The following is a 57,671-nucleotide window of genomic DNA, read 5'->3' on the forward strand; positions in this document are numbered from 1 at the left end:
AATTCTTTTTGTTCCTGCTCTTCTATGTAGATTGTCTATATTTTGAGTGATTAAATGGAACTTATCATTTAAGAGATTTTCAATTTCTACAATTTGATTATGACTTTCATTTGGCATTGCATTTTCAAACATTTTTTTTCTGAAAAGTGAATATTGCCAAACTTCTTCAGGGTTTTCTTTAAAATATTTAAGAGTTCCAAATTCTTCAGGCTTGTGGAATTTTGTTCCTTTTACCCAAATACCATCAATACCTCTATAAGTAGGAATTCCACTTTCAGAAGAAATACCGGCACCAGTTAAAAAAGTGAAAAGATTTCTATTTTTTTTATTATAGACTTGTTTAATAATTTCTTCAAGTTGTTCTTTCATACAGAGTTTTAAATATTTGTCAACGTCCTAACTACTATAGCGAGTTTGGGACTAAATTAAGTCTTGTTTTCGGATTTGCCATCCAAGTGTTAGGGTAGAGGCAAAGCAAATAATCCAAAGACAAAACTAACTTTCTATTATGTCAATTGTCCAAATCTGTTTTTTAGTTTCTATTTCTGATATGCAGTAAAATTTGGTTCAAAACTCGTAAAATAATAAACCGCAATAACGAATAAGCAGATTAATATTATGATTACATGCTGTTTAAAGAATTTTAATATCGTAGCGATTAACAATCCAAAGGTTACAATCATTCCTTTTTGTGCGTATGGCGCAAAAAATTCAAAGGCTAAATATTTTGGAAGCAAAGGATTACTTAAATTAAATTTTGTTGAATAATAAATGGCGAAAACAAATAGTAAATGAAAAATTAAAATTAAGAGAAAAGTATTTGCAATTTTTTCAAAGTTTTTTTTCTTATTGATTTCGTTTAATTTTTCAAACATTTCTTTTTAGCTTTATATCTTTGGGTTATTTTTTTTGCTATTTTTTTTTGCTCTAAACTGATAGCTAACGTCCAGCTATTACAGCGTATTTTAGACTAAATTAAGCCTTCTTTTCGGATTTGCTACCAATCTATAACAATATTAAGTTCTCTTTGAATTAAATATAAAAACATCTGCTAAATTTTGATTCCAATTTGTTCTAATAGCTTTATGTTTGTTTCTGTAATTGCTTTTCTTGTTGATGTAGGTCGATAAATGTCTGCACCTGAAGAAATTAGTAAATCAAAAATTTGTTTTAAGTCTTCGATAGTTTCTTTTGCTAATGGTCTTTCATTGTTTGTCCAAGGATTTTTAATATCGGTACAAACACGCATTAATGCTGAATTTCCGTAACTGTCAATAGAATTTACGTCAGCTCCTTTGTCAACCATTATTTTTAATAAGAAGAATGCTTTGTCAAAGTGTTCTTTAACTCCCTTTAACTCGTAAAGATGTTTTTTTTCTTCATCCCAAGGGTCTACAGAAAATTCAAATCTAGCTAAAGCTACTATCGCCATTATTGCATCGTGAAGAACGGGCATTTTCCATTCATTAACGGATATTGCGTCTATGAAATTTACATCTGCTCCATTTTCCAAAAAGTATTTTACTGCCCAAAAATTGTTTGTCTTAAAGGCAATTTGTAGTGGAGATTGTCCGTCGTCTTTTTTTGGCGGTTGTTTAGCAATGCAATTTACAAGGTCTGGTTTTTTTGTTATCAGTTCTGTTATTTTTTCCGTATCCCTTTCTCGGATTGCAGTAAATAATGCTTTCATTCCTTTTTTATATTTTTTTGCTGTGTATTGAATCTATTTGTTAAAATCTGTTGCAGTTTTTGTTAGTATTCTTGATTTATTCTAACGCTTTTTTTCCATGTTAGAATCATAACATTAACAAAATCTTCAATTTCAGCTTTTGTACCATTCATACATATTCTGAATGTACTTCCGTCTGATTTTGTCACTTCAACATATTTACTGTAAGTCAGACCAGGATTATAATTAGGTTTTAGTTTTATTACATCTTTGTAAAATGCAATTTTTTTTTGATTTTTTGAGACATTCCTTTCATCAATCCAATACGTACAGATTCTTTTGTCGGTGTAAAAATTACCAGCAACTTCATTTTTATATTCAGAATAAAATCGGATTATTTTTTCTCTATCATCCAGAAGACCTAGATTCTTAATATACTTGATATCGTCAGTTTTTAGAGAATCATTTGTCTCAATTTTATTCTTTGAGCATGAAAAAAGAATTATGACTAATACTAAAGATATTTTTTTCATTAATTAAAACATTGTGTTATTGTCTACTAAAGTCTCTCTATTACAGTGGGTTTGCGATTAAATTAAGTACTATTTTCGGATTTGCCACTCGAGCAATACTGAACAGGCGAAGCAAATCATTACAAATACAAAACTAGTTCTTCATTAAGCCAATTGCTAAATTAGTTGTAATTGTTGGCGGAAGTCTTAACTATTCGAAGGATTTGTAAGTATTAATTTCAATAAGACCGTATTTACATCCGGCTCCATAAAGTGAAACACATTTTTCTGCTTCGGTGATTCGTAATCCTTTGATTTCAGCTTTGCTTATGACAATTTTCTCAATGTCTTTCTTATAGTAAAAAAAAATAATAGTGCCATTAATTATTAGCATCGGCTTTTCTCCAAGTTTTCCTTCGGTTTGTTTTTGCCGAATTAATTCAACCAAATAGAATTTATCTTTTCCTGAATCTGCAAGCAAATAGTTATTTTCATTTTCGGTGACTTTAACTGTTTTGCAACTAATAAAGGCTAGAGTTATTAAAATCAGGAAAGATTTTACTTTCATAGGTAAATGTTCATTAAGATTATCACTGCCAACGTCCCAATGCTACAGCAGGTTTGTGACTAAATTAAGAATTATGCTTCAGTTAATTACTATTTTTAAAAATACAAAACCATCTTTAATTGAGCCTAAAACTCAAATAGTTCCAAACGCCTATTATTGACGGGTGTTCTTAAATATATTTTGGTATTTGTCTATGTAAATTTGAAAGTGTAAATAGTCCGCCTACTGTTAAAATTGCTCCACCGACAAAAGGAAAACCAGCTCCAATTAAGTCTGCAATGTTTGAAGAAAACAGGAATGGTAAACAAAATAGCATTCCAAATATTCCTGCAATAATTGAAGCCAATGCTCCATATTTAACAATAGCCTTCATCGTTACTGTTTTTTGGTTTTCAGTTCTCGTTTCAATTACTTGTTTTCTTAAAGTTTGGGTTTGAAAATCAGCATATTTTTCAATTGTCCAACTTGAAATAGGTTTGGATTTTTGTCCGCTTTTAAAATCTTTATAAAATGTCGACCACTCATCTGGCAAAAGGATTGCTCCAAATGTGAGAATAGCAAAACAAGGAATTGTATAATTTCCGTTTCCTAACATAAACGCTTGCATTCTGATTTCGTCAACGGGTGTCATCTTAAAGTCGAGCAAAACGTGTTTTAAGTCGTGACTTTCATATTTAGGAACAAGTCCAAGTTTATTGTCGTCAAGGCATTTAGCAATGTCGTGCCCCAATGTTCCAATTGGATATTTTCTTAAATTTTCTACTTGGTCAGCATAGTAATTTTTGTCGTGAAATTGTTCAATTGTCCAAACTGAAAAGTTGAACGACTTCTTAATTATTTGTCTAGCTATTTTCTGTAAAATATTCATATATGATTTGTTTGAAGAGGTGTTTTTATGCTTGCCACTAACGTTTTGTAGCTTTGCGATGGTGTAGCAATCGAAGTACAAATTTTCAAATTTTGGACAAATTCTCAATCGAAGAATTTCGTCCCGCTTTTGGCAATATCTTTTTAGTGACTGATGTTCTATTGTTTAATTTATCACTGTTCATTTTCAAATGTACCATTTTTGTAATACACTATTTCACATGTGTCTAAAGTTGTCGCTAGTCTAATAAATACGCCTATTCCGTAATGATAATCATTCGCTTCTTGACTTGTAAAACCTCTAAGCTTTTCATCATCTCTTTCGTTTCTTGTCCAATGGCCTTTAAATTCTATTACAGCGATATTTTTATCATTAAACCCTCTGTGATGTAAAATAATGTCAGGAAAAATTCCGTGTTTTGTATTGAAGCCCTTCATATTTTTGACATTTCTATGGTTTCGATTATAATCAAAATCAATAGTCAATTCATTATCAACTCCAAATGAAGTTCGAGCAACTATTTCTGAAAAATAAAGTCCAAATCTGAATGCACAAGAACGTTCATGTGCATGTCTTTCTATCAATGAAAAGTCTAGAGCGTAAACTTTTTCTAAAGCTGAAGCAATAGCTCCTTTTATTTCAGTGGTTTGATTTTTAGTTAGTACCAATCTTATTTAGTTTTATTGTTAAAATGTTTAAATGACACAATATAGTCTGTCACACTTGCCACTAACGTTTTGTCGCTTTGCGATGGTGTAGCAATCGAAGTACAGATTTTCAATTTTGCATAAAAGTTCAATCGAAGAACTAAAGTTGAACTTTACACCAAATTCCAACAGAAGCTATTCAGTACCGCTTTTTCTGCAGTTAAGTTTACCATTCTCTCCATTCTTCTGTCAAGTCAATACTGTCTTCAATTACAAGTCCTGTCGTTCTAACGACATTGTTGATAAAATCACATAATTCTTCTCTTTCCATTGTTTCAATAAAACCTGCATGCTTGTCATTAATTTTATTTATGGCTATTACGATTTTCTTAATAGAGTTATAAATATTTGTGGCTTTTTTTTGATTTGTCAGCTCAGTTAATGTTTGTAAATAGTCTTTCAACAAGCTTTCAACTACATTTATTCCTCTTTCTGTAAATATATTGTCGCCTTCATCTTTTCTTCGTTTCCATTCAGTTGTTGGTAATTTATTTAAATACCCTAAGATTAAAGGTTTATTTTCAGGTTTAATATTCTTGTTTTGTTGGCTTAGATATTTTTTAAGTTTAATCTTTTCTTTTTCATCTAAAGTCAACTTTATAATACGTACCCAAATAAGTTTATATTCAGGGCTTAATGCTGTCAATATTCTGAAATCATCAAATTGTGTCCACCAACAATATCCGTATGAGTTGGGGCTTTTTTCATAAGGTTTTTTTCCAAGCTTTTGTAATACTGTTTCTTGGCTGTCACCGAGTAAAAGTCCAAAAGGTAAATCAAAGACAGATGGCTTTTTGTTTTTTAAAAAGTCATTGTCTATTGTAATTTCATCTAAAAAAAGTTCATTGTCTGATTTTTCATATCTTAAAATTGGTTCACCATATTCAAGTTTATGTCTGTAATAACCATCAAAATTTAAATAAATTCCATGTTTTTCATTGTTTGAACTCGTGTCGTAAGAATTACATTGATAATCCAATTGGCGTTTTGGATTTGTCGGCAAATCAAATTTTTTCATGAACGATTTTAGTTCTTCTGATAAAATTGATTTTCCAAGAAAGTTTGTCAAAGCTGTTGGCGTCATTGAAGTGTCGTTTTTATTTGCAGGCAACCTCCCGTTATTACAACGGATTTGGGACTAAATTAAGTCCTATTTTCGGATTTTCCACTCGAGCGATAACGAACAGGCGAAGCAGATCATTCCAAATACAAAACTGTCTTTCTATTGAGTCTATTGCACAAATCCTTTACTGTAGCTGTTAACCGTAGTTTTTTCTTATTTTTTAACCTGAGCAAATTAGCAAATAATTTTCCGCCTTACTTGCTTGAATTATTATTTTTTTTAATTCTGAAAAATCTTCTATTAAATGATTTAGATTATTTGATTCTCCTTCGATATTTTCATTAGTCCATTCATTTGGATAAATATCGTTTTCATTTAGTTCAGTTGCATTATATTTATCTCTCAATTCAGATTCATTAATTTCAGATATAATTTCACTAATTTCAGTTACTCTTTCGTTACTTAGATATGGAAAATAATTTCCACTTTCCATAAAATCCATCATTTCTTCAAAATCTGGATTTTCAAAGTCAAAATCGCCTAAATATTCTGTTGGATTAAATATTTGGTTAAGTATATTTTTAGTTAGTTCAGATTTGTTTTTTGTCAAAACAAATTCAATTCCCATAAATGAGTTTTGAAATGTATAATAATCTTTTACTCGATTATGTATTTTAATCTCTTTTCTGTTTTCAGAACTTTTTAATTCATCGAAAAGTTCCTTTGAAATACTATAAATTGTTGTCGATCTGCTCATTGATTTCATTTTTTTTAAATCTCCGGTAACGTTCTGGCACTTGATGAGGTTGCAAATTTCGTAACCTAGTACTTTACGCTAAGATAAAATTTCTTGCGAAAAGTAAGTGTAGATTTACTACAAAATTCGCAATCTTGCCAAACGCCTTTTAGTGGATGCTTTAATTTTCTCCAATCCATTTTCCTTTACACCAACTTTTAACTTTTCCATAAATATCCATTTCAAAAAGATAATTTATGACTTCGTCTTTGTAGCTTTCGACAATAGTGACAAAGTTTTGGTTTTTATTTTTTCTCAGATTTGCTATGATAAAAGTTCGTGGATAATCCCCTTTTTTAAATTTATTAATCATTTTAAATCTATTGTCATTGCTTAAAATAATATTTTTAACTTCAAGGTTGTCTGTACCTCCAACCATTGTATCTTGCCATTTAAGTGTGAATTTTTCTGTGCAATCTGATTTCCAATAATTATAGTTCTGAACTTTAACGACAAAGTTAATTTTTGATGAAGTTTTATTGATTATAGAATCTTTATAAAACTCAAAGGCTTTTTGTTCAAAATCAACATTTTGTTGTCCGTAAAGTGACAAACAACAAATAAGAATTGATATAGAAAGTTTTGTTTTCATTTTTTTTAAGTTTTATATGTTGCTTGCAACTAATGTTCTGGAGCTTGGTGAAGTTGGGGACTAAATTAAGATTTATGTTTGGGTTAAGCACTTTTTTTCAAATACAAAATCATTTTTCCATTAAGCCAAATGCCCAAATCCGTTGTAGTAGCTGTTACCAATAGTAACTTATTTTTCAACATCAAACATTCTCATAACTTTTGGATTTTGAGCGTCAAGAAACATTTTAGTTCGTCCAAATAAACAAATTTTACCCTCTTTTTCAAAAACATTGCGTTGCCCTTGTCCATTTATTAAAACTTCATCTCTGCAAACTCCATCTAGATGATTATTTTCTATATAATCCCAATATTTTTCAATTTCATCTTTAAATACTATTGTAAATGCTGGCTGACTATATTCAACTAAATAATTCCCATCATCCATTGTTGTCGGTTTCATGTCAGGATGAGAATTATATATTTTATTTAATACTGATTTTGCACTTTCCTCAATGTTTTCAACTTTTGAAGCAAAAAATATAACAGTTCCAAATTCAAAAACAGCAAACTGCAATTTTTCTCCAGTATAGTATTTTGTTTTTTCAACAATTTCAGAATGATTAATAGGAAGATTAGGTTTCCATTTCGGTTTTGGTGGAAAATCTAATTTCTTTTTTCTAAAAAGTTTATCTAATATTCCCATTTTTTCTTTATCAGGATTTTGTGGTTATTACTGCTAACGTTCTCGTACTACACGCAGGCTGGCATTAAGAAAACCTAAACTTTCGGTTAAAAACTATTTTTTCACACACAAAACCATCTTCAAATTAAGCCAAATGCCCAAATCTCGTGTGACGGCTGTTATGTGAGGTTTATAAAACTACAATATCAGGATTCACTTTTAATACTCTCTTAACTTTTTCTTTGTTATTTATTTTTTCTACTATATAAATAACTTTCGTATTTTTCAATTCGTCTTCAAACCACGAAATTCCATACTTTTCATTTGGAGCCCAAATTTTTTCTCTATTTACCTTAACTTTAGATCGTTTTGTATCCACAACTAATTCAATAGAGTTTACTGGGCTATCAGTAGACCATATATATCTGTAATGTAGTTCCTTTTTAGTCTCAGTTTTACTTAGCTTAATATTTTTATAAAATTTAGTATTAAAAAATAAAAACATGGTGTCACGTTTTTCACCAGAATCTTGAGAAAATACGCTATTAGTAATTAATAAAAGTGTTAGAATAATTTTTTTCATAAGTCTCTTTTACGATATGTCAGTCTAAATCCCGTATAACGTTCTGGCGCTACAGCGTATTTGGGATTGAAAATGCGATTATTTTCGATTAAATACAAATTTTGCAAATACAAAAACATCTTTAAATCAAGCCTAACGCCCCAATCTTTCCAAATTTGTGTTGACAGTAGATTTTTTATTTTATTAGATTGAGTTTTTTATTGTAATATTCATATCTAATATTATTGTTTTTTACATAATCATCTTTATTTCCAGGCTTATACGTTATTGAATCAGAGTCAAATGTGAAAAATATTTTATCTTCATTTTCATTTATTTTTAAAATATCAATTAAAGTTTTTTCTTCATACTTTCCTTCAATATCGATATTTCCAAGGTATTCTATTTTTTCGTTTTCAAATAAATATACATCACCTCCAAAAAAATATTCATAAGCTAAATGACAAACTATGATAATTTTATTATTTCGGTTATTTTTATAAAAATAGGGCTTATAAAGGTATACATCTTCAACACCTTTAAATTTATATTTTACTTCGTTTTTCTCATTTAATAATAAAAACCTTGCGCCATAATTATTTTCATAATCAGGATTTGATATTTCACTATTTATTGGATTGAAGTTTCCGAAAATAAATTTATTTTTTTCAATTTGGTAGGATTCTATTATACTAAATCTATCTATATTAACATTTGAAATACTATCGGGATTGAATTTATAATATGATTCATTTCCTATTGTTACTTTGTCTTTTAAACTAATATTTTTTACTTCAATGATTTCATTTTGAGTATTGTTGCTTTTTTTTTCTGAACAAGAAGTAAAGATTACAATTAAAAATATTAGTGCTTTTTTCATTAGATTATCTTTTTAGTTTGCTCGGTTTTTTAAACTTCTAACTAACGTTCTGACGTTACAAGCGGTTTGAAGGTTATGAAACTGAGTATTTTCGGCTTAACGAAAATATGAATAAAACCGATAATTCCGCTAAATCTGCAAATCGATTGTAACGGCTGTTACCAGAAGTTTTTTATTCTCTATAATTTGTAATAAGATTTAAATAAAATTTACCGTTGGTCACTTTAATTGTATCTTTTGAGACTTTTGGATTAAATAATTTAAACTTAAATTCTCCTTTGAATCTTTTATTTATTGTGTCAAATTTTGATATAACTAATTCTCCAGTAGTAAAGGTCTCTATATCTTGAGAAGAAAGTTTTATCTCAGACTTAGATTTGTCAAATCTGTAGAAATATTCAAAAATTAACTTGTCTTTAGTCAAATTATATTTTCCAATTTTATTAAAGTTAAATCCGCCAAATGTAATTTGTTCAACATAATTTGAGTTTATTTCAAGTCCCATTATTAAAACATAAGGTTTAGAATCTTTTTGGGTAATATGTATGTTTGCATTTTTTGGCTCTGTGGCGATAGTTTCCCAAGAGGGCTTAAATTGTTTACCGTTAATATTACATGAAAAATTCCTAGTGATATGTTCAATATCATTATTCACATTATTAGTTTTTGTTTGTTTATGTTTAACCGCAGTTTTTTTCTGTGCGTAAATTGTTGAAAAGGATATTGTTAAAAACAAGTAAATTATTAAATGCATTTTCATAGGTTTTGATTTTTGTAAAATTTCTGGTAACATTCTGACACTACACGCAGGCTGTGGGATTAAGAAAGCCTAAACTTTCGGTTAAAAATTATTTTTTCAAATACAAGACCATCTTCAAATTTTGCCAATTGCTCAGTTTGATTGTAGCGTGTGTTAGTGGTTGGATTTTATCAAACTTCTGTATTTTTTAGCCAATACATTTGTATCATTGCTAATCGTGTCAAACTTTGATTTGGATATATCAATTAAAAAATACGAATCCCAACTTTCAGGAATAGAATCTTCTGGATTTTCATAACTTGACTCGTTAACCCAAGTAAATACTTCAAACTTATTTACTTTTTTTATTAGCCAAGAAGTTTTTTGCATACCATCTCCTGCATCACCCCATGATTCAGCTAATTCCATATATGATTTAATTTTATTGTTTTTACTGTCATATATGAAAAGCTTAATAGAAGACGGTAGATATTCTGACGGCGTTCTCATTATTAACCCTATAGTTTCCTTATTGATTGAGAATTTATAACAAGCAAATAGTCCTGGAGGATCATTAAAATGCTGTATTGTTATTTCTTTTGGAAATAAAATAACATTCAAACTATCAAGTTCACGCCCTTTGAATTTTTTGAAATTCTCTTCAGAAAATATTTTTAAAGTATCAAACGAAATGTTCTCAAACTTTTCGAGTAATTCCGAATATTTATTTTCTTTTTTGATTTCTGTTTTTACTTTAACTAAAGATTTCGACTTTTCATTACAGCTAAAAAGAGTAATTGCTATTATTAAATATAGAAGGTTTTTCATGTCGATTTTTAAGCTTGCCACTAACGTTCTGGTGCTTGGCGAGGTTGGGACTAAAATAAGATTTATATTTCGGTTAAACACTATTTTTACAAATACAAGACCATTTTTAAATTCAGCCTAAAACCCCAATCTCGCCAAACGGCTGTTGGCAGTAGTTACTGTTCTCTAGTTGCTTTAATACCGCTGTATTTCTCCAATTTTGAAATAATTTCAGAGTCAAATCTATTTTCAATTCTTTCTTTTTCATCAACACTAAAGTCTTCTTCTTTAAGCCACTTATTGTGTCTTTTAGTGAAGATTGAACGAATGGCTATTATAGTTGGCCCATTTTCATCTTGTTTTTCATTTCCGTCTGCAACAAATGATACATAATACATTTCTTCAGGTTCTGATTTTAAATAAAAAATCCTAGTATCCAAAAAGTCATAACCACTTTTTTTCCAATTATCATACTCTTTCCATTTTTCTGGAATTTCAAGTTCAGCATTTTTCTTAAACAAAGTATCAATTGCCTTTTCAATATTCTTTTTGGGTGTCTCAAAATTTCTGCTATCAAAACCGCCCAAAGTTCCATCGCAATTAATTAATAAATAACCGAATAAAAGAATAAAAAAGATTTTAATTTTCATATGTTTTCTCAATTCTGTGGGTTAATTACTGCCAACGTTTCGGGCTTTGCGTTCGGGTGGGTTTGGGACCACAAAGTTCCAAGTTTTCCCGTCAGCCCGCCTGACGCAAAACCCGTGTTAGCAGTAGTGCTTCTTTTAGTCGTTATATGGGTCCATAATTCCATTTGGTTTATGTCCTTCCTTATTTTTTAATTGTCCTTTATTAATGCTTGTCAAAATTTCGTTTGAGTAAATGTAATTGTCTTTACCCAAAATGAGTTTGTAACGCAATTTTGCCTTTATTTTTCCTGTGAACTTAGGAATGTCAAACTCCCAATATTCGTTTTGCTTCAAATAAACATCGTGATAACTATTGCCACACCAACTACTTGGTAAGTACTCAATTGGTTTCCATTCACCTTTATAAAATATTTCTGGAATGACACTCAGACGGCTGTCAGATGCCTCAAGTCGCACAATTGAGTCAGTTTTGTTTGCAATGTAAAGTTTGTAGCCAATGTATTTGTTGTTTATTGAAGTCGTTTGCGTTGTATCAATCTTTAATATTAGTCCACTGTAAGAAAGATTTAAACTTTCATTTATCTTTTTTGGGAAATTGTCTGAACCCCCAAAGCCACCTAACGCTGTCGTGTCTATTATGCTTGATTTCGCATAAATGTGTCCACGCAACATAAAGTCAATGTTTAAGTCCTTCTTCTTTTGTCCAAATGTCACTGAACATAGAAGTAAAAAAATCGTTGTTGTCAATGTTGCTTTTATCATACGGTGTCGTCTTTGAGCATTACTGCTAACGTCCCGCTACTACAGCGGGTTTGGGACTAAATTAAAACCATTCGTTAAATATTCCAAATGCAAAATCAACTTCTTATTAAGTCAATTACAAAATCTTTTTTAGGAGCTGTTATCTCCAGTATTTTGAATCATTTCGTGACACTGAAATCTATTTCCAAATATAGAATTTTTCTTGTAAATTTTTAAGTAAGATGATGCAGCTTGTCTTCTTTTTTTGTGTGATGTGAATAGGGTTTTTACATCACATTTTTCCAAAGATGATTTTATTGGTTGTCGTTAAGTTGTTTTTCTAATTTTTGAATATCAGAAGGGCCACTGGCTTTTTTAATTGTAATAATGCCGTTTTCGTCTGCCAGAAAATGCCACGGAATCGGAATCGAATCGTTGCCGTACAAATTTCTCAAATCGGCATCTAATTTTTCATTAACACGGATGTGATATCCTTCCAAATTATAAAAATGTGTCATGTCGCGCCATTGTTTTTCTCGGCTTTCTTTATCAATCGAAATGTAGACCATCGAAATGTTTTTCGATTTTAGTAATTCATACAATTGGGCATTTTCTTTAAATTCTTCCTTGCACGGACTGCACCAAGTGGCCCAGATGTCAACATAAAACTGTTTTCCGTTAAGGCTTTTTAATAAATAGGCTATTGAGTTTAAATTGGTTGCATTTTCTATGAATTTTATTTTTTCGTTTAAAGGCTGTTCTTTCTTTTTATGAAATGCGACTACTGGAACGATTATAGATTCTAAAAAAGTAGTGTAAGGGCTTGAGGGATAGTCTTTTTTGAATTGCTCAAAAAGCGAAAGAAGTTCTTTTTCGTAATTTTTCTGAATTGCCGCGTCATAGAGGTAAGCGGCAATGTAATATTCCAGTTGAACTCCGGATAAGTGTTTTTTTGCATTTTCGATATTATGAGTATGGACCCTACCTTGTTTGCCTATTTCTGAAAGCGCATCAATACTTATTTTCTCAACAATTAATTCGTTGTATCGCAAATAGTTTTGAACATAAAAATAAAACCAAGGCGAACTTAAAAGTTTCGGATTTGTAACAGGATTAGATTTGAAAATTTCTGCCCAAAGCTCGCTATACTGCTTTTTGGATAAGGTGTTTTTATTGCGGGGTTCATTTAGATAATTTATAAAAGCGACACTTCCTAAAACACCTTTATAAAAATAATTTCGGTCTTGATCGATAAGATTATAGAAATCTTTAGAAATCACCTTGTCTTTAAGAAGCTGTTTAAAACCTGCCAATTCAGCCTGTCTGCTTTGTTCTATTTTTTGTTTTATTTCAGAAGGAATACTGTCATTATGGTATTTTCGAGATTCGAGTTCAAAATGCCCACCTTCAATCATGCTTCTGTTCTCAATTTGATTGTACAAATCTTGTCCTTTTTTGTTTTTCGATTGTACTTCAAATTTGTTTTCCTTGCTTTCGGTGTTGATAAATACTGTATAGTTCATTCCTGGTTCAGCAATTAGGACTCCAAATGGTTTGTAATTATGCAAAATTTCGATAAAACAGGCTTGGTCAGATTTCAGGTTTATTTGAAAGTTTCCTAACGCGTCGGGCTGTACAGAATCGGTAAAACCAAAATAATCAATTCCGTTGACCGGAAGGGTGTACTCGATTATTTCGGGAATCTTTCCTGTAATTTTTCCTTTTATTTGAATATCTTTTTTAGACTGCGCATTTAGCATTAAAACAAAAAGGAAAAATACAAGTGTTCTCATAGTTGGTTAGATTGAAGTACTTTCAAATATATGAAAATCAGGAAGTATCTTAACGATTGCCAAAATAAAAACGATTATGTTATTGTTTTTTAATAGATACAAATAAGAGATTATTTAGTCAAAATCATACCATCTCGGAAGATCTTCGTCTTCAGGATAATTTTCTGGGAATATTTTACTAAGTCGGTAAATCATTTCGGCTTTAACAATAGGATCTTCTGAGTTTTCGGCCAGATCTTTTATTGCTTCTATAGCTTCTTCAGTTCCAATGCTTTTTAGTGCATGCCCGCATTGGTTTATAAATGGCCCAGTTCTGGAGCAAGCTTCTAGAAAAGGAAATTTCTGCTGCATTGCGATTTTAATTGTAGGCACGCTGGATGGATGCTCCCTCCATTGCAGATTATGAATAATATCATCGTGTTTTGTGTGCCAAGGTTCTAAAAATATTTCGTGAAGCAAATCTATACAATCATCCTCTTCGTCGACTACCCAAAGTAATAAAAGACAAAAATCCATGTCATCACTATTTTTAGAAGCAATAATGTCCTTTATGATTTTTCTGCCTATTTCATTTTTAGATTCAATTGGAAAAGGGAGTAATTCTAGTAATTCGTTTTTATTACGTATTTTTCTTTTGCTATATTCTGCAAAATCTTGTCTTAATTTTTCTATCATGCGTATAAGTGTGAATTTTGTTTGGGCTAAATGTAATTATTTTAATACTATTCATACCTAAACATCTTATGAAAATGACACTTCTAGCCCCGATAGAAGCGGCATCCTTTTATGGCGGTGTTCGCCATAAAAGATAGAGCGGATAGCGGGAATAAGCTCCTTAATCCCTTTAGGATGACATAGAAAATAAAGGCATGCCATATATGTCAGTCTTTAAAAATGTCATGTTGTCAGATAGTTTTGAAGGCTTAGACTGTAAAACTGACAATTTTATTTGCTTTTTTATATTGGCACAAAGATTGACTTATGCCACATGAGTTTAAAAAATTAAATCAAAAATTAAATATATAAAAAATGGGTAAAATAATCGGAATTGACTTAGGTACGACGAACTCTTGTGTTTCTGTAATGGAAGGTAACGAAGCAGTTGTTATCCCTAACGCAGAAGGAAAAAGAACTACACCATCTATCATCGCTTTTGTTGAAGGTGGAGAAATTAAAGTAGGTGATCCTGCAAAAAGACAAGCAGTAACGAATCCTACAAAAACGATTGCTTCTATTAAACGTTTTATGGGACATACTTTTGCTGAAACTCAAGATGAGGCAAAAAGAGTTCCTTACAGTGTTGTAAAAGGTGACAACAATACGCCACGTGTGGATATTGACGGTCGTTTATACACTGCTCAAGAATTGTCTGCAATGACACTTCAAAAAATGAAAAAAACTGCTGAAGACTATTTAGGTCAAACTGTAACTGAAGCAGTTATTACTGTTCCTGCTTACTTTAACGATGCGCAACGTCAAGCTACTAAAGAAGCTGGTGAAATCGCTGGTCTTAAAGTTATGCGTATCATCAACGAGCCAACTGCTGCTGCACTTGCTTACGGATTAGATAAAAAAGGAACTGATCAAAAAATTGCTGTTTACGATTTAGGTGGAGGTACTTTTGATATCTCTGTTCTTGAATTAGGAGACGGTGTATTTGAAGTATTATCTACAAACGGTGATACTCACTTAGGTGGTGATGATTTTGACCAAGTTATTATTGACTGGTTAGCTGACGAATTCAAAACTGAAGAAGGAATTGATTTACGTTTAGATCCAATGTCATTACAGCGTTTGAAAGAAGCTGCTGAGAAAGCTAAGATTGAATTATCATCTTCTGCTGAAACAGAAATCAACTTACCATACGTAACTGCTACTGCTTCTGGACCAAAACACTTAGTGAAAAAATTATCTAGAGCTAAATTTGAGCAATTATCTGATTCTTTAGTAAAACGTTCTATGGAACCAGTTGCTAAAGCATTAAAAGATGCAGGTTTATCTACATCTGATATCGACGAAGTAATCCTTGTAGGAGGTTCTACTCGTATGCCAAGAATTGCTGACGAAGTGGAAAAATTCTTTGGTAAAAAAGCATCTAAAGGTGTTAACCCTGATGAGGTTGTTGCTATTGGAGCTGCTATTCAAGGTGGAGTTTTATCTGGAGATGTAAAAGATGTATTGTTGCTTGACGTAACGCCTCTTTCTTTAGGAATCGAAACTATGGGTGGTGTTATGACTGTTCTTATCGAAGCTAACACAACTATCCCAACTAAAAAATCTCAAGTATTCTCTACTGCATCTGATTCTCAGCCATCTGTTGAGCTTCACGTATTGCAAGGAGCTAGAGCAATGGCTGCAGATAACAAAACTATCGGTCGTTTCCACTTAGATGGTATTCCACCAGCACCAAGAGGAGTTCCTCAAATCGAGGTTTCTTTTGATATTGATGCAAATGGTATCATCAAAGTAACTGCTACTGATAAAGGAACTGGAAAATCTCACGATATCCGTATCGAAGCTTCTTCTGGATTAACAGCTGATGAAATCGAAAAAATGAAGCAAGATGCTGAGGCTAATGCTGAATCTGATAAAATTGCAAAAGAAAGAGCTGAGAAATTGAACGAAGCTGACAGTACTATTTTCCAAACTGAAAGTCAATTGAAAGAATTGGGAGATAAATTGACAGACGAGCAAAAAACAGCTATCGAATATGCTTTAACTGAATTGAGAATGGCGCACCAATCTCAAGATCTTGATGCAATCCAAAAAGGATTAGACAATGTAAATGCAGCTTGGAAAACAGCTACAGAAGCAATGTACGCTCAAGGTGGTGAAGGTCAACAAGCTGCTCCACAACAAGAGCAGTCTTCTGGAGATAACGTTGAAGACGTTGAATTCGAAGAGGTAAAATAATTCTTTTGTATTAAGTAATTAGTACAAAGTATTAAGATAGAAAACCGAGTCAGAAATGACTCGGTTTTTTTGTGTTTTATAATTGGTATTTAATCATCTTCTGGTTTTACTACAGTTACGTCTCCTACAAAAAAAAGTTCATTCATTTTTACTTTAATTTTAGAATAGGTTTCAGGTTTAAATTCAGTTGTTGGTAAACCTGTATATTGAAATATTAAAACAGCCCCTTTTTTTGCTTTTATTGTAAATTCGCCGTCAAAATTAGTTTGGGTTTTAATTTTGGATCGCTTTACTGTTACAGTGGCATTTGGTAGTGGATCACCTTTGGAATCATATAAAATTCCAGTATAAGTGATAAGATCTTTTTTAGACTTTCTGTTTTTATCGTCTTTAATTGGCTTATTTTCTGTCTGTTCTATTCGTGCTCGTCCCTGCGCTTGTACCGTTTGATTTCCTAAACCTAAAAAAGCAAGTAATGAAGCGGCAGCAATCATCCAGATTGATTTTTTTTCTTTTGGAATAATCATTTCACGGTCTAATTGTGATATTCTAAATCGACCGCAGAGTTTTTCTTCATTTCGATAGGCTAAAACAATTTCTCGGTCAGAAGATTTAGTAAAGTCAATTACATTTTTTTGACAAACGTTGCAAAATTTTCCTTTCTCTGTTGGTGACATTTCGAGCCAATTTTCATGGCAAGGTTCTGGAATTGAGATTTTAATTTTATTTGTCATTTTTGATTTGTTATTTAAATGCATTTTGAAAGCAAATTGAGGTTTATAAAAGTAAACATTATTTTGAATCATCCTAGAATCTCATCTCATCAAAACTGACAATTGTCATTCCTTCTTCAAAATCTTTTTCGTAATATTACTATTGTAAATTTTTTTGAATGAGAAAGATCAAATACAAGAAAGGGCGTAAACTGCAGCACATAACATTAGAATATACAGGATCGCATAAAGAGCATGAAACCGAAATGCAACTTTTTGTGTATGACGATGCCGATGTTGTTGAATACGAAAAGTTTACAGTTCTAGCGCTGAATTCCTGTTTTGATTTCTCAAAAAACAACTGGCTAAATATCCATGGCCTAAACGATATCAATCTGATTAAAACTATCGGAGCGCATTTTAACCTAGATGATTTTTTACTCGCAGATATTCTTAACACTACAAAAAGAACCAAATTAGAAGAACAGTCAGATGTTTTATTTTTTAATATAAAATCACTGTTGCCTTCTGAACATTCTGACAATATCAGCGTTGAACAGCTAAGTTTTATTGTGAAAGACGGAATTCTGATTTCTTTTCAAGAAAAACGAAGCGATTTTTTTGCGCATATCAGAGAACGTCTTCGTACGCATGCAGGAATCGTTCGAACAAAAAAAGTCGATTACCTTTTGTATCTGCTTCTAGATGCTGTTATGGAGAATTTCTATATAACTATTGAAAACGAAGAAGATAAAATTGAAGACTTGATCAATTTGACGAAAAAAGAGGCTAAGCCGGTTATTTTAGAAAAAATTGAAAATCATCGTGATAATTTAAGCTTTCTGAAACGTTCCATTGTGCCACTTCGTGATTCATTGTATTATTTGAAAACGATTAAAGATGATGATGAAAATAACGGTCTTATTCAGAAAGAAACGTTTAATTTCTTTATCAGACTGCATCAAAAAAGTTTGGAGCTTTTAGAGCAGATAGAATCGGATATGAGCGCATTGGAAAGCGCTTCCAATTTTTATTTTTCGGAACAAAGCCGAAAAATGAATGAAATCATGAAAACACTGACTATTATTTCGGCTATATTTATTCCGCTTACATTTATTGTTGGAGTGTACGGAATGAACTTTGAAAACATGCCCGAGCTCAAAATGAGAAATGGCTATTTTGTAGTTATGGGCATCATGTTTTTGCTAGTCGTAGCCTTGATTGTTTATTTCAAAAAAAGAAGATGGTTTTAACGTTTGTTTGAGCAAGAAAAGAAATGATTTCTATTAAATTTGTTATTTAGAATAAATATAAATAATTATGAGTAAAGCAATATATATAGCCACCAGCGATCAAAACAGCGGTAAGTCGATTATCACTCTTGGGCTCATGAGCATCCTAATGGGAAAAACAGCAAAAGTGGGTTATTTTAGGCCTATAATTGAAGATTTTGTTGATGGAGAAGTTGACAATCACATTGAGACCGTTTTGTCGTATTTTAACCTTGATATTCATTTTGACGATGCTTATGCAATTACAAAAAGCAGATTAATCAAGAAAAAGAATAAAGGAAAGATAGGGGAGGTTCTCGATTTAATCATCGAAAAGTATAAAAAACTAGAAGAGCGTTTTGATTTTGTTTTGGTCGAAGGAACAAGTTTTACCGGAGAAGGAACTTCAATCGAATTGGATTTAAATGTTTTAATTGCTAAAAATCTTGGGATTCCGACTATAATTGTTGGTTCAGGAGTGGGAAAAACTCTTGAAGAACTGGTAGACAGCTTGTATTTGGTTTACGATTCATTTAAAGTAAAAGAGGTTGAGGTTTTGTCTGTATTTGCCAATAAAGTTCAGCCAGAAAATATCGAATTGGTTACGAATGGCTTACAGAAAAGCCTTCCGTCAAATGTATTGATTAATACGATTCCGCTTATTTCGAGTTTGAATAATCCTACTATGCAAGAAATTGTAAATGAGCTGGATGCTAAAGTTTTGTTTGGAGAAAATTATCTCAATAACGAAATCGGTCATTATAGTGTTGGAGCTATGCAATTGCATAATTATTTAGTGCATCTTCATGATAATGCCTTGGTAATTACTCCGGGAGACCGTTCGGATATTATTTTGGGAGCGCTTCAGGCAAATGAATCAGCTAATTATCCGACGATTTCAGGAATTATCCTTACGGGGAATATCGTTCCAGAAGAAAGTATTCTAAAATTGATTGAAGGACTTTCTGCCATCGTTCCGATTATTGCTGTAGACGGAGGAACTTATCATATTACGAATAAAATCGGTTCTATAAAATCTGAGATTTATGCCAACAACACGCATAAGATTGAGACCTCAATAACTACGTTTGCAAAATACGTTGATAACGAAGCGCTATCTGAAAGATTGATCACTTTTGTAGCTGAAGGAATGACGCCAAAAATGTTTCAATACAACATGGTTAAAAGGGCAAAACAGCATAGAAAACACATTGTACTGCCAGAAGGAAATGATGATCGTATTATTACCGCAGCATCAAGATTATTAGACATGGATGTGGTTGATATTTCGATTATTGGAGACAAAAAACAAATTGAAAACAAAGTCGTAGAACTCGGGATAACGTTAGATTTTTCAAAAGTAAACATCATCAATCCAAAAGAGTCTGAACTTTACGAAGATTATGCCAATACGTATTATGAGCTAAGAAAAGCGAAAAACGTTAGTATTACCATGGCTAGAGATTTAATGGAAGATGTTTCGTATTTCGGAACTATGATGGTGTACAAAGGCCACGCAGACGGAATGGTTTCGGGAGCAGCGCATACGACGCAACATACGATTTTACCGGCACTGCAATTCATCAAAACAAAACCGAATTCATCTGTAGTTTCTTCTGTGTTTTTCATGTGTTTAGAAGACCGAGTTTCGGTTTTTGGAGACTGTGCCATCAATCCAAACCCAACGGCCGAACAATTGGCGGAAATCGCGATTTCTTCGGCAGAATCAAGTTTAGCATTCGGAATCGAACCAAAAATAGCGATGCTTTCGTATTCGTCTGGTTCATCAGGAAAAGGAGACGAAGTAGACAAAGTAAGAACGGCCACAGCAATTGTGAAGGAAAAAAGGCCAGATTTAAAGATTGAAGGTCCAATTCAGTACGATGCAGCAGTTGATTTAAGCGTTGGTAAAAGCAAAATGCCAGATTCTGAAGTAGCAGGACAAGCAAGTGTGTTAATCTTCCCTGATTTGAATACGGGAAATAACACTTACAAAGCTGTTCAAAGAGAAACTGGAGCTTTGGCAATCGGTCCAATGCTGCAAGGTTTAAATAAACCGGTAAACGACTTGAGCCGTGGTTGTACTGTAGATGACATCATCAATACAGTTGTCATTACAGCGATTCAGGCACAAGGAATGTAAATTCAATAAAAAATTAAAAAATGGAACACGGATGAAACAGATTCGCTATCGCGAAAACGCAGATTTGCACAGATTTTTTTTATAGAATGAAAAATCCGTTTTAATCCGCGTCTTTACGAAGTAAATCAGAGTCATCCGCGTACTAATTCAACAATAAAAATTTCTGTCTTTGAGAAGAAAACTTAGCATCTTAGAGACTCAGTATCTTAGCAACTTAAAAAGAAAATGAAAATACTTATTATAAACTCAGGAAGTTCATCGATAAAATATCAATTAATGGTTATGCCGACAAACGAAGTAATTTGTTCAGGAATGATTGACAGAATTGGTTTAGAAACTTCAAATATCACTTTTAAGACAGCTTCAAATTCACTTGAAGAAATACTGCCGATTCCAACACACAAAGTTGGTTTGCAGAAAGTATCAGATTTACTTTTAGATCCTGAAAAGGGAGTGATTAAAACTACTTCAGAAATTACTGCGGTTGGACATAGAGTCGTTCACGGAGGAAGTTATTTTTCTAATACTACAGAAATTACGGAAGAAGTTAAAGAAAAAATTAAAGAGCTTTCAGAATTAGCGCCATTGCATAATCCAGCACATTTGGTTGGAATTAATGTGGCCGAAGAAATTTTTTCTGATGCCAAACAAGTAGCGGTTTTTGATACGGCTTTTCATCAGACAATTCCGGTGGAAGCACATAAATATGCTATTCCGAATTTTCTTTTGACAGAACATAAAGTGCGTGTTTATGGTTTTCACGGAACGAGTCATAAATACGTTTCAGAAAAAGCAATCAATTATTTAGAAAATAACTCTAGAATAATTACGATCCACTTAGGGAACGGCTGTAGTATGAGCGCCGTAAAAGACGGAAAAAGTATCGATACCACAATGGGATTTTCGCCTGCAAACGGTCTTGTAATGGGAACCCGTGCAGGAGATATCGACCAATCAGTCATTTTTTATATGGTAAAAAATTTAGGATATACTCCAGATGAAGTGAATTCTATTCTATTAAAACAAAGCGGTATGCTTGGATTGACAGGTTACAGCGATTTGAGAGATATTGAATCTAAAGCCGAAGAAGGAAATAAAGACTGCCAATTGGCTTTATTGATGAATGCATACAGGATCAAAAAGACAATCGGTGCTTATGTTGCGGCTTTAAACGGATTGGACGCTATTATTTTTACAGCCGGAATTGGCGAAAATTCATCGTATATGCGTAAACTGGTTTGTACTGATATGGATTATTTCGGAATTGAAATTAACAAAGAAAAGAATCAAATTCGTTCTAAAGAATTGAGAGAAATCAATACAGATAACTCAATCGTAAAAGTCTTGGTAGTGCCTACAGATGAAGAATTTGAAATTGCAAATCAGGTTTACCAATTATTGGAAAACTAATTTCTTAAATTAATAAATTTCAACAATGGCAACAATCATTGCGATACTGTTATTTTTACTATTTCTTTTTCTTTCGCTAATCCATTTTTATTGGGCTTTTGGAGGGAAATGGGGAACAGAAGGAGTGTATCCAACTCCTGATGTACAAACACCTCCTAGAAATCCAGGAATAATTGCGACCTTGATTGTTGCTATTGGCTTGTTTGGTTTTGGTATTTTTTATTTGATAAAAGTTAAGATTGTTTCTATTGGAATTCCTTTTTGGCTAGAAAAATATGGTCTTTGGATTTTGATGACACTATTCGCTGTAAGAGCAATCGGAGATTTTAAATATTTGGGCTTTTTCAAAAAAATAAAAAATACCAAATTTGGGAAAAATGATACACACTATTTTGCTCCTTTGTGCTTCGTAGTAAGCATTCTGACATTACTGATTGCATTAATGGCCTAAATGACATGTTGTTTTTAAAGCCGTAAATTAAATATTTGTGAGTATCTTTGGGTTTAAATCCGAATATCTTGAAATCGATACTTATAAAATCAGTTTTCTTCTTTTTCATCGCTTTTTACACTCAGGCACAAGAATTACTTCCTTTCGTTGAAAATTACAACAAGTCAGACTACCAGGGTGATAACCAAATTTGGAATGTCGCACAAGGAAAAGATGGCGCAATGTATTTTGCCAATAATCACTATTTGCTTCGTTATGATGGCGTAAAATGGGAAAAATATACACTTCCAAACAAAACCATTATCCGTTCAATTTTAATTGAAGGCGACAAGATATATTCTGGTTCGTACAAAGAATTTGGTTATTGGTACAGAAAAGACAGCAAAATGCATTATGTCTCGATTACCAAAAACCTTCGATTATTTGACGAAAAGGATAATGAAGAAATCTGGAAGATTTTCAGGTTTAACGGCGCGCTTTATTTTCAGTCTTTCAATGATATTTTTATTTATGACGGAAAACACATTAAAAAGATAAAATTTCCTTTCCTGATTTCGTATTGTTTTCCTGTAGATAATAATCTGTATGCGGCTTCGGTTAAATATGGAATTTTTAAAATGAATGGGAATAGAATAGCAAATCCTAAAGGATGGAATGTTCTAAAAAATACTGTCGTTCACGCTATCGAGAAGCATAAAGGCAAGACCTATATTTTTACCCAGAAAAAAGGAGTTTTTATCATCGAAAAAAATGGTTTAAAGTCTTGGGATAATCCAATAAATGAAACCCTAAAGAATGCGACAATCAACGTTGCAAAATTCATTAATGGAAATAAATTGGTTATCGGGACAGGAAATAGAGGAATCATTATTTTAGATCTTTCGACGAATCTCTACAAAAACATTGAAAGAGATAATGTGTTAATGAACAATTCGATTCTAAGTTTAGCGATTGACAAGGAAAACGATTTGTGGCTAGGACTCGATAACGGAATTGCGCATGTTGAGGTAAATTCTCCAATTTCATTCTTTTATGATAATTCGGGCATTTTGGGTTCGGTTTATTCGGTTGCAATTACCAATAAAGGTTATTTGATTGCTTCCAATCATGGAGTTTTTGAATACGCTTCTGGAAAGTTTAATATGATGCCCAATACGCAAGGTCAGGGATGGAATATTTCTAAAATTGACAATAAATACATCATCGGGCACAATGATGGGTCGTTTTCTTATGATAATGGTTCTCTGACCAAAATAAACGGAGTCAGCGGTGGCTGGAATTTGACTAAAAGCAGTATCAACGATACCTATTTTCAATCGACCTACAGTGGGATTTTGGTTTACGATAATTACAAAGATCTTTCGAAATACAAAATTATAAAAGGCCTAGCCAAACCAATAAAATATGTTGCTCAGAACAAAAGGAACGAAATCTGGGCTGCCGATAATTATCGAGGTTTGTACAGGGTTTTACTGGATGACAACTATAACACCAAAAAAGTCGAAAATGTTACCCAGCAGAATAAAATTAAAAATGATTTCGGAATCAAAATTTTTGAATTTAGAAATGAAATTTTATTTCTTATTAATAATTCTTGGTACACCTTTAATTCAATTAATAATAAGTTGGTCGAAAATGAATTGTTTAATACCAACTTTAAAGATGTTTCAGATGTGGTTGCCATAGACGAAGACCATTTTATGGTGTTGCAGAATGGTATTTTGTATCATATTTATGCTTCGGGAAATAAGTTTATTTGGAATATCATTCAAGAGAAATATTATAAAGGAAAGCTGATTAATGAAAACCTCAGGATTTTTAAAAATCAAAACCATTATTTATTCAATCTTGACGATGGTTTTATTTCATTACAACTGGAATATGAAAACAAGCAGAAGTCTGCTGTAGAGATTGAAGCTTTCAGCGATTCAAACCTAGTTCCGAACGAGTCAAAAATAAAATTTAATACCGAATTAAGAATTAACGTCATTTCTGGAATTTACGGAGCGAGTAAACCGAATTTGTTTTACAGATTTGATAAAAACAAAGAATACACTCCAATCTCAGACGGATTGATCATATTAAACAATCTAAGCAGTGGCTTTCACAATGTAGAAATTTTTAAACACGATGGAGCTACTTATGATAAGGTTTCGACTTTTGAGTTTAAAGTAGCAGAACCTTGGTATTTTTCGTTTTGGATGGTCATGCTTTATCTGTTTGTTATAGGTGCAATTTTGTTTTTCTATTACAGATGGAATAAATTCCGTTATACGCAGAAATTGAAATTGCAGGCAGAAGAACTCAAACATCAGAGAGAAATTCTAGAAATGGAATTGAAGAAAGAAAACGAATTGAACATTCAGGAATATGAAAAACATATTCTAGAGTTAGAACTGCAGACAAAATCATCTGAAGTGGCAGGTAAATCGCTCTCTATTGCAAAACAGAGTGAAATGATAGAAAATATTCAGAATATTCTAGAAACAGAAAAAGATTTTAATAAGCTTAAAAGCGAAATCAAAAAAGCAATTAAGATTAATGAGGTAAACAAACACGAATGGGAAACTTTTGAAACAAATCTGAATCAGATTCACAATGAATTTATTATTAATCTGACAAAGAAGTTTCCGAATCTTACTCCAAAGGATATAAAACTTTGTGTATACCTCAAAATGAACCTTTCTTCGAAGGAAATTGCGCCTTTAATGAACATCTCATTTAGAGGAGTAGAATTGCATAGATATCGTCTAAGAAAGAAACTTAATCTTACTCAGGATGAAAACCTCTCAAAGTTTTTATTAAGTCTGTAAGATTCGGCTTTATTTTTTAAACATATTATATTTTTAAACATCTTTTTTTATATAATTCTAATACATCATTACTACATCATAATGGTATGTTAAAGCGTTGTGGTTTGTAATTAATTTTTTGATATACAGTATTTTACGGCTTATTTATGATGTAGTGATGTAGCTGTGTAGGGGTAGTATTTGATGTACTACAACGTTGTAATTATGTAATTTGGCTCTACTAACTTAAACGATTACATACTGTATGAAAAATTTTATTTTTAGCTTTTTAGCGCTCTTGCTGCTGCCAGCTTATATGTCTGGACAGTCAATTAAAGGAAAAGTAGTAGACAGTAATGGAGTTGGAATTCCGGGAGCTATAATAGGAGCCGCGGATTCAAGAACTTCTGCTGATGCTGATTTCGACGGTAATTTTACAATTAATGCTAAGGTCGGCGAACTTTTAAAAGTTTCAATGCTCGGTTTTGATGCGGTTACTGTTCCTGCGACTGCCGCGCCAATGACTATTACCCTTAAAGAATCTGGTGACACAGTCTTAAAAGATGTAGTTGTTATTGGTTATGGTACTAGAAAGAAAATAGATAATACTTCGGCAATTACTTCATTAAAAGCAGAAGATGTTACTAAAACCAAAGTATTAAATGCTTCTCAGGCCATTCAGGGTAAAGCTGCTGGGGTGCAGGTTACTTCTTCAGATGCTCCAGGAAGTACACCTTCTGTAGTTATTAGAGGTTTAGGTACTGCATTGGGAGGAAGAAATCCTTTATATATTGTTGATGGAATGCCAACGGAAAACATCAATAATATCAATACAAACGATATTACGTCTTACGAAATCCTTAAAGATGCTTCTGCTCTGGCAATTTATGGAACAAGAGCGGCAAACGGGGTTATCATCATTACCACTAAAAAAGGGAAAGGTGATAAAGTTACTGTAGAAGTAGAAAGTTTTGCAGGTTTTAGAAAACCGCTTAAAACTATGAAAATGGCAAACAGCGATCAGTATGTTGCTTATACAAATGCTGCGCCAGGAACTATTAATTATTTTGCTGCAAACCAGCCTTACAACACAAATTGGTTTGACGAAATAACAAGAACTGGTTCTTATTCACAAAACAACGTTTCGATTTCTGGGGCTTCAGAAAACGTTAAGTATTTCTTTAGTGCAGGAAATTACGAAGAAAAAGCGGTGTTAAATGGTTTAGATTACAGCCGTATCAATTTTAGAAATAATAATGAATACAAAATTTCTAAAAGAGTTACTTTAAATCAGAACTTTAGTTTTACTTCGGCTAATTCTTCGCCAAAACCTCTAAGCGCTTTTACAAACGCTTACAAGCAATCTCCAATTGTTCCGGTTTATTTTTCTACAGGACAATATGGTGTATCTTTTAGAAACTCAGATGATGTTGCTGGGCCAACAGGAGAAAAAGGTGCATTTAACAATGTTGGAAATCCGGTTTCTCAGTTAAACTTTTATGATGAGCAACAACGCAGCATAACGCTTCAAGGTGGTTTAAGATTGGATTACGAAATTATCGACGGTCTGAAATTTACATCACAATTTAATGGTGAATTTTATACTTGGAAACAATATAATTTTGAAGACACAAAAAATATCTGGTTAGCTGCAGATCCAACTCGTACAGAAGATAAATATCTTTCAACTGCAAACACAAATTTGTTGACACGTGGTAGAGAGCAGTATTTCAACTGGAACTTAACAAATTATTTTACCTACAATAAAGTATTTGCAAGCATTCACGATGTTGAATTAACAGGAGGTATGGAGGTTTCTGTAAAAGGGCCAAGAGAAAAACTTTCTATTGTTAGAAAAAATGTAAATCCAAATTCTAATTATTGGTCACTTTATAATGAAAAAGATGCTAAAGGTGTAGATTATGCCGGTAATGTTGTAAATCTTTATGATATTAAATTTAACGAAAGTAGATTGGCATCTTATTTTGGGCGTTTCCAATATAAGTTAATGGACAGATACTTGCTTACTGGAACGATAAGAAGAGACGGATCTTCAAATTTTGCAAAAGATTACCGTTGGGGAACTTTCCCATCTTTCGGTGCAGGATGGATTGTGACAAAAGAAAATTTCTTATCAGATGTCAAAGGTGTTGATATGATCAAATTGAGAGGAAGCTGGGGTAAATTGGGTAACCAAAATGTACCTTTAAACAATCAAGCTTACAACTCTGGTCTTAACAGCTATTTAGGAGGTTCAATTCTTTATGAAGGAACAACAATTTCTTCTCAAATTGATCCAAGTTTATCTTGGGAAATTACAGAAGAGGCTTCTGTTGGTATCGATTTCCAACTTTTAAACAATAGATTATCAGGATCTTTTGACTACTATGATAAAAACACCAACAACGTAATTTTAAATACAAAACCTTATCCAACTTCTGGTATTACTTTGGCAACTCCTGCACACGTTGGAGAGGTTTCAAACAAAGGTTACGAGATTGCTTTACGTTGGGATGATAAAATTAACGATCAATTCAGCTACTGGGTAGGAGGTAATTTCTCTCACAACCAAAATAAACTTGCTGGATTAAAAGATTTGGAGCTTTCTCCAGTAATTGGTGGAAATCTTGGAAATGGTCAAAATACTAAAATATTAGACAAAACTTCTGTAGGACAGCCGTTAGGAAGTTTCTATATCTACGAATACGCTGGTATCGATCCTGCAAATGGCGATATGTTATATTACGATGCTTCAGGAGCTAAAGTTGTTCAAGATGATTTAGACTTGACAAAAGACAGAAAATATGTTGGTTCAATTCTTCCAAAAGTAAACTACGGTGTAACATTAGGTCTGAATTACAAAAACTTTGATTTCTCTGTTGATGGTTACGGAACAGGTGGTGCAAAAGTGTACAATGGAAAAAAAGCACAGCGTTTTTCTGGAGAGAATATCGAAGCATCTCTAGCAAGAGATTTCTGGACACTAGCAAATGCAGACGCTTCTAATCCTGCACCATTCAATCAGGTTCCAGTTGCTTCAACTTATTATTTAGAATCAGGAGATTTCTTCAGAATCAACAACATTACTTTAGGATACAAACTTCCTCTTAACGAAACAAGTTTTGTAAACTACTGCAGAATCTATGTAAACGCAATCAATCCATTTATCACTCAGAAATTCTCTGGATTCTCTCCTGAGCTAAATGGCGACGGTAATCCTTACGGAACTCAAGGAGTTGAGCTTGATGCTTATCCTACTTTAAGATCGTTCGTTATTGGTGCTAATTTAAAATTTTAATATTATGAAAAAGATATATATATCAATGTTTGCGCTGTCAGCATTATTTTTTACCGGCTGTGCAGAAGATTTTTTAGATGTAGACCAAACCGAATCTATCTCTACAAAAGATATTGAATTGTTTAACAATGATGCTGGTGCGACAACCTTTGTGACTTCTATTTACAGTAAATTTTTAGATTGGGATATGAGTTCATTTGGCTGGATCGGACTAGCGAGCATCACTACCGATGATGCAGATAAAGGTTCAGCTCCAGGTGATACAGGAACTGATAAAGATGTTTTGGATGCCTTGACTTATAATGCATCAAATCCTTCTGCAGAAAGTACTTTTATAGCTCAGTATGATGGAATCAACAGATGTAATCAGGCGTTAAATATTCTTCCAAAATTAGATAAAGCGAACGGTGCTTTAAGAGAAAGATTAATGGGAGAAGCTAAATTCTTAAGAGCTTTCATGTATTTTACTTTGGTAAAATGTTATGGGGGAGTTCCAATTGTAGATCATTTGCCAAATCCATCTTCTCTTGAGGACAAAAATATGTTGCTTTCTCAAAGAACTGCAGCAGAAGTATATGCTTTTATCGAGAAAGATTTGAATGAGGCAATCGAGGTATTACCAGTTAAATCGGCTTATGCTTCTGATGAGAAAGCAAGAGCTTCAAAAGGTGCGGCTTACGCATTATTGGCAAAAGTTAACTTATACCAAAAAAACTGGCAAAAAGTAGTAGACAATTGCAATCTGGTTACAGGATATTCAATTGACCCAAGTTATGCTAGTATGTTTAGAAAAGCTGGAGAAAATGGTGTTGAATCTATTTTTGAAATCAACGGAGTTGGTACTGTGCCAATTAAAGGTATTGCAGGATATTCTAATACGCAAGGTGCACGTGGTACCGGCGGATGGGGATGGGGATTTAATGTTCCTTCTCAAAGTTTGTTAAATGCATACGAAACGGGAGATGTTAGAAAAGATGCAACGATTATTTTCAGAGGTACAACATTGTATGATGGAAGAGTAGTTCCGTCAACGGTAGAAAATCCAATGTATAATTTTAAAGCCTATTCTTCTCAATTTACAGATGCTTGGGAAACAGATGCTAATATTACTTACTTAAGATATGCAGAAGTTTTATTGATGAAAGCTGAAGCTTTGAACGAGTTAGGGCAGACAGCTGATGCTATTCTGTTGTTGAACCAAATCAGACACAGAGCTGGTCTTGGAGATACTCCAGCAACTACTCAGACAGCAGTAAGAACTGCAATTTGGAAAGAAAGAAGAGTAGAATTGGCTTTTGAATTTGACCGATTCTTTGACTTAGTACGTACTGGTCAAGCAAAAGCCGCTTTTGCTGCTGACGGAAAAGTATTTACAGAAGGTAAAAATGAATTATTCCCAATTCCGGCGTCATTCATTATTCAGGCAAATGGTTTAACAAAACAAAACCCTGGTTATTAATACAATCTTTAAAATCACTTCCTTCAGATTTTGAAGGAAGTGATTTATTTATCCAATCATATTAAAACTAAGACATGATAAGATTTTCACTTTTACTGCTTTCTTTCGCTTTTTTAAGCTGTGGCTCGAAAGAGACTGACAAGAAAGAGAAAGAAGAAAATAAAATTTCTGTAGAAAAATTATCCGATGAACAGCTTTTGGATGTTGTTCAAAAACAGACCTTCAAATATTTCTGGGATTATGCAGAACCAAATTCAGGATTAGCCAGAGAGCGTTACCATCCTGATGGGAATTATCCTGAGAATGATGCGCATATTGTTACAACAGGTGGTTCAGGTTTTGGGCTGATGGCAATTGTTTCTGGAATGTCCCGAGGATATATTTCTAAAGAAGATGGAGTAAAGAGACTCGACAAAATCGCTGATTTTCTTGCTAAAGCAGATCGTTTTCACGGTGCTTGGTCACACTGGATTGATGGAAATACGGGAAAAGTTAAACCTTTTGGAACTAAAGATAATGGAGGCGATTTGGTCGAAACGTCATTTTTAGTTTCAGGAATGATTACAGTTCGCGAATATCTCAAAGACGGTAGTACCTCAGAAAAAGCTGTAGCACAAAAATTTGATGCATTATGGAAAGGTGTCGACTGGCAATGGTTTACCAATGGAAAAAATGTCTTGTACTGGCATTGGTCGCCAAATTATGCTTGGCAGATGAATTTTCCTCTTGAAGGATACAATGAATGTCTGATTACATACATAATGGCCGCATCTTCTCCCAATCATTCAATAGATGCAAAAGCATATCATGAAGGATGGGCAAGAGGCGGAGCTATTGTTTCGTCTAATACAAAATACAATTTACCGCTTATCTTAAAACATAACGGAGCTGCAGAATTTGGCGGACCTTTATTCTGGGCGCATTATTCTTATGTAGGATTAGATCCGAATCAATTAACAGATAAATATGCCAATTACTGGGATTTGAATGTAAATCAGGTAAAAATTGATTATCAGTATTGTGTAGAAAATCCAAATAAATTTAAAGGATATGGAGCTGATTTTTGGGGGCTTACAGCTTCATATTCTAGAAATCCTGATGGTTCCGATGGTTATGATGCACATATGCCAAGTAATGACAAAGGGGTTATTTCTCCAACGGCCGGGGTTAGTTCGATTGTTTATACGCCTAAAGAATCAATCGCATTGATGAGAAATTTATATGAAAACCATAAAGAACTAACCTGGGGGGCCGCGGGGTTTTATGATGCTGTTAGTTTAGAACATAACTGGAGCGCCAAAAAATACCTAGCAATCGACCAAGGTCCAGAAGTAGTTATGATTGAAAATTATCGTTCAGGACTGTTATGGAAATTGTTTATGAATGCTCCTGAAGTAAAACAAGGTTTGCAGAAACTTGGTTTTAAATCCGGAAAATATGAAATTCAATAAATGAAATACAAAATAACACTTTTAGTCTTGTTTTTTTCTTTTTTGGGTTTTGCGCAAAGCGAAACTACCGGAAAACTAAAAACGGTAAGTATATCCAATTATGAGTTGGGCTATATTTTGCATAAACCTGCAGATGTAAAGAAAAAGAAGCCATTGATAGTTTTTGTTTCAGGAGATGGAGAAAAAGGAACTGATATTCAGAAAGTAAAAGTTCACGGACCTTTCAAATATTTAAAAAATCATTCATTAGACGCTTATATTTTGGCGCCACAATGTAAAGAAGATGAAGATTGGGACGTAGAATCGATTTACCAATTGATTCAAAAAGTCCAAAAAGAAAATAACATAGATTCAGAAAGAATATATGTTACCGGATTAAGTTCGGGAGGATGGGCAGCATGGAATCTGGCCATTTCTTATCCTGAAATTTTTGCGGCCGTAGTGCCTATTTCAGGTTATGTTGATTTGATTCAAATGGAAGAAATCTGTAAAATCAAAAATATTCCTTCGAAAATCTATCACGGATTATTGGATGATGTGGTAAATGTGAATTATTCGATATCGGCCTACAAAGAATTAAAAAAATGCAATGCCCAAGATGTTCAATTGACCATTTTTGATGATGCAGGACATGACAGCTGGACAAGGGTTTACGACAATCCTGAAATCTATAATTGGATGTTACAGCAGAAGAAAACAAATACAAAAAATTAGTTAGAAAAATGAAATCGGTTTTATTAAGACTTTATGCTTAATGAGAAATTAGGATTTTATATTCCAAAAAATAAATTCAATACCTATGAAAAACAAATTAATCTTACTCTTTTTAGGATGTACTGTTTTGGGTTTTTCTCAAAAAAAGAACACTAAAAACGCAGTAACCATTAAACCAAAATCAGAATTTGTAACCGAACTTTTGTCTAAAATGACTTTGGATGAAAAACTAGGACAGTTAAACTTACCAACTTCTGGAGACATTACAACGGGTCAGGCAAACAGCTCAAATATTGCAAAAAATATTGCTGAAGGTAAGGTTGGCGGTTTATTCAACATTAAATCGGTACAAAAAATTAAAGAAGTACAAAAAATTGCTGTTGAGAAAAGTCGTTTAAAAATTCCATTGCTTTTTGGTATGGATGTTATTCACGGTTACGAAACAACATTCCCAATTCCGCTAGGATTATCTTGTACTTGGGATATGGGCTTAATTGAAAGAAGTGCGCAGATTGCAGCAAAAGAAGCAAGTGCCGACGGAATCAATTGGACATTCTCTCCAATGGTTGACGTTTCTCGCGATCCAAGATGGGGAAGAGTTTCTGAAGGTTCTGGAGAAGATCCATATTTAGGAAGCCAAATTGCAAAAGCAATGGTTAACGGATATCAGCAGCACGATCTTTCTAAAAACAATTCAATCTTAGCTTGTGTGAAACACTTTGCATTATATGGTGCTCCAGAAGCTGGACGTGATTATAATACTGTGGATATGAGCCACATTAGAATGTTTAATGATTATTTTCCTCCTTACAAAGCCGCTGTTGATGCCGGAGTAGGTTCGGTTATGGCGTCTTTTAATGAAGTAGACGGAATTCCTGCAACAGGAAGCAAATGGTTAATGACAGATATTTTAAGAAAACAATGGGGTTTCAAAGGTTTTGTAGTAACAGATTACACAGGAATTCCTGAAATGATTCCGCACGGAATGGGAGATCTTCAAGATGTTTCGGCTTTAGCTTTAAATGCTGGTGTTGAAATGGATATGGTTGGAGAAGGTTTCTTGACTACTTTGAAAAAATCTTTAGACGAAGGAAAAGTAAAAATTGAAACAATCGACAATGCTGTAAAATTGATTTTAGAAGCAAAATACGATTTAGGATTATTCCAGGATCCATACAAATATTGTGATGAGAAAAGAGCAAAAACGGAGATCTTCACAATGGACAGCAGAAAAGAAGCGCGTCAAATTGCTGCACAATCTTTAGTATTATTAAAAAACCAAAACCAATTATTGCCTCTTAAAAAATCAGGGACAATTGGTTTGATCGGACCATTAGCGGATGCGAAAGAAAACATGCCAGGAACTTGGAGTGTGGCTACCAAAATGGAAAATGCCGTTTCATTATTAAGAGGAATCAAAGAAGTAGCTGGAGCAGGAACTAAAGTTTTGTATGCAAAAGGAAGCAACTTAGATTACGATGAAACTTTCGAAACGAATGCAACCATGTTCGGTAAAACATTACACCGTGATGCTCGTACAAAAGAAGAATTATTAGCAGAAGCTTTAAAAGTAGCAGAACAATCTGATGTAATTGTAGCAGCTCTTGGAGAATCTGCAGAAATGAGTGGAGAATCTAGCAGCCGTACGAATTTAGAAATTCCACAAGCGCAAAAAGATTTATTAAACGCTTTATTAAAAACAGGAAAACCGGTTGTTGTAGTTTTATTTGACGGACGTCCTTTGGTAATTACTGAAGAAGAAAAAACAGTTCCAGCTATTTTAAATGCTTGGTTCGCGGGTACGGAAGCGGGTTATGCTATTGCTGATGTTTTATTTGGAGATGTAAATCCTTCTGGAAAATTAACATCAACTTTCCCAAGAAGTGTTGGTCAATTGCCAATTTACTATGCACACAAAAATACAGGAAGACCTCTTTCTAACACTGAAGGAAAATTCGAAAAATTCAGATCAAATTATATTGACGAAAGAAACGAGCCATTATTCCCATTCGGATTTGGTTTAAGCTACACGACTTTTGATTATTCAAACATTAAAATTTCTTCTGATAAAATGAATTTCAGCGGAAAATTGAAAGTGACAGTTGATGTAACGAATACTGGAAATTTTGACGGAAAAGAAACAGTTCAATTATACATTAGAGATTTAGTTGGTTCTGTAACAAGACCAGTTAGAGAATTGAAAGGTTTCCAAAAGATAACGCTTAAAAAAGGCGAAAAACAAACAGTAAGTTTTGATATTACTGTTGAAGATTTAAAATTTTACAACTCTGATTTACAATTTGTAGCAGAGCCAGGACAGTTTGATATTTTCGTTGGAGGAAGTTCGACTGCCGACAAGAAAGTTAGTTTTGAGTTAACTAAATAGTTGGTTTATTTATTGTAAAAGCCCTTCGTATGGTTAACGAAGGGCTTTTTTTCTGAAATAAATATCAATTTAAAATGTAATGAAATGAAGAATTTTAAAATAATAAGTTCATTGGTATTACTGATTGTTTTTTCTTTCGGTCACGCGCAAAAGAACGCAATTGTAGCCCATCGTGGTGCGTGGAAAAAGAACAATCTGCCAGAAAACTCTATTGCTGCATTAAGACATGCGATTGACCTAAAACTGCCTGGATCAGAATTTGATGTCTGGAGAACAGCAGACGATTCATTGGTAATCAATCATGATGCGCATTACAACAAACTGCTTATCGAAGAAACCAAATATGCTGATTTGATTCAATTTAAGCTTTCTAACGGAGAAAAACTTCCAACATTATACGAATATATTTCAGAAGGAAAAAGAAATAACAAACGCACACTTTTAGTTTGCGAAATCAAGCCTTCAGAAATCAGTAAAGAAAGGGGACAAAAAACAGCTTTGATGGCCGTTGAGATTATCAAAAAGCTAAAAGCAGAAAAAAATACTTGTTACATCAGTTTTGATTATGAGATTCTCAAAGCCATCAGAAAAGCGGATGCTAAAACTTCTTTGCAATATTTAGAAGGAAATAAATCTCCAAAAGAAGTAAAAGCTGATAATATCAATGGTGTCGACTATCATTATTCAGTTTTTCAAAAACATCCGGAATGGATTAAAGAAGCAAAAGACAATAAAGTAATTTTAAATGCTTGGACTGTTAACGAAGCCTCCGATATGGATTGGATTATAGAACACAAATTCGATTACATTACGACAAACGAACCTGAACTTTTAAGCGAGAGATTAAAAAACAAAAAATAATCTTGAGGCTTACTAACATCAATCAAACAATGAAAAAAAAACATATACTTTTTGCAATGTCGATTTTGTTTGTGATTTTTTTCAATCACAATCTTTTGGCACAAAAATTAGGTAAGACAGAATGGTTTGATCCTAATAAACCAGCAACCACTTATTGTAATCCAATTAATATTGGCTACAATTATACGACTCACAATCATAACGGAATTCCGTATTCTCGTCGTTCCAGCGCGGATCCAGTTATTATAACGTACAAAGGCGAATATTATTTATTTGCGACGAATCAGGCGGGTTTTTTTTGGAGTAAAGACATGTCAGATTGGAATTTCGTTTATGGAAGTTTCCAAAGACAACCGGGAGACGATGATCAGTGTGCTCCGGCAGCTTGGGTAGTAAATGATACTTTATTTTACGTTGGTTCTACTTGGAAAAGAGATCATCCAATCTGGAAAACAGCCGATCCGAAATCAGGAAGATGGACACGTCACGTAGACAAAGCAATGTTGCCGACTTGGGATCCTGCCATTTTTCAGGACGACGATAAAAAAGTTTATATGTACTATGGTTCAAGTGGAAAACTGCCTTTAGTTGGTGTTGAGGTGGATTACAATACTTGGCTTCCAAAAGGGAATCAGGCAGATTATGCAACATTATACAAAGCAACAGAAGTAGAAGATATTCAAAAGCCTTATGGACAGATAAAAGAAGTTGCCATTCTAGATCCATCAGCTCACGGTTGGGAACGTTTTGGACCAAATAACGATATGGAACCTGCGCCTTGGGGAAATTTTATTGAAGGTGCTTGGATGACCAAACACAACGGAAAATACTACATGCAGTACGGTGCGCCAGCAACAGAATTTAAAGGTTATGCAAACGGAGTACATGTGGGTGATAATCCGCTTGGGCCGTTTACGTATCAAAAACACAATCCAATGTCTTATAAACCGGGCGGATTTGTAATTGGTGCAGGACATGGAAATACTTTCGCTGATAACTACGGCAATTATTGGAATACGGGAACTTGTAAAATCTCAATCAAAGACCGTTTTGAGCGTCGCATTGATATGTTTCCAGCTGGATTTGATAAAGATGACGTGATGTATTCCATTACTTCTTATGGAGATTTCCCAATCGTTTTGCCGACAAGCGAACGCGATCAGACCAAAGGAGCTTCATCTGGCTGGATGTTGCTTTCGTACAAAAAGCCTGTAACAGTTTCTTCTTCGGAAGAATGCATGGAAGTGGAAACACACAGAATGGATAATGGTGGAAAAAAAGTATATGAGAAATTCTGTTACGGACCAGAAAATCTAACAGATGAAAATATCCAGACGTATTGGTCGGCTAAAACCAGTAATCCAGGCGAATGGCTTCAAATGGATTTAGGAAGACCAATGGAAATAAATGCCTTGCAGATTAATTATGCTGATCATAAAGCAACACAGTACAACAAAGCGATGGATATTTATTACCAATATAAAATATTCATGTCTGATGATGCTCAAAACTGGATTTTGGTAGTAGATAAATCTAAAAACGATAAAGATGCACCGCATGATTATATCGAACTTGTAAAATCATTTAAAGCGCGTTACATTAAAATGGAGAATATCCACAACGCTTCGGGATTATTTGCGATTTCAGATTTCAGAGTTTTCGGAAACGGATTAGCAGCAAAACCAAAAGCAGTGACTTCATTTAAAGTTGACAGAAATAAAGCAGATTCAAGAAATGCGATGATTTCGTGGAAAAAACAAAATGATGCTGTTGGCTATACTATTTATTACGGAATTGCTCCAGACAAATTGTACAACAATATTATGGTTTATGGCGACGATACTTACGATTTTAGAGGTTTAGATAAAGGAACAAAATATTACTTCACGATAGAGCCTTTTAATGAAAATGGAATTGGCCAAAAAAATAAGATTATAGAAGTAAAATAATTTTTATTTATTGAATATTTAAAAGCCCTGATTGCAAATTGCAGAATTTGTAATTAGGGCTTTTTTATGAAAAAGGTTGTGGAAAAACTCTGACAGTTTTATAGATTTTTTGTTTCTTTGTCAATTAAGCCAAAAAAACAGAGCACAACCCAAAATGTTATATAAACTATGAAAAAAACGATTCTTTTAGCAGTTTTAGCTATAAACGGATTGACATCTTTTGCACAGTCAAATGATGAGAAAAACATTAAATTATTTTATAAAAAAGCCCTTACCGAAGCAAAATGTTATACTTGGCTGGAGTATTTGTCAAATGACATCGGAAGTCGTCTTTCGGGTTCAAAAGGTGCTGCAGAAGCGGTAGAGTACACCAAACGCCAATTGGAATCTTTAGGATTAGACAAAGTGTATGTTCAGGAAGTAATGGTGCCTCATTGGGTGCGTGGTGAAAAAGAAACAGCTTATATCTTAGACGGAAAAGTAAAAACCAATATACCAATCTGTGCTTTGGGAGCTTCTATTGCGACTCCAAAAACAGGTCTTGTGGCTGAGGTAATTGAAGTTCAGGGAATAAAAGAATTAATTGAACTTGGAGCTGATAAAGTAAAAGGAAAAATTGTTTTTTACAACCGACCAATGAATCCAGAAAACATTGAAACTTTTACATCATACGGAGCTTGTGTTGATCAAAGATATGCTGGTGCAAAAGAAGCTGCAAAATTAGGAGCAGTTGGAAGTATCGTTCGTTCAATGAATTTGCGTTTAGACGATTTTCCTCATGCAGGAAACCAAAGTTATGGCGACTTGCCAAAAGAGCAATACATTCCTACAGCAGCAATTAGTACAAACGGAGCGGAGTTGTTGAGCAAGTCTTTAAAAGCAAATCCAACATTGAAATTTTATTTCAAACAATCTTGTCAGACACTTCCAGATGCATTATCGTATAATGTAATTGGTGAATTAACGGGAACTGTTACACCTCAAAATATTATGGTAGTAGGCGGGCACTTAGATTCTTGGGATTTAGCCGACGGTTCTCATGACGATGGAGCAGGAGTTGTACAGAGTATGGAAGTGATTCGTATTCTTAAAAACTTAAACTACAAACCTAAAAATACGATTCGTGTGGTTTTATTCATGAATGAAGAAAACGGCGGAAAAGGCGGTGCTAAATATGAAGAAGTTTCAAAACAAAACAAAGAGAATCACATTTTTGCTTTAGAAAGTGATTCAGGCGGATTTACGCCAAGAGGTTTTTCTATCGAAGCTGATGATGCTAATTTGAAAAAAATCCAAGGGTATAAAGATTTGTTTGAGCCTTATTTGATTCATAGTTTTACAATAGGGCATGCAGGTTCAGATATTAGCCATTTAACTTCTCAAGCGATTGTTAAGGCAGGTTTAAAACCAGATTCTCAACGTTATTTTGATTATCATCACGCAGCAAACGATAAATTTGATGCTATCAACAAAAGAGAGCTTGAATTAGGAGCTGCAACAATGACGGCATTAATGTACTTACTTGACCAAAATGGAATTACACTTCCAGCGTCAAACTAAATTTTCAATAAAGAGTTCAAAAAAGCTGCAAGTACCAACTTGCAGCTTTTTTTATAATCCAAAAATAGTATTTAAAGTTTCATTACAACCAAACAATACATAAAAGTGATTGGAAGGTTTGAAAGTAGCAATAAGATTTTAAAACCGATATCTTTTCGCTGTTCCTGAAGTTTAAAGAATTTTTCCATTAAGTGGAAAAACATGATGCTATTTGCGATTATAGTGGCTAGCGCAAAAGGCCAAGCCAGAATAAGCACATTAGAATTTCCGTTTGTTATTACATAAAGAACAAACAAGAATGTAATAATTACAAAAGAACCAACAGCCAACTCGATAGACTGCTTTTCTTCAAAAGGTTTGTCGATTGATTTCATTTTTTAAATTTTAAAGGTTTTTTTAATATCTGTTACAGGCATCAGAAGCATTTTTGAAAAGTCTAGATAATAAAACGGATGCGCTTGTTTTCCTTTTTTATATTGTTCAAAAAAATAGTTGATCTTTTTAGGATAAAAAATAGTTCCCGATACCATAACCATAAAGAGATAAAGGCTTTTTTTGCCATTTCCGAAGAGATAAAACTGCATTCCGATTTCTTCGGTAACCGAGATTCCAGTGTCGGTTAAAACATGGATGATGTCATGATCTTCAAGTTTTGGCTGAATATCAAAATGATGCTGATATAAAAAGCTACCGAGTTTATAACCTAAACTGTTTTCTGGATAATCCATAAGTTCAGCTTTGTTGATTTCCCAAGGCTTATTTTTCTTAAAATACTTTTGATAGGGTTCTTTGCTGTATTCGTAAAGTCTTTCTATAAATTGGTCTTTCATTTTGCTTTAGTTTTTTAAAAAGTTCTTTGAATTTCAAAGCTAATAAATAAAAAAAAGGGACTCGGTTTTTATAAAAGACAGAGCCCGTTATATTTAGTAAGTGTCTATTATGGTTTTGAGTAATAAAGAATCGGATAAATCAGATGGCGCTACGACTTTTTCTTCTAGCGGAATTTCATTTCCGTATCTTTCTTTTAGGATAGGCTGTATTCTTGGATCCGTTAAGTTGAAAGCTTTGAGGTTTTTAAGTTTAGACAATTCAATTCCAGCACCGTTTTTATAGACTTTCCAGATTAATTCTGAGCAGTAAATTCTAGTATCCGTCCATTCAAAATAGGCATCGTATTCTTTTCCGAGTAACGACTTCCCGTAGGCTTTCATTTTTTCGATAACTGCTGGAGTCAGGACGGCATTTTCCTTGAGCCTTTTTATTACATATTTAGAATCTCTTCCATGCGTAATCCATTGTTCAAGAGGAGTGATTTTTACTGGCTGTACAGCTTCAAAAACCATCCATTTTCCATCTTGGCTGAAGATAATCCCACAATGAGAAAATTTAGAATTTGTAGCAATTCTGACAGCTTCGCATTGCTTAGACTTTGAAGTTTGAAATATTAAATCTCCATCTTGAATTTGATTTTCAAAACCTGTTTTTCCTTTGTTTCCTGTAAATGGATTGTTCGGGAAAATTTTTATGCTCACAAACAATGCACAAGCAAAACTCAGCAAGAAAGTGATAATCGGAAATAAATATTTTTTCTTTTTCATAAATAGGAACTAAAGTACTTTGAGTCGCAAAGTAAGTGATAAAAAAAATAGCTGACAAATAATATGGCAGCTATTTTCTAAATATATTTTCTCGAAAGATTAAATTCTGAAGATTCCTCCAACAGCAATAATTCGTTGAAAGTAAGTAAAGTGCTGAGAAGCTTTATCATCATTACTTGTTGTAGTTCTAATATCCTGCATGTTGATATAACCACCTTTTAACTCTCCCTGAATATAGAAGTGTTTGAAAAAGGTGATGTTAAGACCCGCTTTTGCAGAAACACCATAACCAGAAACATGAAAGTCATCATGACGCTCTTTACCTAAAAGAGTAGTATTTGTTTTAGGATATAAAAGTCCTGCTCCAAGTCCCTCAGTCAAATTAATCTGAACTTTATCAATATTTGGCAATCCAAACCATTTTGAAATATCATCGAATCTTGCCACCTCAGTATGAACGTAGTTCAAACCATCGGTATGCTCGTACATTAAAAATGCTGGACCGTTTGCATTTATTTCACCATTGCCATAACCACCTTCTTTAGCGCCTCCTTGAGACATATCGACAGGAGTATTGTTGTAATCACCATTGTAAATCGATGCAGGATCAGTTGAAGGCAAATTGATGTATCCATTCACCTTTGCAATTTGATTTTGTGACATTACGTATTTCATGTGGTCCACACCAATTGAAACACTGTAATGATCACTGAAAAAGTAACCGAATCTCAAATTGGTTTGCGGAATCGTCATATTCACCGGATTAATATAATCAACATGCCATCCTTTTGGTTTGTCATGTGCTTTCATATTTTCAACTGTAAAGTTGTAATCCTTACCTCTAAAGTTTACGTCAGAGTTTGAGTAACTTTCTCTGTTACCGCCCCACATTACAAAGAATTTCCCTTTGTTGTGAGCAGCGTATTTTTGTACGGGTATTTCTTCCTGTGCAAATGTGTTTAAAGAAACACAAGCCAGTAAGAAAAATAAAATTTTTGTTTTCAAAGAACTTAAATATTATAAATTAAAATGCGTTAACTGTTTTTCTGATAGCAACCAATTTGTTCATTAAACCTTCAAAATAGTCTAAATGAAGCATATTAGCGCCATCACTTTTTGCATTGGCAGGATCAAAATGCGTTTCAATAAAAATTCCGTCAACACCAACTGCTATACCAGCTTTAGCAACGGTTTCGATCATGTCAGGTCTTCCGCCTGTAACACCTGCAGTTTGGTTTGGTTGTTGTAAAGAATGCGTAACGTCTAGAACCGTAGAAGCATACTGCTGCATAGTTGGAATTCCTCTAAAATCAACAATCATGTCTTGGTAGCCAAACATAGTACCGCGATCAGTAACCATAACATTTTCGTTATTACAATCTAATACTTTTTGCACAGCGTGTTTCATGCTTTCTGGACTCATAAATTGTCCTTTTTTCAAGTTAACCACTTTTCCTGTGTTAGCCGCAGCTACAACAAGATCGGTCTGGCGAACTAAGAAAGCAGGAATCTGTAAAACATCAACATATTGAGCTGCCATAGCTGCATCTTCATTAGTGTGAATGTCGGTAACTGTTGGAACATGAAAAGTTTCAGACACTTTTCTTAAGATTTTTAAAGCTTTTTCGTCTCCAATTCCAGAGAAACTATCAATTCTTGAACGGTTTGCTTTTTTAAAAGAGCCTTTAAAAACATAAGGGATTTGAAGCTTGTCGGTAATGCCGACTAATTTTTCAGCAATTCTAAGTGCCATTTCTTCGCCTTCGATTGCGCAAGGGCCCGCTAGTAAAAAGAAATTTCCGCTCTCAGTATGCTTAATTTGTGGAATATTGTGTATGTTCATTGTATGAATTTTTGGTAATACAAAGGTAATTAGGATTTATGAATAGCAGATGAAGATTTAAGATTATTTTATGAATCCCGATAGCCATCGGGACTGCTATTCGCTTCAATATTTTTTTCCAAATCCTTTTTTCTTTATCCTTGCAGGAGCTTCCTTTGGTCGCTCTGCAACGACCAGAAAAAATAGGCTTTCTCAAAAAATGATTTCTGCTTCTATCAGGGCTAAGGACTCTAGTGGAATCAAGAAAATTCATCTAAAATCATATGTGATAATTTGGTAGCAATATTAGGATATCAAATGAAAGTAGTAAATGACATTTATCATGTTTTGTCACACTTGCCACTTTTATTTAAAAATGAGTTTCTTTAATCGAATTGAGAAAATTTAAGTTAATTTCTTAACATTAGAAAATCTTTTGGATTGAATATAAAATCTCCAAAATAAAATCTGTCCGGTAAAAAATAAAATGTTTAGTAGAATATTCAGTACCACGACAATCGTAATTGAATTCACAAAATCGACTGCAGTAAGGGAATTAAAATAAAGAATTTCATAAAGACTGAATTTTGAAAGAAGAACACCAGTCAAAGTAAAACCTAAATGAATCATGAATTTTTTTAAACTCATGCTTTTAGCAATTTGAGAAAGTCTCCAATATAAAACTGTAGAAATTGTTAAGAAAACAAATTTTATCAAATTTGCCGTAATACGTCCTGTTGTAATATTTGTATTCCAACCAGGAACCAAAGACGATAAAAAATCTGATTGCAGATAGATTATGTCATAAGGAAACAGCACAAGAGATAAAGCCAGAAAAATTCGAAAGGCTGTTTTTATTTTCATCTTGTAATTTTTATTGGTAATTTTTTCTTGTAAGATGTTGCATGATGATGACCATTAAAAGCATTATGAAAATAAAAAATGAGATTAAGATAATGCCAAGCATTCCCATTCCGCAGTGGTATTCTTTGCCGTTGAAATTTTCATAAAAATTACGATAGGCGATAAAATAAGCAACAATCGAAAAAATTACCTGCAATGTGATACTGATTAGAGAAACAGCGCCAAAACTTAACGGAATAGTTTTTTTTATAGCTTTTTTACCACAGATTAACTGGAAAAATAACGCTATAAGGATTAAGATAAATGGAGATTCTCCGTACATAGATAATAGTTTGTAATGATTGTTCTAAATAAATTCAGAACTATTCCTGTTTAATGCTCAATCCCATTGGAACCATTAAAATTCCTTTTTCATAAATATTCAAATACAGTTTGACAGGCTTTTTTTGTCCGTCCCATTTTAGTTCATAAACATTCAAAAATCCAGCGCCCATATTGCTTCTTTTAGTCGGAAAAGGGCAACAGGTTTCAAGGCGCGTATAGGTTATTTTTTCACCGTTTGGTCCTGCAAGGGCATTTAAGAAACGTGTTTCGTTTAAAGCTTCGTCAGTTGTGTTTCTAAAAAAAATATTTACTGGATAATCAGGGTCGTAGCCATATTTTTTATCATTGCTGAAAAGTGTAATGGCAAACGTATTATTTTTTTTCAGAACTAAATCGGGAGCATTATCATCTACATTTTTCAAGGTCGATTTAGTGCTTACACAAGAAGTCATAGCAATTAATAAAATAATGAAAAGGACAGTTTTTTTCATGGAGTCGGTTAATTTGGTCTAACAAATGTAAGAGTTTTGCAGTTTCTTATTTCGTTTTTTTTGGATTGAGTTTTAAAATACCAATTACAATCAGATATTGTGCCATAAGATAGGTCAGCATTATAAAAAACGAACTTTTTTCTATTGGATTATAGAATTTGTTTACGGCCAGAATGCTGTCTGAAATTACAAAAAACAAAGCACCCGAAAACACGAGCTTATTTCCTGGTTTTTCCCAGATTAACAAACCATTGAAGGCAAACAAGAGCATTGTAGAAATCACGCTCGCATATGCAATAACTGGTATTTCTAAATTTCCGAGATTCGGCAATAAGAAACTGACCATTCCAATAAGGTAGACGGCTATTAAAATACTTCCGGCAATAAAGATGTTTTTGTTTCTTTTTTTTGAAGACCTGATCTGGTGATTAAAAAGCACAGAATAAGTGATATGCGCTATTAAAAACAAAACCAAGCCGAGGATGAAATAAATTTCGCCCAAATCTGTAAAAAGCAAAATTATATCGCCAAGCCACGAAAAGAAAAGCGCGACCATTAGATTTCTTTTGGTTGGAAATTTGTGATGAAAATAAGTTACAAAGAATAAAATCGGAATCAGAATTGGTTTTAGAAAGAGGTCAAAATGTTCATATCCGAGCAACATCGCAATCAGATAAAGAACGCAGACAACAATGAAAATTTTAAAGAATAATGAATTTTTCATATCATGGTTATGAATTTATAAATTGGTTTTGGCTAGTTTTAAAATCGATAGTTACAAAATACATACTAATCAGCAATGATATAAAAGCATAGCTGATTAAAATATAGCTGCCTACAGAAATAATCAGATTTAGCTGAAACCAATCACCGTAATATGTTATTATGAAAAGCAATAAAATAAAACGAAACATCTCCCAATACACCGAATACTTACTTTTATCCATTAACTCTGCAGAGCTGTATATGGTGACAAAAATATAAAATCCGTAGATAAAAATAGCTGGAAGGCCGATTTTTGCAATATTGTTGAATAAGTAGCTTACAAAGAGCAAGGTAATCAGCATTTGAATGACCGACCACCAAATTAGTTTTTTGGAATTATAGATGCCGTATTTTTCAAATTCATAAACATTCTCAATCTTTTTGACAGGGTATTTTTCTTCAAAATTTTCTGGACGCCAGCCTGTAGGTTTAAACCAGATGGTAAATTTGTCTTTCCAATTTTCTGCCCGCCACGCATCTTTTATCAATAATGTTAAATGCTGAAAATTGATTTTTACAGGATTCCACGTCGCTGCCGGCCTCGTGATTCCGAATACAGGTGGAACCTCGTCCAGTTCTTCCTGAAAAGTGCCGAAAAGTTTGTCCCAGAAAATAAAAATCTGGGAATGGTTTTTGTCCAAATATTCCGGATTTATGGCATGATGCACTCGATGATGTGAGGGCGTTACGATAATATGTTCCAGAAAACCTAATTTTTTGATGTGTTTGGTGTGATACCAAAACTGCAAAAATAAATGCAACGGAAGCGTAATCGCAATCACAGAAGCCGGAACACCCAGCAAAGCAGCAGGAATAAGTAGAAAAGTAAACAGATTTACCAGGCTTGCAATGGGTTGTCTTAGGGCACAGGCAAGATTAAATTCTTCACTACTGTGATGGATGGCGTGTTTATTCCAAAGAAAATTAATTTGATGTGCCAGCCTGTGACTCCAGTAACCGTAAAAATCAATTACAAAAAAGGCGATGAAATAGGAGAGTGCATTTGCTTCTAAATGCTGCAAAGCGATTTTTGAAACCAGCCATTCATACGAAAGAAAAGTAACACTTAGCCCTAAAACATCTTTAACCGAATTGGTAATTCCGGAATTGATGCTCGAAACGCTGTCTATTATAGGAGCTGTATCATTTTTTTTATAAATGCCATACAGTTTTTCAAAGACAATTAAGACTAAAAAAACTGGCATCGCAATAATCAGTATTTTTCCGTATTCTTCCATAAAAAAAAGCATTCTAAATTATTCAAATATATAATAAAATAGAATACTTTTTAAGTTATTGGTAATTTTAATGCTTTTTTATTGCGATTTTTGTAAAACAGATTATTATTTCAGAAAAGCTTTATCTGACCTCGAGTTCGAATTTTACCATATAAGGTGTAACCTTTTTTTGTCCTTTTATACCAAATCGAATGTATTCTTTGATGATTTTAAATGAGTCGTATTTTAATTCCAATAAAATTTGGTTCTCAGAATTTACAACTCCATATTTATTGTTTTTGCTTACAACAAACTCTCCTGTGCTGTAAATTTCTTTAATAGAATCATATTCAGCTGGCAGTGCGATTTTGTTTTTATTACTGATAACGCCAAATTTCTTTTTGTCTTTAAAAATTTGAAAATTGCTTTTAGGAAACCCTATATAACTGTATTCATTTTTAACAAATTCGCCCGTAAAAATTTCTGTTTCAGTATAACTGTTGTTTTCAACCGTAAGAATATATTTCTTCGAATCTTTTACAGCAAAGATTTTGTTTCGAGTACTATTGTAGAAATCATAGTCTTCTGGAATAACAACTTGACCATTTGGAGAAAATAATCCGTTTTTGTCTTCTGAGTTTGCTGTAATGTAATAATTATAAAACCGTTCTACCTGCTTATACGCAATTGGAATTATGTCTTTTTCTAAGAACGGATTTATAATGCCTTTCAGATTTCCTTTTGTAGCGTGATATTGATTTTTAAATGAAATAGTGTCGCCGTAAAAAGCACCATAAAGAACGTCATAAATTAATGGTTTCAGAATCTTGTCTTTTCCATCAATTAATCCTTCTTTTCCATTATTTTTGACTGTGTAAACATTATCAGAAAGCGAAATGTCATCATATTTGCATTCAATTTCGTATTGCCCAGAAGAATTTATAAGCCCTTTTTTCTTTGTAACGGTATTTAAGATGATATAAATATTAGGTTCGGTTACTTCCTCAAAGCGATGGTCTTTTATCAAATTTAAAACTATCGTGCCAAGACTGTCAATTACTAAAGTGTTTTTATTTTGAAGCGTTACGATTGTTTTCCCGTAGTTAAAAAGATCCATATCGGATGCCTTAAAACGAGTAAGCTGTTTTCCTTGAGAGTTGAATAAATCAATGGTATTGTTGGTCTGAACAAATAATATACCTTTATTATTTCTGATATAATCGTGTTGAATAGGCAGAATCTGCTTGTTTTCTAGGTTTACCACACCAACTTTGTTGTTTTTGGAAACACGAACCAGATTATTTTCCATATAGAAAACATCGTCATACTCAAAAGGGATTTTAATATTACCTTGAAGATCGATAAAACCTCTTTTGAATTTTTTGTTGATTATTTTACCAGCCTCAAATAGATTTTTCAAGTCTTTATCGTTGTGAATGTAATTATAAACGGGCTTGATGATCACATTTCCAACCGAATCAATTAATCCCATTTTATCATTAAAGGTTCTGAAAGTGGCATAATTATTTTCAAAATCAGACACATATTCGTATTTTTTGTCATTCATCAACTGATTGCGAAAAGTATTGAATTTCTTTTGGCTTATCGCAAGTAATGGTAGTAATAGAAGACAAAATCGAATAATTTTCATTGTGTTCAATTTAAAAAAATGATACTAATTAGAGTAAAACAAGTCAAATAAAAAAAGCATTCTAATTTATTCAAAATGGAATAAAACAGAATGCTTTCAGTGTATTTTATTTAATAATTTAAACAATTTCAGCGCTCAGTCCCGCTTCTAAAAGTTGTGTGCATTGTGGTTTTAATTTGTCAATCGGACCTGTTTTAACAGTACATTTTCCGTTATAATGTACTATCAATGAGCATTGTTCTGCCTGCTCGGGTGTGTGATCGCACACACGAACTAATGTGTCAATTACGTGGTCAAAAGTGTTTACGTCGTCATTGTAGACAATGATTTCGTTGTTGAACACTACCGCTTCTTTCTCGCGGACTCTTTCTCTTACTTTTTCTTTAGTACTCATTTTTTTAGTTTTTTGTACTTGTAATTACGATTAACTAATTTACGTATTTTAAAGAAACCCAGTTGTTTCTTTGGAACTTTTTAACATAAGTCAGTCCTTTTTCAGTGCAGGAAGCATCGATAAACGGAATGTCTTCTTCATAAAAACCGCTAAACAAAATAATTCCTTTTGGATTTAAGCAGTCAACATACGCCTGCATATCATTCAGCAAAATATTTCTATTGATGTTGGCAATAATCAAATCGTATTTTTTTCCAGCCAATAATGCCGCATCGCCTTCATAAACGCTGATGTGTTTGCAATTATTGCGTTCCGCATTTTCGATAGAATTCAGATAGCACCAATTGTCAATGTCAATTGCATCGATTGGTTCTGCACCTTTCATTTCTGCTAAAATAGCCAAAATAGCTGTTCCGCATCCCATGTCGAGTGTTTTTAGGCCTTTTACATCCATTTCTAATAAATGCTGAATCATCATGTGAGTCGTTTCGTGATGTCCCGTTCCAAAACTCATTTTAGGTTCAATAACAATGTCAAATTCGGCATTCGTTTTCTCATGAAAAGGAGCACGAACGTGGCATTTTCCGTCAACATCAATTGGTTCGAAGTTTTTTTCCCATTCTTCGTTCCAGTTTACCTGATCGATTTCTTCAATCGTATATTCAATCTTAAACTCTTCCGATTGTAAAATGTAAATATCATCCAGAATGTTTTCATCCCACAAATCCTTCTTCACAAAAGCCGAAATTCCGTTTTCAGTTTCAGTAAAACTTTCGAACGCTTTTTCGCCTAATTCAGCAACTAAAATTTCTGAACCTAATTCTTTCGGCTCAATTGTAAAATGATATCCTAAATAGATGTTTGACATAAATAAAAATTTTTGCAAAGGTACTTCTTATAATAGAAATTCCAATTTAAAAAATCCAAAATCCAAAAACGAAAAAACCATTCGCGTAGCGAATGGTTTTTTGTAAAATCTAAAATCTAAAATCTAAAATCTAAAATCTAAAATCTAAAATCTAAAATCTAAAATCTAAAATCTAAAATCTAAAATCTAAAATCTAAAATCTAAAATCTAAAATCTAAAATCTAAAATCTAAAATCTAAAATTAGATAGCTGTTACAATAGCTAAGAAATCATCTGCTTTTAAAGCAGCACCTCCAATTAAACCACCGTCTACGTCTGGTTTAGAGAAGATTTCTTTAGCGTTTTCTGGTTTTACAGAACCACCGTATAGAATAGAAACTTCATCGGCGATTTCAGCTCCAAAAGCTTTACGGATGGTTTCTCTGATAAATTCGTGCATTTCTTGTGCTTGTTCTGGCGAAGCTGTTTCTCCGGTTCCGATAGCCCAAACTGGTTCGTATGCCAAAACAACTTTTGACCAAGACTCTTTTGCAATATGAAAAACGCCGTCACGTAATTGGTTTTCAACAATGTTGAAGTGATTTCCAGACTGACGATCTTTTAATTCTTCTCCAAAACAGAAAATTACGGTCATGTCATGTTTTAACGCGGTGTCAACTTTACTTGCAATTAGTGCATCAGTTTCGTTAAAGATAGCTCTACGCTCAGAGTGTCCTAAGATTACAGTGTTAACACCAATGCTAGTTAGCATATCTGCAGAGATTTCTCCTGTAAAAGCGCCACCTTCGGCTTGGTGAACATTTTGTGCAGAAACGCTGATTGTTGTGTTTTTTAATTTTGCAGCTGCAGCTTGTAAGTTTACAAATGTTGGAGCCACAATAACTTGTGCATTTGTTTTAGCTGGAATTTTTGTAATCAATTCGCTTAATAATTCTTCAGTTTGAGCCGCATTTTTATGCATTTTCCAGTTTCCTGCAACAATAGTTTTTCTCATTTTAGTGGTTTTTGTTATTCTTTTTATTTTTTTGTTTTATTGAAATTTCAAAAAAATGTATTCAAAATTGAATCAAATTTTCGAATTATTTTAAGCTATTCAACGTTTCGCTTATTTTGTCAAAATCAGTTTCAATAGCGCGGTAAAGCACAATTTTTCCTGTTTTGTCTATAATGATGTATCTCGGAATCCAGTCCAAATCGATTGCTTTTCCGAAAACGCCTTTCATGCCGTCATTCATCATAAAATGGTCGCCTTTGTTCAATTCGTGTTTCTCGATTCCGGCTTTCCATTTTTCAGCCGTTTTATCCGCAGAAAGGAATAAATAAGAAACATCAGGATTAGCCGCTTGCAGTTCTTTTAATTTCGGCATTGCTTTTACACAGTCACCGCACCATGAAGCCCAAACTTCGATTACAAGCGTTTTTCCTTTGTATTTTTTTAAAATATTTTTAAAAGAAGTCTGACCGCCGTCAAGGGTTAATAATTTCTCAGATAAAGCCTCTTTTGAGAAACTTGTTTTCTGAGCTTGTGAACATGAAAATGTAATAAATGCTATTACAATCAAAGCAATTTGTTTCATATAACGATTATAAAGTTTTTATTTTAGATACTTAATTCACAAAGTTAAACAAACAATTTGAAAGCCAAATGCAGATTAACAAAATTTGAAGACTCGTTGATTTTGTAACAAAACCAAGCTTTTTGGTTAGAAAAACAGGAATGAAATCGTAATAGTAGAGGTTAAAATTTATGATTTTTTAAAAGTGATTTTTTAAGAATCGGAAAAAAAGTAATTTTCTATTTTTCAAAGTTCATTTTAAGAGAAAAAAAACGTCGTGATTTTGCTTTTTAGAATATTGATTTAATGTAATATATTTTTACAGATTTAAATTATTGTCCAAGGATTTCCTTAATTTGAGATTCAAGGTCTTCGATACTGTCAAATTTTTTGAATTCTAATTTGTCGTTGGATTTTTTTAATTCTTCTATCAATTCTAAAATTAATTCATAGCCTTCTATTTCATAACCAAACATATTTTGGTCAAAATTTGTCCCTACTAACAATCCGTCATTATCCATTCCGATGCACCAGTTTTCGATAAAATCTGTCAAATCTATTTTTGCGGGTACATAATCTTCCCAGCCGTTTTTTGCTGCTACTCGGGCCATTTTTTCTTCAGACCAAAAACAGATTATTTCAATTGGTTCTCCTTCTTCATCTTCAAGTTCAACAGATGAAGAAGAAGAAAATCCTTCGTCATCTTCTAATCCATAAACTATTTTTGTTTCACAAACTTTTTTTATGAATTTTTCGTGTTTTAATTTAATGTCAATGTGATTCTTAAACATAGTTTCTTATTATTAAAAAACGCCAATAATTATAAAAAATATTGGCGTTCGGTGTTTGTTTTTCTAATTTTTTAAAGGCCGTATGCAACATCAGACAACTTCAAATTGTCGACATCATTGTAATGCAATTTCTGTACAATAGTTCCTTTATGCAACACAACAATACTCGGATTGGCTCTTTCGATTGTTTTTAAGGTTGTAGCATCGCAGAAATAAAAATCAATGTTTAAGCCGTATTCTTTTTTAGCTTTTGCAATTTCATCTGCGCCCGAAGCGGTCATAGCAATAACTTTATAGCCTTTTGCCTGTGCATCTGTTGTAACTTTAGAAAGCTTTTTCATTCCTTCCGGATCAGATTTTGTTAAATCGTAGGTTACAAAAACTACCAATTTTGGTTCTTTCAGCAATTCGTCTTTATAGTCAGAATCATCTTTTGTCATAGTAAAATCGTGAATTGGCGGAACATAACCTTCAGAAATTACTTTGTCCTTTCTATCAACAAACGTTGCGCCTTCCGGAATATTCATTAAGTCTTTTTCAGTAAACTCTTTATCAACTCCGTTTACTTTGTAGATAAAAATCATTTCAACCACAGATTTTGGAGCGCCTTCCGGGATTTCCATTCCTTTTTCGATATTGTTTCCAACTTTGTATGGACGGAAATCTTTTATCGGATTATGGTGTAAAACCCAGTAAGCCATAAATGCTGATAAAGCAACGCTCAAATAAACTGCTAAATTGGTTATTGAAGTTGAGAATAAAGGTTTTATTAATTTTTGATTGAAGAATAAAATCAGAATAAAGAATAATAAAACTACGTCTTTTGTGAAAGATTGCCAAGGCGTTAATTTTAAGGCGTCGCCAAAACAGCCACAGTCTTTTACCACATTAAAATAAGCAGAGTAGAAGGTAAGAAACGTAAAGAAAACGATTAAAAGCAATAAGGCCCAAATGGTTTGTTTTGCCTTGTAACCTACCAATAACATTACGCCCAAAACCACCTCTAAGATTACTAAAAAGATTGCTAATCCTAAGGCTAATGGCTCTAAGAACGGCATGTTAAAAACAGGCTCACTAAAATATTCAGCTAACTTATAAGAGAATCCAACTGGGTCGTTCAGTTTGATTAATCCGGAAATGATGAATAATACACCGACAAATAGTCGGGAAAATTGAGTAATGATGTTTTTCATGAGAATATATTTGATTTTAAAATTCCAATTTTTTAAAACCCAAATTCCAAGTTTAGTATTGGAATTTGGAATTTTAAAATTGAACTTTTATTTATTTATAGGATTAAGAATTAAGGCGAAAACAGAATAATTGATCATATCCTGATAATTGGCGTCGATACCTTCAGAAACCAAAGTTTTTCCTTTATTATCTTCAATCTGCTTTACGCGAAGGAGTTTCTGCAGAATTAAATCGGTTAAAGAACTCACGCGCATATCACGCCAAGCCTCGCCATAATCATGATTTTTGGCTTCCATTAAGTCTTTGGTCAATTTTACTTTAGCGTCATACAATTCAGTAGCTTTTTCAACGTCAAGATCCGGCTGGTCTACAACGCCTAATTCTAACTGAATCAAGGCCATAATCGAATAATTGATGATTCCGATAAATTCTCCTTTTTCGTCTTCATCAACTTTACGAACATCGTTTTCTTGCAAACTTCTGATTCGTTGTGCTTTTATGAAAATCTGATCTGTCAGCGATGGGAGTCTCAAAATTCGCCATGCACTGCCGTAATCTTTCATTTTATTGATGAACAAGGTTCGGCAAACCCCGATAACATTATCAAACTCTTGGGAAGTATTCTTCATTTATATGCTGTATATTTGCTAAAATTTCTTCAAAAATAAGGATAATTTTTTTAGAGTTTCAAGTTTCAGGTTTTGTTTGTTTCAAGTTTTTTCTAAACGAAATGTTAACGCTGAGAACTTGAAACTGGAAAAATGTTTCAGGTTTCAGGTTTCAAGTTCCCAAACTTGCGTAATCTGCATGAACTTGAAACTTGAAACAAAACAAACAAACAATGACAATAAACTGCAAAGGTGAACTTATAGATTTATCGATTCCGAAAGTAATGGGAATCTTGAATGTAACGCCAAATTCTTTTTTTGACGGCGGAAAATATAAAAACGAAGACGAAATTATTTCTCAAGTAGATAAAATGCTTTCAGAAGGAGCTACGTTTATTGATATTGGCGCCTATTCTAGTAAACCAAGTGCCGAGTTTGTTACAGAACAAGAAGAAATCGACCGAATTGTTCCTGCAATAGAATTGATTTTAAAGCATTTTCCCGAAACATTATTATCAATTGATACTTTTAGAGCCGAGGTTGCTAAAGCGAGCATAGAAAGTGGTGCGGCGATTATAAACGATATTGCCGCGGGTGAATTGGATAATAAAATGTTTGATGTTATTGCCCAATACAATGTTCCATACATTATGATGCACATGCGAGGCAATCCGCAAACGATGCAGAGCTTGACGCAATACGAGGATATCGTAAAAGAAATGCTTTTTTATTTCTCCGAAAAAGTGAAAAAAGCAAGAAGTTTAGGAATCAACGATCTGATTTTGGATCCTGGTTTCGGTTTCGCCAAAACAACTGATCAAAATTATGAAGTCATGCAAAAAATGGAACTTTTTAATTTATTAGAATTGCCTGTATTAGCTGGAATTTCAAGGAAATCTATGATTTATAAAACACTCGAAATTACCCCTCAAGAAGCTTTAAATGGTACAACGTTTCTAAATACAATTGCTTTAACAAAAGGCGCAAAAATTCTTCGTGTTCATGATGTAAAAGAAGCTGTGGAATGTGTGACTTTGTTTGGAAAAATGAGTTTTTAATGTTATTCAAATTCAAAAATGATTAGAAAACTGGTTTGCTTTGTTTTAATTGGACTTCTGTCAATAAGCTGTGATAGTACTTCATCGGATTTAGAGAAAAATTATTCTGAAAATTTCAATGAAATAAAAGAATTAAAAGAATTAAAAGAATATTTTAATAAAATGGTTCCAAAAGGATATATCGTCACAATAAGATATAATTCTTCAGATGATATTAATTTGTTTGTCTATCAACCAACAAATATTCCAGATAAAAGAGAATTATTATTTCAGCAATGGAATGTTGATTATGAGGATTATCTTGAACCTAAAGTGCAGAAAGATAAGAAGGATTATGATCCTAGAACTAGATCATTGGAAGTGGTTAAAAAGAAATTGAAATGGAACAATGATACCTTTAAGGAACTTTACGAAAAATTGAATAATGCAAATTGCTTCGGTATATCTAGCGGAAACCCAACTGAATTGGAATACGGACATAGAGGAATGGGAGTTTTAAGCTACTTGATTTTTGATAAAAATCTTAACAAAGAAGAACAAAGAGAAAACTCAGATAATTGTTCGACAATGTTTTATAAGGATAATGTTGTGTTTACATTTAGTTCTGGAGCGACCGGAAGTTTTTGTATCCCAGATTTTAAAAAACATAAGTGATTTTGATTATGAAAAAGGAAGCAAACCAATATGATATCGATTTTATAAAAAACGCACATAAAGGCAGTTCTTCTCACAAGACAGAAATTTTGGATGGAGATTTGTGCGGATGTTTTCATTGTAAAAACGTTTTTTCTGCAAGAGAAATCAAAGAATGGATAAAAGAAAGAGAAGGTGAAACTGCAGTTTGCCCATTATGTGGGATAGACTCTGTTTTGAGTTCTAAATTTCCTATAAATCATAAAATTTTTTTAGAAGAAATGAACCAATATTGGTTCTCATAAATCAACTATAATCGTTTTAAAATGAAATACATTGCACTGTTTATAACTTGCCTTTTATTTTCCTGCGGGAAAAAAGAAGATGTTCTACTTCCAAAATCAAACCTGACAATTGTAAAAGACGTACAAGATCATTCGCCGATTTATATCTTTTTTAAAACGGAAGGAAAAGATACAATCGCCGATTTAAACCGAAAAAGCGCTATTATTTCGACCAATTGGATTTTTAATATAGACAAACGACTTCCGCTAAAATTGGTAATTCCGCAAGTCATGAAAATGCAGGAAAAAAAGCGAAATGAAAAAATGCATCAGAACGAAGAATCTGAAAATTACTATTCTTACGCTGATTCTATCGGAAAGAATTTAGCTTTTCTGCCTTTCACGAAAGTGTTTTATAAAATGGAAAGACCTGCTAGAGGAACTTTTGTTGTTTACTTTAAAAAAGGAAAACAACAGGTTTTTATGGGAGGTAAGGAAATTAAGATCTCAGAAATATTACAACATTTTTATAGTATAAAATTTCAGAGAGTACCTGATTTAGTGTTTTTATTTGATAAGAATATGAGTTATGAAGAGTACATTCAGTATAAAATTCTATTGCAAAAAGATGTAACTCACAATCTTGATAGACTTCCGATAGAATACATCTTCTAACTTGAAACCTGAAACAAACAAAACTTGAAACAAAAATCTATTGATGATGATAAGGTTCATTTCGTAAAATCGTAAAGCCTCGGTACAATTGTTCGATAAAAAACAAACGAACCATTTGATGCGAAAACGTCATCAGCGAAAGCGAGATTTTTCCTTGCGCCTTTTTATAAACTGTTTCAGAAAAACCGTAAGGACCACCAATGACATAAACCAAAGTTTTTACGCCAGAATTCATTTTCTTTTGCAGTTCTTCTGAAAAACCAACGCTGGAGAACGTTTTTCCGTTTTCATCCAATAAAATCAATTGGTCAGTTGGAGAAAGTTTGGATAGGATTAATTCGCCTTCTTTTTCTTTTTGCTGACTTTCAGATAAGTTTTTTACGTTTTTGATGTCAGGAATAATCTCCAAATCAAATTTGACGTAAAATGACAAACGTTTGGTATAATCGTCAATCAAAGTCTGAAGCGATTTATTATCTGTTTTGCCTATGGCGAGAAGTTTGATGTTCATTGGTAAAGTTTTTTGCCACTAATTACACTAATTGGCGCGAATTATTTTTTAGCCACAGATTTCAAAGATTAGATTTATTTAAAAAATCCTTTTAATCTGTGAAATCTGTGGCTAAAGAAACCTCTATTTTTTATTTTCAAAAACCGTTTCAAAATGTTCTACGATAGGAAACGGTTCGTAATAATGATGTAAAATCTTTTTCCATTCCAAATAGGCTTCAGAAGTTCTGAAACCGATTGTGTGATCTTCAAGCGTATTCCAGTCAACTAAAAGAAGATATTTATTTTCGACTTCAACACATTTTTCCAAACGATGTCCCAAATAACCTTCGATTGCTGAAATGTATTGACTTGCTTTTGCAAAATCAGCTTCAAATTGATTGGCTAATTCTGGTTTTATAAAAAGATATACGGCTTCTAGAATCATAGTAAATTAATTTTATCTGCTTGATCTGCCGGATCTGCGGGAGAAATTTATACTCTCGCAGATTTAGCAGATTCAGCAGATTATTTTTATAATATTTTGAACAAAAGAATCTGTGCTAATCGGCTTAAATCTGTTTAAAATCTGCGTGCAATCTCACACAGATTAATTTTTAGAAAACTTCGCTTCAAAAGTCTTAAAACGATTGTCTAAATCTTTAATCAATTGTTTTTTAACCGATTCGTCCTGAATAAAACTGTAATTGATACTGTTGTAAACGTATTTTTTGATCGTTTCGTAATTTACGTCAGGATATCTTTTTGCCAATAAAACATATTGTTCGGTCATATTGCTTCTTAAGATTCCCGCATCGTCAGTGCTGATAACAATTGGAACATTAAAATCTTTGTAAAGCGTAAACGGATGCCTATTTTCTTTTACTTTTAAAATGAATTCGTTGCTCGCCAGATTAATTTCAATCGGAATATTTTTTTGAGCCATATGTTTCAATAAATCGTACGAATTGGCTTCGTATGCCATATCAACTCCGTGGCCAATTCTATTTGCGCCTGCAACATAAATAGCATCGTTGATGTGCCAGGTTAATTCTTCTGGCTGTACTAAACCTAAAGTCAATTCGCCGGCGTGAAGCGTATATTTTACGTCTGGAAATTTAGAATGACAGTATTTAAACATGACCATATGCAACCAGTAATCTTTCATAGAAGTTTGTCCATGTTCTGGAGAAACGATGTTTACGCCCGCAGTTAATTTACTTTCGCTTGACGAAATAAAAGCAATCACCAGATTTTTGAATAAATCCACTGGTTCCATAAAGCGTAATACAAAATTCTGGTAGCGCATGGTGAATTTTTCATCATCGATTTTCAGGTCTTTATGCAGTTTTGCTAAGAAATTAGTATTGAAATCCTCGGCATACTTTTTTGCTTCTTTTTTCTCAAG

58 protein-coding genes (2 of these 58 running past the window's edge) are annotated in these 57,671 nt (G+C 33.1%); 18 read left to right on the top strand and 40 right to left on the bottom strand.

What is annotated here, in order from left to right:
* The 18 genes from ACFFLS_RS08925 to ACFFLS_RS09010 all read right to left on the bottom strand — a co-directional run.
* Positions 1-369, bottom strand: partial view of an SIR2 family NAD-dependent protein deacylase gene (locus ACFFLS_RS08925; RefSeq protein WP_379686236.1) — the beginning only. It extends 456 nt beyond the left edge of the window; the window shows 369 of its 825 coding nt (coding positions 1-369); its start codon is at positions 367-369; its stop codon lies beyond the left edge, outside the window.
* A 682-nt stretch (positions 370-1,051) separates the two neighbouring features.
* Positions 1,052-1,690, bottom strand: a complete 639-nt coding sequence (locus ACFFLS_RS08930; protein WP_379686237.1) for an ankyrin repeat domain-containing protein — start codon at positions 1,688-1,690, stop codon at positions 1,052-1,054.
* Between the two features lie 62 nt (positions 1,691-1,752).
* Positions 1,753-2,202 (bottom strand): hypothetical protein, encoded by a 450-nt coding sequence (locus tag ACFFLS_RS08935; RefSeq protein WP_379686239.1) that lies wholly within the window; start codon positions 2,200-2,202, stop codon positions 1,753-1,755.
* A gap of 190 nt (positions 2,203-2,392) precedes the next feature.
* Positions 2,393-2,749 (bottom strand): hypothetical protein, encoded by a 357-nt coding sequence (locus ACFFLS_RS08940; RefSeq protein ID WP_379686241.1) that lies wholly within the window; start codon positions 2,747-2,749, stop codon positions 2,393-2,395.
* Between the two features lie 169 nt (positions 2,750-2,918).
* Positions 2,919-3,617, bottom strand: a complete 699-nt coding sequence (locus ACFFLS_RS08945) for a hypothetical protein (protein WP_379686242.1) — start codon at positions 3,615-3,617, stop codon at positions 2,919-2,921.
* Positions 3,618-3,790: 173 nt separating this feature from the next.
* On the bottom strand, positions 3,791-4,285 hold the full coding sequence (locus tag ACFFLS_RS08950) for a hypothetical protein (protein ID WP_379686243.1): 495 nt from the start codon (positions 4,283-4,285) through the stop codon (positions 3,791-3,793).
* A 205-nt stretch (positions 4,286-4,490) separates the two neighbouring features.
* A complete protein-coding gene (locus ACFFLS_RS08955) occupies positions 4,491-5,408 on the bottom strand; it encodes a hypothetical protein (RefSeq protein WP_379686244.1) in 918 nt (305 codons plus the stop codon).
* A gap of 199 nt (positions 5,409-5,607) precedes the next feature.
* A complete protein-coding gene (locus tag ACFFLS_RS08960) occupies positions 5,608-6,153 on the bottom strand; it encodes a DUF1877 family protein (RefSeq protein ID WP_379686245.1) in 546 nt (181 codons plus the stop codon).
* 151 nt (positions 6,154-6,304) lie between these two features.
* Positions 6,305-6,775: a hypothetical protein gene (locus ACFFLS_RS08965; protein WP_379686246.1), complete on the bottom strand. Its 471-nt coding sequence runs from the start codon at positions 6,773-6,775 to the stop codon at positions 6,305-6,307.
* A 168-nt stretch (positions 6,776-6,943) separates the two neighbouring features.
* Positions 6,944-7,459, bottom strand: coding sequence for a hypothetical protein (locus ACFFLS_RS08970; protein WP_379686247.1), 516 nt, complete (start codon positions 7,457-7,459; stop codon positions 6,944-6,946).
* 169 nt (positions 7,460-7,628) lie between these two features.
* Positions 7,629-8,021 carry a hypothetical protein gene (locus ACFFLS_RS08975; protein WP_379686248.1) on the bottom strand — a complete coding sequence of 131 codons (393 nt, stop codon included), beginning with the start codon at positions 8,019-8,021 and terminating at the stop codon, positions 7,629-7,631.
* A 175-nt stretch (positions 8,022-8,196) separates the two neighbouring features.
* A complete protein-coding gene (locus ACFFLS_RS08980; RefSeq protein ID WP_379686249.1) occupies positions 8,197-8,880 on the bottom strand; it encodes a hypothetical protein in 684 nt (227 codons plus the stop codon).
* Positions 8,881-9,052: 172 nt separating this feature from the next.
* A complete protein-coding gene (locus ACFFLS_RS08985; protein WP_379686250.1) occupies positions 9,053-9,640 on the bottom strand; it encodes a hypothetical protein in 588 nt (195 codons plus the stop codon).
* A gap of 153 nt (positions 9,641-9,793) precedes the next feature.
* Complete coding sequence (locus ACFFLS_RS08990) at positions 9,794-10,447, bottom strand: hypothetical protein (RefSeq protein ID WP_379686251.1); 654 nt, start codon at positions 10,445-10,447, stop codon at positions 9,794-9,796.
* Positions 10,448-10,602: 155 nt separating this feature from the next.
* On the bottom strand, positions 10,603-11,076 hold the full coding sequence (locus ACFFLS_RS08995; RefSeq protein WP_379686252.1) for a hypothetical protein: 474 nt from the start codon (positions 11,074-11,076) through the stop codon (positions 10,603-10,605).
* 135 nt (positions 11,077-11,211) lie between these two features.
* Positions 11,212-11,838: a hypothetical protein gene (locus ACFFLS_RS09000; protein ID WP_379686253.1), complete on the bottom strand. Its 627-nt coding sequence runs from the start codon at positions 11,836-11,838 to the stop codon at positions 11,212-11,214.
* A gap of 293 nt (positions 11,839-12,131) precedes the next feature.
* The gene (locus ACFFLS_RS09005) at positions 12,132-13,610 is read right to left on the bottom strand and encodes a TlpA family protein disulfide reductase (RefSeq protein ID WP_379686254.1); all 1,479 of its coding nucleotides are present in this window, start codon (positions 13,608-13,610) and stop codon (positions 12,132-12,134) included.
* A gap of 114 nt (positions 13,611-13,724) precedes the next feature.
* The gene (locus ACFFLS_RS09010; protein WP_379686255.1) at positions 13,725-14,285 is read right to left on the bottom strand and encodes a hypothetical protein; all 561 of its coding nucleotides are present in this window, start codon (positions 14,283-14,285) and stop codon (positions 13,725-13,727) included.
* A gap of 354 nt (positions 14,286-14,639) precedes the next feature.
* On the opposite strand from ACFFLS_RS09010, the gene dnaK reads away from it, so the two are divergent.
* Positions 14,640-16,523 carry a molecular chaperone DnaK gene (dnaK, locus tag ACFFLS_RS09015; RefSeq protein ID WP_379686256.1) on the top strand — a complete coding sequence of 628 codons (1,884 nt, stop codon included), beginning with the start codon at positions 14,640-14,642 and terminating at the stop codon, positions 16,521-16,523.
* 89 nt (positions 16,524-16,612) lie between these two features.
* On the opposite strand, the gene ACFFLS_RS09020 is transcribed toward dnaK, so the two are convergent.
* A complete protein-coding gene (locus ACFFLS_RS09020; protein ID WP_379686257.1) occupies positions 16,613-17,257 on the bottom strand; it encodes a carboxypeptidase-like regulatory domain-containing protein in 645 nt (214 codons plus the stop codon).
* Positions 17,258-17,415: 158 nt separating this feature from the next.
* Here ACFFLS_RS09020 and corA point away from each other — a divergent pair, with 158 nt between their 5' ends.
* From corA to ACFFLS_RS09085, 13 genes are all read left to right on the top strand, one after another.
* Complete coding sequence (gene corA, locus ACFFLS_RS09025; protein WP_379686258.1) at positions 17,416-18,489, top strand: magnesium/cobalt transporter CorA; 1,074 nt, start codon at positions 17,416-17,418, stop codon at positions 18,487-18,489.
* Positions 18,490-18,556: 67 nt separating this feature from the next.
* Entirely contained in the window at positions 18,557-20,650 is a 2,094-nt protein-coding gene (pta, locus tag ACFFLS_RS09030; protein ID WP_379686260.1) for a phosphate acetyltransferase, read from the top strand.
* Between the two features lie 225 nt (positions 20,651-20,875).
* Complete coding sequence (locus tag ACFFLS_RS09035) at positions 20,876-22,060, top strand: acetate/propionate family kinase (protein WP_379686261.1); 1,185 nt, start codon at positions 20,876-20,878, stop codon at positions 22,058-22,060.
* A 25-nt stretch (positions 22,061-22,085) separates the two neighbouring features.
* Positions 22,086-22,511: a DUF3995 domain-containing protein gene (locus ACFFLS_RS09040; protein ID WP_379686262.1), complete on the top strand. Its 426-nt coding sequence runs from the start codon at positions 22,086-22,088 to the stop codon at positions 22,509-22,511.
* A 68-nt stretch (positions 22,512-22,579) separates the two neighbouring features.
* On the top strand, positions 22,580-25,324 hold the full coding sequence (locus ACFFLS_RS09045) for a helix-turn-helix and ligand-binding sensor domain-containing protein (RefSeq protein ID WP_379686264.1): 2,745 nt from the start codon (positions 22,580-22,582) through the stop codon (positions 25,322-25,324).
* Between the two features lie 244 nt (positions 25,325-25,568).
* On the top strand, positions 25,569-28,601 hold the full coding sequence (locus ACFFLS_RS09050; RefSeq protein ID WP_379686266.1) for a SusC/RagA family TonB-linked outer membrane protein: 3,033 nt from the start codon (positions 25,569-25,571) through the stop codon (positions 28,599-28,601).
* A gap of 4 nt (positions 28,602-28,605) precedes the next feature.
* Positions 28,606-30,060, top strand: a complete 1,455-nt coding sequence (locus ACFFLS_RS09055; RefSeq protein WP_379686268.1) for a RagB/SusD family nutrient uptake outer membrane protein — start codon at positions 28,606-28,608, stop codon at positions 30,058-30,060.
* A gap of 74 nt (positions 30,061-30,134) precedes the next feature.
* Positions 30,135-31,511 (top strand): glucoamylase family protein, encoded by a 1,377-nt coding sequence (locus ACFFLS_RS09060; protein ID WP_379686270.1) that lies wholly within the window; start codon positions 30,135-30,137, stop codon positions 31,509-31,511.
* On the top strand, positions 31,512-32,225 hold the full coding sequence (locus ACFFLS_RS09065; RefSeq protein WP_379686272.1) for a carboxylesterase family protein: 714 nt from the start codon (positions 31,512-31,514) through the stop codon (positions 32,223-32,225). It begins immediately after the preceding gene.
* A gap of 85 nt (positions 32,226-32,310) precedes the next feature.
* Positions 32,311-34,611: a beta-glucosidase BglX gene (gene bglX / locus ACFFLS_RS09070; RefSeq protein ID WP_379686274.1), complete on the top strand. Its 2,301-nt coding sequence runs from the start codon at positions 32,311-32,313 to the stop codon at positions 34,609-34,611.
* Positions 34,612-34,695: 84 nt separating this feature from the next.
* Positions 34,696-35,472 carry a glycerophosphodiester phosphodiesterase family protein gene (locus tag ACFFLS_RS09075; protein WP_379686275.1) on the top strand — a complete coding sequence of 259 codons (777 nt, stop codon included), beginning with the start codon at positions 34,696-34,698 and terminating at the stop codon, positions 35,470-35,472.
* A 29-nt stretch (positions 35,473-35,501) separates the two neighbouring features.
* On the top strand, positions 35,502-37,421 hold the full coding sequence (locus ACFFLS_RS09080; RefSeq protein WP_379686276.1) for a discoidin domain-containing protein: 1,920 nt from the start codon (positions 35,502-35,504) through the stop codon (positions 37,419-37,421).
* A gap of 168 nt (positions 37,422-37,589) precedes the next feature.
* Positions 37,590-38,981, top strand: a complete 1,392-nt coding sequence (locus ACFFLS_RS09085; protein ID WP_379686277.1) for a M20/M25/M40 family metallo-hydrolase — start codon at positions 37,590-37,592, stop codon at positions 38,979-38,981.
* Between the two features lie 71 nt (positions 38,982-39,052).
* Here the strand turns inward: ACFFLS_RS09085 and ACFFLS_RS09090 are convergent, their stop codons facing one another.
* The 18 genes from ACFFLS_RS09090 to ACFFLS_RS09175 form a co-directional block, all read right to left on the bottom strand.
* A complete protein-coding gene (locus ACFFLS_RS09090) occupies positions 39,053-39,355 on the bottom strand; it encodes a hypothetical protein (RefSeq protein WP_379686278.1) in 303 nt (100 codons plus the stop codon).
* A 3-nt stretch (positions 39,356-39,358) separates the two neighbouring features.
* A complete protein-coding gene (locus ACFFLS_RS09095; RefSeq protein ID WP_379686280.1) occupies positions 39,359-39,811 on the bottom strand; it encodes a Coq4 family protein in 453 nt (150 codons plus the stop codon).
* 93 nt (positions 39,812-39,904) lie between these two features.
* Positions 39,905-40,579: a YiiX family permuted papain-like enzyme gene (locus ACFFLS_RS09100; RefSeq protein ID WP_379686281.1), complete on the bottom strand. Its 675-nt coding sequence runs from the start codon at positions 40,577-40,579 to the stop codon at positions 39,905-39,907.
* Between the two features lie 99 nt (positions 40,580-40,678).
* Entirely contained in the window at positions 40,679-41,584 is a 906-nt protein-coding gene (locus ACFFLS_RS09105) for a hypothetical protein (RefSeq protein ID WP_379686283.1), read from the bottom strand.
* A gap of 19 nt (positions 41,585-41,603) precedes the next feature.
* Positions 41,604-42,422: a 3-deoxy-8-phosphooctulonate synthase gene (kdsA, locus tag ACFFLS_RS09110; RefSeq protein WP_379686285.1), complete on the bottom strand. Its 819-nt coding sequence runs from the start codon at positions 42,420-42,422 to the stop codon at positions 41,604-41,606.
* A 384-nt stretch (positions 42,423-42,806) separates the two neighbouring features.
* Positions 42,807-43,265 carry a hypothetical protein gene (locus ACFFLS_RS09115; RefSeq protein WP_379686286.1) on the bottom strand — a complete coding sequence of 153 codons (459 nt, stop codon included), beginning with the start codon at positions 43,263-43,265 and terminating at the stop codon, positions 42,807-42,809.
* Between the two features lie 10 nt (positions 43,266-43,275).
* The gene (locus tag ACFFLS_RS09120) at positions 43,276-43,587 is read right to left on the bottom strand and encodes a hypothetical protein (protein ID WP_379686287.1); all 312 of its coding nucleotides are present in this window, start codon (positions 43,585-43,587) and stop codon (positions 43,276-43,278) included.
* A 40-nt stretch (positions 43,588-43,627) separates the two neighbouring features.
* A complete protein-coding gene (locus ACFFLS_RS09125) occupies positions 43,628-44,080 on the bottom strand; it encodes a 2-dehydro-3-deoxyphosphooctonate aldolase (protein ID WP_379686289.1) in 453 nt (150 codons plus the stop codon).
* 46 nt (positions 44,081-44,126) lie between these two features.
* On the bottom strand, positions 44,127-44,804 hold the full coding sequence (locus tag ACFFLS_RS09130; protein WP_379686290.1) for a lysoplasmalogenase: 678 nt from the start codon (positions 44,802-44,804) through the stop codon (positions 44,127-44,129).
* Positions 44,805-44,811: 7 nt separating this feature from the next.
* Positions 44,812-46,083 carry a sterol desaturase family protein gene (locus ACFFLS_RS09135; RefSeq protein ID WP_379686291.1) on the bottom strand — a complete coding sequence of 424 codons (1,272 nt, stop codon included), beginning with the start codon at positions 46,081-46,083 and terminating at the stop codon, positions 44,812-44,814.
* Positions 46,084-46,204: 121 nt separating this feature from the next.
* Positions 46,205-47,713, bottom strand: a complete 1,509-nt coding sequence (locus ACFFLS_RS09140; RefSeq protein ID WP_379686292.1) for a WG repeat-containing protein — start codon at positions 47,711-47,713, stop codon at positions 46,205-46,207.
* Positions 47,714-47,831: 118 nt separating this feature from the next.
* On the bottom strand, positions 47,832-48,107 hold the full coding sequence (locus ACFFLS_RS09145; RefSeq protein WP_379686293.1) for an ATP-dependent Clp protease adaptor ClpS: 276 nt from the start codon (positions 48,105-48,107) through the stop codon (positions 47,832-47,834).
* A 34-nt stretch (positions 48,108-48,141) separates the two neighbouring features.
* Positions 48,142-48,975 carry a 50S ribosomal protein L11 methyltransferase gene (gene prmA / locus ACFFLS_RS09150; RefSeq protein ID WP_379686294.1) on the bottom strand — a complete coding sequence of 278 codons (834 nt, stop codon included), beginning with the start codon at positions 48,973-48,975 and terminating at the stop codon, positions 48,142-48,144.
* Positions 48,976-49,216: 241 nt separating this feature from the next.
* Positions 49,217-49,969 carry a triose-phosphate isomerase gene (tpiA, locus tag ACFFLS_RS09155; protein ID WP_379686295.1) on the bottom strand — a complete coding sequence of 251 codons (753 nt, stop codon included), beginning with the start codon at positions 49,967-49,969 and terminating at the stop codon, positions 49,217-49,219.
* An 85-nt stretch (positions 49,970-50,054) separates the two neighbouring features.
* Positions 50,055-50,552, bottom strand: coding sequence for a TlpA family protein disulfide reductase (locus tag ACFFLS_RS09160; RefSeq protein ID WP_379686297.1), 498 nt, complete (start codon positions 50,550-50,552; stop codon positions 50,055-50,057).
* A gap of 311 nt (positions 50,553-50,863) precedes the next feature.
* Positions 50,864-51,322 carry a DUF2750 domain-containing protein gene (locus ACFFLS_RS09165; protein WP_379686299.1) on the bottom strand — a complete coding sequence of 153 codons (459 nt, stop codon included), beginning with the start codon at positions 51,320-51,322 and terminating at the stop codon, positions 50,864-50,866.
* Between the two features lie 71 nt (positions 51,323-51,393).
* Positions 51,394-52,515, bottom strand: coding sequence for a BT_3928 family protein (locus tag ACFFLS_RS09170; RefSeq protein ID WP_379686300.1), 1,122 nt, complete (start codon positions 52,513-52,515; stop codon positions 51,394-51,396).
* Positions 52,516-52,602: 87 nt separating this feature from the next.
* Positions 52,603-53,145 (bottom strand): DUF1599 domain-containing protein, encoded by a 543-nt coding sequence (locus tag ACFFLS_RS09175; RefSeq protein ID WP_379686302.1) that lies wholly within the window; start codon positions 53,143-53,145, stop codon positions 52,603-52,605.
* Between the two features lie 212 nt (positions 53,146-53,357).
* On the opposite strand from ACFFLS_RS09175, the gene folP reads away from it, so the two are divergent.
* Genes folP through ACFFLS_RS09195 form a run of 4 tightly spaced genes read left to right on the top strand, consistent with a single transcriptional unit; the run spans position 53,358 to position 55,774 of the window.
* On the top strand, positions 53,358-54,182 hold the full coding sequence (folP, locus tag ACFFLS_RS09180; RefSeq protein ID WP_379686304.1) for a dihydropteroate synthase: 825 nt from the start codon (positions 53,358-53,360) through the stop codon (positions 54,180-54,182).
* A gap of 18 nt (positions 54,183-54,200) precedes the next feature.
* On the top strand, positions 54,201-54,836 hold the full coding sequence (locus ACFFLS_RS09185; protein ID WP_379686305.1) for a hypothetical protein: 636 nt from the start codon (positions 54,201-54,203) through the stop codon (positions 54,834-54,836).
* An 8-nt stretch (positions 54,837-54,844) separates the two neighbouring features.
* On the top strand, positions 54,845-55,120 hold the full coding sequence (locus tag ACFFLS_RS09190) for a cytoplasmic protein (protein ID WP_379686307.1): 276 nt from the start codon (positions 54,845-54,847) through the stop codon (positions 55,118-55,120).
* 21 nt (positions 55,121-55,141) lie between these two features.
* Complete coding sequence (locus tag ACFFLS_RS09195; RefSeq protein WP_379686308.1) at positions 55,142-55,774, top strand: hypothetical protein; 633 nt, start codon at positions 55,142-55,144, stop codon at positions 55,772-55,774.
* Between the two features lie 37 nt (positions 55,775-55,811).
* Here the strand turns inward: ACFFLS_RS09195 and rlmH are convergent, their stop codons facing one another.
* The 3 genes from rlmH to ACFFLS_RS09210 form a co-directional block, all read right to left on the bottom strand.
* On the bottom strand, positions 55,812-56,285 hold the full coding sequence (rlmH, locus tag ACFFLS_RS09200; RefSeq protein ID WP_379686310.1) for a 23S rRNA (pseudouridine(1915)-N(3))-methyltransferase RlmH: 474 nt from the start codon (positions 56,283-56,285) through the stop codon (positions 55,812-55,814).
* Between the two features lie 123 nt (positions 56,286-56,408).
* Complete coding sequence (locus ACFFLS_RS09205) at positions 56,409-56,711, bottom strand: antibiotic biosynthesis monooxygenase family protein (protein WP_379686311.1); 303 nt, start codon at positions 56,709-56,711, stop codon at positions 56,409-56,411.
* A 162-nt stretch (positions 56,712-56,873) separates the two neighbouring features.
* Positions 56,874-57,671: the 3' portion of an adenosine deaminase gene (locus tag ACFFLS_RS09210; RefSeq protein ID WP_379686313.1), read on the bottom strand. It continues 618 nt past the right edge of the window; the window shows 798 of its 1,416 coding nt (coding positions 619-1,416); its start codon lies beyond the right edge, outside the window — the gene reads right to left on this strand; it ends in the stop codon at positions 56,874-56,876.

It is taken from the genome of Flavobacterium procerum (assembly GCF_042431625.1).
In the GTDB taxonomy this organism is placed as follows: domain Bacteria; phylum Bacteroidota; class Bacteroidia; order Flavobacteriales; family Flavobacteriaceae; genus Flavobacterium; species Flavobacterium procerum.

What these genes read in the sequence shown, in the direction of transcription:
- ACFFLS_RS08955 (WP_379686244.1), bottom strand. Translation starts at nt 5,408, where the DNA reads ATGACGCCAACAGCTTTGACAAACTTTCTTGGAAAATCAATTTTATCA.
- ACFFLS_RS08930 (WP_379686237.1), bottom strand. Translation starts at nt 1,690, where the DNA reads ATGAAAGCATTATTTACTGCAATCCGAGAAAGGGATACGGAAAAAATA.
- ACFFLS_RS09130 (WP_379686290.1), bottom strand. Translation starts at nt 44,804, where the DNA reads ATGAAAAATTCATTATTCTTTAAAATTTTCATTGTTGTCTGCGTTCTT.
- ACFFLS_RS08985 (WP_379686250.1), bottom strand. Translation starts at nt 9,640, where the DNA reads ATGAAAATGCATTTAATAATTTACTTGTTTTTAACAATATCCTTTTCA.
- ACFFLS_RS09190 (WP_379686307.1), top strand. Translation starts at nt 54,845, where the DNA reads ATGAAAAAGGAAGCAAACCAATATGATATCGATTTTATAAAAAACGCA.
- ACFFLS_RS09050 (WP_379686266.1), top strand. Translation starts at nt 25,569, where the DNA reads ATGAAAAATTTTATTTTTAGCTTTTTAGCGCTCTTGCTGCTGCCAGCT.
- ACFFLS_RS08980 (WP_379686249.1), bottom strand. Translation starts at nt 8,880, where the DNA reads ATGAAAAAAGCACTAATATTTTTAATTGTAATCTTTACTTCTTGTTCA.
- pta (WP_379686260.1), top strand. Translation starts at nt 18,557, where the DNA reads ATGAGTAAAGCAATATATATAGCCACCAGCGATCAAAACAGCGGTAAG.
- ACFFLS_RS09135 (WP_379686291.1), bottom strand. Translation starts at nt 46,083, where the DNA reads ATGGAAGAATACGGAAAAATACTGATTATTGCGATGCCAGTTTTTTTA.
- ACFFLS_RS09195 (WP_379686308.1), top strand. Translation starts at nt 55,142, where the DNA reads ATGAAATACATTGCACTGTTTATAACTTGCCTTTTATTTTCCTGCGGG.
- ACFFLS_RS09095 (WP_379686280.1), bottom strand. Translation starts at nt 39,811, where the DNA reads ATGAAAGACCAATTTATAGAAAGACTTTACGAATACAGCAAAGAACCC.
- ACFFLS_RS09175 (WP_379686302.1), bottom strand. Translation starts at nt 53,145, where the DNA reads ATGAAGAATACTTCCCAAGAGTTTGATAATGTTATCGGGGTTTGCCGA.
- ACFFLS_RS09120 (WP_379686287.1), bottom strand. Translation starts at nt 43,587, where the DNA reads ATGTACGGAGAATCTCCATTTATCTTAATCCTTATAGCGTTATTTTTC.
- ACFFLS_RS09065 (WP_379686272.1), top strand. Translation starts at nt 31,512, where the DNA reads ATGAAATACAAAATAACACTTTTAGTCTTGTTTTTTTCTTTTTTGGGT.
- ACFFLS_RS08975 (WP_379686248.1), bottom strand. Translation starts at nt 8,021, where the DNA reads ATGAAAAAAATTATTCTAACACTTTTATTAATTACTAATAGCGTATTT.
- corA (WP_379686258.1), top strand. Translation starts at nt 17,416, where the DNA reads ATGAGAAAGATCAAATACAAGAAAGGGCGTAAACTGCAGCACATAACA.
- ACFFLS_RS09145 (WP_379686293.1), bottom strand. Translation starts at nt 48,107, where the DNA reads ATGAGTACTAAAGAAAAAGTAAGAGAAAGAGTCCGCGAGAAAGAAGCG.
- ACFFLS_RS08960 (WP_379686245.1), bottom strand. Translation starts at nt 6,153, where the DNA reads ATGAAATCAATGAGCAGATCGACAACAATTTATAGTATTTCAAAGGAA.
- ACFFLS_RS09205 (WP_379686311.1), bottom strand. Translation starts at nt 56,711, where the DNA reads ATGATTCTAGAAGCCGTATATCTTTTTATAAAACCAGAATTAGCCAAT.
- ACFFLS_RS09085 (WP_379686277.1), top strand. Translation starts at nt 37,590, where the DNA reads ATGAAAAAAACGATTCTTTTAGCAGTTTTAGCTATAAACGGATTGACA.
- ACFFLS_RS09080 (WP_379686276.1), top strand. Translation starts at nt 35,502, where the DNA reads ATGAAAAAAAAACATATACTTTTTGCAATGTCGATTTTGTTTGTGATT.
- ACFFLS_RS09125 (WP_379686289.1), bottom strand. Translation starts at nt 44,080, where the DNA reads ATGAAAAAAACTGTCCTTTTCATTATTTTATTAATTGCTATGACTTCT.
- bglX (WP_379686274.1), top strand. Translation starts at nt 32,311, where the DNA reads ATGAAAAACAAATTAATCTTACTCTTTTTAGGATGTACTGTTTTGGGT.
- ACFFLS_RS09170 (WP_379686300.1), bottom strand. Translation starts at nt 52,515, where the DNA reads ATGAAAAACATCATTACTCAATTTTCCCGACTATTTGTCGGTGTATTA.
- kdsA (WP_379686285.1), bottom strand. Translation starts at nt 42,422, where the DNA reads ATGAACATACACAATATTCCACAAATTAAGCATACTGAGAGCGGAAAT.
- ACFFLS_RS09040 (WP_379686262.1), top strand. Translation starts at nt 22,086, where the DNA reads ATGGCAACAATCATTGCGATACTGTTATTTTTACTATTTCTTTTTCTT.
- ACFFLS_RS08940 (WP_379686241.1), bottom strand. Translation starts at nt 2,749, where the DNA reads ATGAAAGTAAAATCTTTCCTGATTTTAATAACTCTAGCCTTTATTAGT.
- folP (WP_379686304.1), top strand. Translation starts at nt 53,358, where the DNA reads ATGACAATAAACTGCAAAGGTGAACTTATAGATTTATCGATTCCGAAA.
- ACFFLS_RS08945 (WP_379686242.1), bottom strand. Translation starts at nt 3,617, where the DNA reads ATGAATATTTTACAGAAAATAGCTAGACAAATAATTAAGAAGTCGTTC.
- ACFFLS_RS09090 (WP_379686278.1), bottom strand. Translation starts at nt 39,355, where the DNA reads ATGAAATCAATCGACAAACCTTTTGAAGAAAAGCAGTCTATCGAGTTG.
- ACFFLS_RS09035 (WP_379686261.1), top strand. Translation starts at nt 20,876, where the DNA reads ATGAAAATACTTATTATAAACTCAGGAAGTTCATCGATAAAATATCAA.
- ACFFLS_RS08965 (WP_379686246.1), bottom strand. Translation starts at nt 6,775, where the DNA reads ATGAAAACAAAACTTTCTATATCAATTCTTATTTGTTGTTTGTCACTT.
- ACFFLS_RS09140 (WP_379686292.1), bottom strand. Translation starts at nt 47,713, where the DNA reads ATGAAAATTATTCGATTTTGTCTTCTATTACTACCATTACTTGCGATA.
- ACFFLS_RS09010 (WP_379686255.1), bottom strand. Translation starts at nt 14,285, where the DNA reads ATGATAGAAAAATTAAGACAAGATTTTGCAGAATATAGCAAAAGAAAA.
- ACFFLS_RS09115 (WP_379686286.1), bottom strand. Translation starts at nt 43,265, where the DNA reads ATGAAAATAAAAACAGCCTTTCGAATTTTTCTGGCTTTATCTCTTGTG.
- ACFFLS_RS09185 (WP_379686305.1), top strand. Translation starts at nt 54,201, where the DNA reads ATGATTAGAAAACTGGTTTGCTTTGTTTTAATTGGACTTCTGTCAATA.
- ACFFLS_RS09000 (WP_379686253.1), bottom strand. Translation starts at nt 11,838, where the DNA reads ATGATAAAAGCAACATTGACAACAACGATTTTTTTACTTCTATGTTCA.
- ACFFLS_RS09005 (WP_379686254.1), bottom strand. Translation starts at nt 13,610, where the DNA reads ATGAGAACACTTGTATTTTTCCTTTTTGTTTTAATGCTAAATGCGCAG.
- ACFFLS_RS09075 (WP_379686275.1), top strand. Translation starts at nt 34,696, where the DNA reads ATGAAGAATTTTAAAATAATAAGTTCATTGGTATTACTGATTGTTTTT.
- prmA (WP_379686294.1), bottom strand. Translation starts at nt 48,975, where the DNA reads ATGTCAAACATCTATTTAGGATATCATTTTACAATTGAGCCGAAAGAA.
- ACFFLS_RS09160 (WP_379686297.1), bottom strand. Translation starts at nt 50,552, where the DNA reads ATGAAACAAATTGCTTTGATTGTAATAGCATTTATTACATTTTCATGT.
- ACFFLS_RS09060 (WP_379686270.1), top strand. Translation starts at nt 30,135, where the DNA reads ATGATAAGATTTTCACTTTTACTGCTTTCTTTCGCTTTTTTAAGCTGT.
- dnaK (WP_379686256.1), top strand. Translation starts at nt 14,640, where the DNA reads ATGGGTAAAATAATCGGAATTGACTTAGGTACGACGAACTCTTGTGTT.
- ACFFLS_RS09165 (WP_379686299.1), bottom strand. Translation starts at nt 51,322, where the DNA reads ATGTTTAAGAATCACATTGACATTAAATTAAAACACGAAAAATTCATA.
- ACFFLS_RS08935 (WP_379686239.1), bottom strand. Translation starts at nt 2,202, where the DNA reads ATGAAAAAAATATCTTTAGTATTAGTCATAATTCTTTTTTCATGCTCA.
- ACFFLS_RS09100 (WP_379686281.1), bottom strand. Translation starts at nt 40,579, where the DNA reads ATGAAAAAGAAAAAATATTTATTTCCGATTATCACTTTCTTGCTGAGT.
- rlmH (WP_379686310.1), bottom strand. Translation starts at nt 56,285, where the DNA reads ATGAACATCAAACTTCTCGCCATAGGCAAAACAGATAATAAATCGCTT.
- tpiA (WP_379686295.1), bottom strand. Translation starts at nt 49,969, where the DNA reads ATGAGAAAAACTATTGTTGCAGGAAACTGGAAAATGCATAAAAATGCG.
- ACFFLS_RS09055 (WP_379686268.1), top strand. Translation starts at nt 28,606, where the DNA reads ATGAAAAAGATATATATATCAATGTTTGCGCTGTCAGCATTATTTTTT.
- ACFFLS_RS08990 (WP_379686251.1), bottom strand. Translation starts at nt 10,447, where the DNA reads ATGAAAAACCTTCTATATTTAATAATAGCAATTACTCTTTTTAGCTGT.
- ACFFLS_RS08995 (WP_379686252.1), bottom strand. Translation starts at nt 11,076, where the DNA reads ATGAAAATTAAAATCTTTTTTATTCTTTTATTCGGTTATTTATTAATT.
- ACFFLS_RS08970 (WP_379686247.1), bottom strand. Translation starts at nt 7,459, where the DNA reads ATGGGAATATTAGATAAACTTTTTAGAAAAAAGAAATTAGATTTTCCA.
- ACFFLS_RS09020 (WP_379686257.1), bottom strand. Translation starts at nt 17,257, where the DNA reads ATGACAAATAAAATTAAAATCTCAATTCCAGAACCTTGCCATGAAAAT.